This is a genomic window from Rhodococcoides fascians A44A (assembly GCF_000760735.1).
Taxonomy (GTDB): domain Bacteria; phylum Actinomycetota; class Actinomycetes; order Mycobacteriales; family Mycobacteriaceae; genus Rhodococcoides; species Rhodococcoides fascians_E.
In genome coordinates this window covers 482,664-540,334 of the sequence record NZ_JMEX01000005.1, presented here as the reverse complement: position 1 = coordinate 540,334, position 57,671 = coordinate 482,664, and the positions used below count along the sequence as shown (strand labels likewise).

Genomic DNA, 57,671 nt, shown 5'->3' with positions numbered 1-57,671 from the left:
TCCGACCCTCGACCACGGTCGCGAGCTTCGTCAGCAACGAGTTGATGACGATCATGATGATCGCGACGATGATCAGCGACGGGAGGTAGTTGCCGTAGAACGCACCGACCTGCTGGCCGGCACGGACGACCTCGACGTACCCGATGATGTAGCCGAGAGCCGAGTCCTTCAACGCCACGACCATCTGGGAGATGATCGCGGGCAGCATCGCGGTGACGGCCTGCGGCAGCAGGATGAGACTCATGACCTGGCCCTTGCGCATGCCGAGGGCGTACGCAGCTTCGGTTTGACCCTTCGGTAGCGAGTTGACACCTGCACGAACGATTTCCGCGATGACGGATCCGTTGTACAGGGTCAGGCCCGTGACCACTGCTGCCAACGCAAGGTACTTGACCTTGAACACCTCGTAGTCGGCATAGACCGCGTACAGGAAGATCATCAGGATCAGCACGGGCACGGCGCGGAACAGCTCGACGATGACGCCGCTGACGATGCGCACCGAGCGGTGATCGGAGAGTCGCCCGATTCCGAGTACGCCGCCGAGGATCAGTGCGAACACGATCGACAGCGCTGCGGCCACGAGCGTCCCTTGGATACCGGGCAGCAGGTAGGTCGTCCACGTGGTGGTTTCGAGGAACGGGTTCCACTTGTCCGCGGTGAGCTGACCCTTGGAATCGAGTGCCCGATAGATCAGGTAGGCGATGCCGAGCGACACCAGCAGGACGACACCGGAGAGGATTCGGTACCGGAGCTTGGCCTTGGGGCCGGGAACATCGTAGAGAACGGCTACGGCGTCACTCATCACTTCACCGCCAATCGCTTGCTGAGGTAGCCGAACAGCAGTCCGACAGGAAGTGTCAGGATGACAAATCCGAGGGCGAAGATTCCACCGACGACGAAGATGGCGGCCTCGTTCTCGATCATCTCTTTCATCAGGAACGACGCCTCTGCGACTCCGATGACCGACGCGATGGTGGTGTTCTTGGTCAACGCGATCAACACGCTGCCCAGCGGGCCGATCACCGCGCGAAATGCCTGGGGTAGCACGATGATCGTGATGTTCTGGGTGAACGTCATACCCAGTGAACGGCCGGCTTCGGCTTGCCCGACCGGGACGGTGTTGATACCGGATCGGAGCGATTCCGCGACGAACGACGCCGTGTAGACACTGAGTCCGAGCACGGCGAGTCGAAAGTTGTTGTCGGCCAAGCCGGTCGGAGAGTCGGCCGGAGCGAACGCGACACCCATCGTCTGGTACAGCCCGAAGGATGTGAACAGGATGATCAGCGTCAGTGGGGTGTTGCGGAAGATGGTGATGTAACCGGTCGCGATGGCGCGCGCAATGGGGATCGGTGACACGCGCATCGCGGCGATGATCGTGCCGAGGATCAGGGCGCCGATCGCGGACAGAACCGTCAGTTTGATCGTCATGATGAACGCGTCGACGAGTTCATCGCCGTACTTGCTCAATAGGTTCAAGGCAGGGGTGTCCAATCGGCTGGAGCGGACTCACCTGCGGGTGCACCCGAACGATCGGGTGCACCCGCAGGCGGGTGGTGCGTCAGTAGCGGTCGATGGTGGGCGCGGCCGGAAGCGTGTACCCCGACGCACCGACGGTGTCGTTGAACGCCTGCTCCCATGCGCCGCTCGAGATCATCTCTTCGATGGCGTCGTTGATCTGATTACGGCCTTCGGTGTCGTCCTTGGCCAGGCCGATGCCGTAGTTCTCCGTCGTGAACGGCTCGCCGACGACCTTCAACTCACCCGGGTACTGGGCGGCGTAACCGGCGAGGATGATGTCGTCGGTGGTGACGGCATCGATCGCACCGTTGCGCAGACCCTCGACGCACGCGGAGTAGGTGTCGTAGTTCTGCAGCTGAACGCCGGGGTACTCGTCGGCGATGTTCTGTGCGGGGGTGGATCCGGACACCGAGCACAGACGCTTGCCCTCGAGCGATGCCGGACCGGTGATGTCGGTGTTGGCGTCCGTGACGAGCAGTGACTGTCCTGCAACGAAGTACGGTCCGGCGAAACCGACCTTCTCCTTGCGAGTATCGGTGATCGAATACGTGGCGACGACGTAGTCGACCTCGCCGTTCTGGATCAGCGTCTCGCGCTGAGCAGACGGGGCTTCCTTGAACTCGATGTTCTCCTCGGACACACCTAGCTGACCGGCAACGTACTTGGCGACCTCGACGTCGAAGCCGCTGAAAGTGCCGTCGGGGTTGCGCAGGCCGAGACCCGGCTGGTCGTACTTGATGCCGACGATGAGGTTGCCGTCCTCCGCGCTCGACGACACACTGCGCTCTTCGTTGCCGCCACATGCGGTGGCCACGACAGCGAGCGCTGCGATTCCTGCTGCGACGCGGAGTGTGCGATTGATTTTCACGACTGTGTTCCTCCAGAGGTTGGTACTGCGAAATGTTCCAGCAGAGAGAGCGTTTCGAGTCAAGATGTTTTCGAGCGGAGTCGGTGTTTCTAACGGAGTCAGTGTTTCGAGCGGAGTCAGTGGCCGAGGATTTTGCCGAGGAAGTCCTTGGCACGTTCGGATTCGGGGGCGGTGAAGAACGTCTCGGGATCGGTGTCCTCGACGACGGCGCCGTCGGCCATGAAGATGACGCGGTCACCTGCTTTGCGGGCGAAGCCCATCTCGTGCGTGACGACGAGCATCGTCATGCCTTCCTTGGCCAGGGACGTCATCACGTCGAGAACCTCGTTGACCATCTCGGGGTCGAGCGCGGAGGTCGGCTCGTCGAACAGCATCACCTTGGGGTTCATTGCGAGCGACCGTGCGATGGCCACACGCTGCTGCTGTCCGCCCGAGAGTTGAGCGGGATACTTGTCGGCCTGATTGGCGATTCCGACACGCTCGAGAAGTGCCTGAGCGGACTTGCGTACCTCGTCCTTCTTGAGCCTGCGGACCTTCTGCGGGGCAAGCATGACGTTCTCGAGAATCGTCTTGTGTGCGAACAGATTGAAGGACTGGAACACCATTCCCACGTCGGCGCGCAGGGCGGCGAGGGCCTTCCCCTCGGCCGGGAGTACGGACCCGTCGACCTCGATGGTTCCCGAGTCGATGGGCTCGAGGCGGTTGATCGTTCGGCACAGGGTCGACTTTCCGGAACCGGACGGTCCGAGAACGATGACGACCTGTCCGGCAGGAACCTCGAGATCGATGTTCTTGAGAACGTGCAGATCACCGAAATGCTTGTCTACCGATTTCAGAGAGATCATGGGGGGTCGATCGGCAAGAGCACCGGAAGCCGGCGCGTCGGTGGCGTGCGTCATAGAGCAGAACCCTATTCGTAGTTTGCTCGTCTTCACCGGTTTTCACCCGCTGATTCGGATTATGTAATGGAAACTTTACTGATGGTCGGTATCGCCCCAGGTGCCGAGTGACGTGTGACATGGCCCGATGCGCGCCGGCGTCGCAGAGCACGAGGTACGGCGCTGTTAGTCTGGTGTGTGTCGATGTTGAACGAAGAAGCTACACGGTCCGAGGCTCGGAGCTACGAGGTACGAACGCACGGTTGCCAGATGAACGTGCACGACTCGGAGCGACTCGCCGGACTCCTCGAAGAGGCGGGCTACGTGCCGGCCGACTCGGGGACCGACGCAGACCTGGTGGTCTTCAACACGTGCGCAGTTCGCGAGAACGCGGACAACAAGCTCTACGGCAACCTGGGAATGCTTCGGCCCGCCAAGGGGCGCAACCCTCGGATGCAGATCGCCGTCGGCGGATGCCTCGCTCAGAAGGACCGCGACACCGTCGTCAAGAAGGCTCCCTGGGTGGACGTGGTGTTCGGCACCCACAACATCGGATCCCTCCCCGTCCTCCTCGAACGCGCACGACACAACGACGAAGCCCAGGTCGAGATCCTGGAATCGCTCGAGGCGTTCCCGTCGACCCTTCCGGCGAAGCGTGAATCCCCGTACGCGGGATGGGTCTCGATCTCCGTGGGCTGCAACAACACCTGCACTTTCTGCATCGTGCCCGCGCTGCGTGGCAAGGAAATCGATCGACGGCCGGGGGACATCCTCGCCGAAGTCCAGGCTCTCGTCGACCAGGGCGTCCTCGAAGTCACACTGCTCGGTCAGAACGTCAACGCGTACGGCGCGTCGTTCGCCGATCCGGCACTGCCCCGTGATCGCGGAGCGTTCGCCGCTCTGCTGAAAGCCTGCGGAGCCATCGACGGGCTGGAGCGTGTCCGGTTCACATCACCTCATCCGGCCGAGTTCACGGACGACGTCATCGAGGCGATGGCGTCGACATCGAATATCTGCCCCACACTGCACATGCCGCTGCAGTCCGGATCCGACCGGATCCTCAAGTCGATGCGACGGTCCTACCGCCAGAGCAAGTTCCTCGGAATCATCGACAAGGTGCGTGCAGCGATGCCTCACGCCGCGATCACCACCGACATCATCGTCGGATTTCCGGGCGAGACCGAAGAGGACTTCGAACAGACACTCGAGGTCATGCGTCGGGCGAGGTTCGCCAACGCCTACACCTTCCAGTACTCCAAGAGGCCGGGCACACCGGCCGCGGACATGGACGGTCAGATTCCCAAGGAAGTGGTGCAGGAGCGATACAACCGCCTGATCGCACTGCAGGAGGAGATTGTCCTCGGCGAGAACCGTGCGCTGATCGGCACCGACGTGGAGATCCTGGTCGCGACCGGTGAAGGCCGCAAGAACGCAGCCACCCACCGCAAGAGCGGCCGGGCACGGGACGGACGGTTGGTGCACTTCAGCGGCGAACCCGAACAGCTCGCCGCAATCCGCCCGGGCGACGTGGTGACGACCACCATCACCGCTGCCGCGCCCTATCACCTCATCGCCGACGCAGGCGTCGCATCGCACCGCCGGACCGCCGCGGGCGATGCCTACGAACGAGGAACCGTGCCCAAGACGGCACCCATCGGCGTCGGACTGGGGTTGCCGTCCATCGGCGCCCCCGCCCCGCTGCCCGCCACGACAGGATGCGCACTATGACCGACGCCGACAAGAACCCCGAGCACGCAACCGACGACTACCGGGCCCCGGACTACGACCGAGCCGAAAAGCAGATCGACTCGGAGATCGACCCAGGTGTGCGCGCCGTCGTCGTCGCCTCGCTGGTGATGCTTCTGCTGCTGTCGCTGGCCCTGCCCCACACCGGCGCCGTCAACGGATTCGACGTACTGTCCGGAAACGACGCCGCCGTCGCCGACGCCATCGCACTGCCCTCGCGGATCTACGTCTGGCTCGTGCTCGTGTTCGCCGTGGTCATGTCAGTCCTCGCACTCGTCACCCGAATCTGGGCCCTCGCCTGGATCGCACTGGCCGGATCCGGAGTGGCATCGGTCTTCGGCATGCTGTCCATCTGGTCTCGTCAGACCCTGCCCGCCGACTCCGTCGGCAGCGGCCCCGGAATCGGCCTCGTCCTCGGATGGATACTCGTCGTCGCCCTGACGTTCCATTGGCTCAAGGCTGTCTGGAACAAAACCACCGCCCAGCTCGACGCCCAGGAACGCCGCCGCGCCGCATCGGTCGAAGCGGAGGAGAACAACCGCTGGGACGGCCCCATCCTCGGGCGTCCGACCGACTACGAACGCTGACGCCCGACCCCGTCCCTTCCGACCCCTCTTTCGCGGGACGCCCTCCTTTTCGAGACCGAATGAACCGTTCGGTCACTCCAAGTGACCGAACGGCACATTCGCTCCGGGAGGGGGGCGCTCCGGGAGGGGGTGCGCTCCGGTAAGGGGTGCGTGCTGTCGGGAGACGGCTAAAGTTCGCCGACTGCGCCTTCGGCGGCGTCGGCCCATTCGCGCCACTGCTGAGCCTGTTCGAGGGCGCGCTTGGCGTCCTTGTCCTTGCCCGCGGCGGATGCTTTGGCGGCCTGCTCCTCGAACTGTTCGACGCGTTCGCGGAACTGGGCGGCGCGGGCGAGGGCTTCGGGGTCGGTCCGACGCCACTGCGCGTCGACGGCGTCGCGAACCGATTTCTCGATGGCGCGCAGCTTGCCTTCGAGTTCTTGCATCTTGTCCCTGGGCACTTTGCCCAGTGCGTCCCATTTCTCCTGCAGATCGCGGAGTGATGCGCGGGCTGCGTCGAGGTCGGCGGCGGGGTCGATGCCGGCGTACTTCTGGAGGAGCTCCTCCTTGGCGACTGCGTTCGCCTCGAACTCGGCGTCACGTTCGGACGCTGCCGCGTTGCGTGCGGCGAAGAACACGTCCTGTGCAGCTTTGAAGTTCTTCCACAGTGCGTCGTCGGCGTCGCGAGGTGCACGTCCGGCGGCTTTCCATTCGGTCAGCAGGTCTCGGAACGCTGCCGCGGTGGGTCCCCAGTCGGTGGACGACGACAGTGCCTCTGCCTGCGCTACCAACTCCTCCTTGCGTGTCTTCGCGGCGCCGCGCTCACGGTCGAGATCCGCGAAGTGTGCGCCGCGGCGACGGTTGAAGTTCTCGCGAGCCTTGGAGTAGCGCTTCCACAGGGCATCGTCGACCTTGCGGTCGACTCCGCGGATCGTTTTCCACTCGTCGAGGATCTCGCGTAGGCGATCGCCTGCATGCTTCCACTGGGTGGATTCGGTGCCGATCTGTTCCGCTTCGGCGGCGAGTTCTTCTTTGCGTGCCGTGTGTGCGGCGCGCTCGGCTTCCTTCTCGTGGCGGGCAACGGCGGCGGCAGTCTCGGAGTGTTCGACGACGAGTTGCAGTCGCTCGGCGAGCGCGTCGAGGTCGCCGATGACCGCGGCGGTCGGCAGCGTCTCGGCCAGTGCTTCCGCGGCGGCCTTGGTCTTCTTCGCGTCCCCGGATCCGGCGGTGAGCCTGGCCTCGAGCAGGGCGATCTCGGTGGACAGATCGTCGTACCGGCGACCGAAATGTGCGAGACCCTCGGCCGCGTCACCGGCCTGCCACGACCCGATCTGTCGTTCGCCGTCAGCGGTCTTGACCCACGCGGTGCCGTCGTCGTCGACCCGTCCGAATTTGCTCGGGTCGCTCGGCGCCGCGAGTGCGGGCGTCACGGTCGCGACGTGTGTCGCCACCGGATGAGGCTTGGGGCCGCCACCTGGCTTGGGGCCACCGGGTTTCGGGCCGCCGGGCTTGGGGCCGCCGGGCTTGGGAGCGCCTGGAGTGTTCTCCCCGCTGGTGTGGCCGTCGGTGTCGGTCATCGTTCCTCATCTCTGCCGCGCGTCACGGCTGCCTGTATCGCGCTGTATCGAGTGCTTCACCACCATCGGTCGGTATCGACCGATCGAACCATTCAAACAGGTGCGAGCGAGGTTGGTGTGCTCGTCCGGCGATTACGACGCCGAGTGTCTTCGCATGCGGTCGCTGCCGCGTCGTCCGGGCACCGCGTCACCGACTAGCGTTGGGTCCCGTGTTACGTGCCGTGGCCTTGGTGCCGTCCCCGCCCCTCCTGGTGCCCGAATTGACGGGAAGCGGAGCTGCCGACTCGATCGACGTCCGTGCGGCTGCCTGCGACGCTGCCTCGTACCTGGCCTCGGTCGCCGATACCTGGGTGGCGATCGGTGTGGCCGACGTCGCTCGTCGGATCACGCACCCCGCCGCAGGGTCGTTCACGGGGTACGGCGTCGATGTGCGCGTCGATCTGTCCGACGGTGACTCTGCGTCCGATCCCGACATGCCGTTGCCCGCGCTGATCGCGGGATGGCTCCGTGGGCAGGCGTCGGCGGGGGAGGTGTCGCGCGAGATCACGGTCGATGTGGAGTTGGTCGCGGATCGCGGTGTCGTGGACGATCACCGACGACTCGGGGCGAACCTGAGGGCCGAGTTCGACGGGCGGGGAACCGATTGGGGGTTGTTGGTCGTCGCCGACGGTGCGACCACGCTGACTCCCAAGGCTCCTGGTTCCTTCGACGATCGAGCCGAGTCCGTGCAGCGTGACATCGACGACGCTCTCGCCGCAGCCGATGCAGGAGCATTGACGCGGCTCGACCCCGTGCTCTGCGGCGAGGTCGGGGTCGGCGGATTGGCTGCCTGGCAGACTGCAGCCGGTGTCGTCGGGGACGACGTCGTCGACGTGCGCACGCTCTACCGGGGCGCTCCGTACGGGGTCGGTTACTTCGTCGGCACGTGGACCCTCCCGCGATGACAGGCGAACACACCGAACGCCTGCGTCCGATCGCGGTGATCGGGCCGACGGCAACGGGCAAGTCCGATCTGGGTCTCGATCTTGCGGAAACGCTCGGCGGCGAGGTCGTCAACATCGACGCGATGCAGCAGTACCGCGGCATGGACATCGGCACGGCCAAGCTGGCGCCGGACGATCGTCGCGGGATTCCGCATCACCGGTTGGACGTCCTCGACGTGACCGAGACCGCGACGGTGGCGAACTACCAGAGCGCGGCGGTACGTGACGTCGAGGACATCATCGCGCGCGGCAACGTTCCCGTCATCGTGGGTGGGTCGATGATGTACGTGCAATCTCTGCTCGACGAGTGGTCCTTTCCCGCAACCGATCCCGATGTTCGCGCCAAATGGGAGAAGGTGTTGGCCGACGGAGGTACCGAGGTGGTCCACCGTGAGCTCGCGCTGAAGGATCCGGAGGCCGCGGCGTCGATCCTCGCCACGGACGGTCGACGCATGGTGCGGGCACTCGAGGTCGTCGAGATCACCGGAGCACCGTTCGCGGCCTCGGCACCGACCATCGGCGAGCCCCGGTGGGGAACGCGCGTGCTCGGCGTCGACCGGGAGACCACCGAACTGGACGAGCGAATCGCGCGTCGTACCGATCTGATGTTCTCCGCGGGCCTCGTCGACGAGGTGCGCGCGCTGATCGACGTCGGGTTGAAGGACGGTGTCACCGCCTCGCGCGCGATCGGTTACGCGCAGGTCCTGGCGTTTCTCGACGGCACGAGCGACCTCGACCACGCACGTGAACGGACGTTCATCGGCACCCGCCGATACGTACGTCGACAGCGCTCGTGGTTCCGGCGCGACCCACGGGTCCACTGGCTCGACGGCGCGAACCCGTCCCTGCTGGCGTCCGCGCTCGAGGCTCTGTCGCGCGGATAGACTTCCCGGCATGCACTTCGCGAAAGGTCACGGAACGCAGAACGACTTCGTCGTGCTGCAGGACCCGGATGTCCAGATCGAGCTACTCCGGCCCCGGGTCGCTGCTCTGTGCGACCGTCGTCGCGGTCTCGGTGCCGACGGGGTACTGCGCGTTGCACGGGCCGGGCAGTTGCGTGACGCAGGAGTGCTGGACCGGCTGCCCGCGGGTGTGTCCGCCGAGGACTGGTTCATGGACTACCGCAACGGTGACGGCAGCATCGCCGAGATGTGCGGTAACGGGGTGCGGGTGTTCGCCCACTACCTGCGGGCCACCGGGCTCGAGACCGAGGATCGATTCGTCGTCGGTTCACGAGCGGGAGCCAGGCCGGTCACGGTCCATCGCTTCGACGACACCACCGCCGACGTCACCGTCGAGATGGGCGACGTGCATCTGATGGGGTCGAGTGCTGCCGTACTGGGGGGCCGCCGCTTCGAGGGCATCGGTATCGACGTCGGCAACCCGCACCTCGCGTGCGTGGACCCCGACCTGGACGTCACCGCGCTCGGCGGGATGGACTTCTCGTCGGCACCCGAACTGGACGGTGATTTCTTCACCGCAGGCGCGAACGTCGAGATTCTCACCCGACTGCAGTTCGGCCGGGTGGACATGCGCGTGTTCGAACGTGGTGTGGGGGAGACTCGATCGTGCGGGACCGGCACGGTCGCAGCCGCGGCCGCGGCGCTGTCTTACGAAGGGCTCGACTCCGGCCAGGTCGTGGTCGGTGTGCCCGGCGGCGAGGTCACCGTGTCGATCGACGATTCCGGCGCGACGCTTCGGGGCCCGTCCGTACTGCTGGCGAGCGGCGACGTCGACGACGACTGGTGGCGGCGCATCGCATGAGCCGTTGATTCGGCACGGGCGGGAAACTCGCGTGCACACGCTGGGGATTTCGTGGATCATGGATGACGTTGGACAGAGAAGTTGTTGTGACAACCGGAATCGTTCGATTCCCGGACCTAAGGATTGACGGAAATAACGGACACACAGAATCACGACCACGCCGATGCACAGAACGGGTCGGCCTGGACGCGCGAAGAGAGCGAAGCGTGGTCCAAGCGGATCGCGCGCTCCCCGCTTCCCACGTCGGATCAGGGTGACGGCAGCTCCGACAGCAGACCGTCGACGGGCGACATGCAGCTCGAGGAGCGCACCGCTCTCCGGCGCGTCGCCGGGTTGTCCACGGAACTCGCGGACGTCACCGAGGTCGAGTACCGCCAGCTTCGGCTCGAACGCGTCGTCCTGGTCGGGGTGTGGACGACCGGAACCGCAGCGCAGGTGGAGAGCAGCATGGCCGAGCTCGCCGCACTCGCGGAAACAGCGGGATCCGAAGTGCTGGACGCCTTGGTTCAGCGGCGTGACAAGCCGGACACCGCCACCTACATCGGCTCGGGCAAAGCCCACGAACTGAGGGATGTCGTGCTGTCCACCGGTGCCGACACCGTGATCTGCGACGGTGAGCTCACACCCGCGCAGCTCAACGCGCTCGAGAAAGTGGTGAAGGTCAAGGTCATCGACCGGACCGCACTGATCCTGGACATCTTCGCCCAGCACGCGACATCGCGTGAAGGCAAGGCGCAGGTCGCGTTCGCGCAGATGGAATACATGCTTCCGCGTCTGCGCGGTTGGGGTGAATCGATGTCTCGTCAGGCCGGCGGCCGCGCAGGCAGCAACGGCGGTGTCGGCCTTCGCGGACCCGGTGAGACCAAGATCGAAACCGATCGCCGACGGATTCGCGAGCGCATGGCGAAGCTCCGCAGGGAGATCAAGGGCATGAAACAAGCCCGCGACACCAAACGCGAGAGCAGGCTGAAGAGCACCACCCCCAACATCGCGATCGTCGGATACACCAATGCCGGCAAGTCGTCGCTGCTCAACTCGCTGACGGGCTCGGGTGTCCTGGTTCAGAACGCACTGTTCGCCACCCTGGATCCGACATCGCGAAAGTCCACGTTGGAAGACGGGCGAGCCATCGTCCTCACCGACACGGTGGGCTTCGTCAGGCATCTCCCGACGCAGCTGGTCGAAGCATTCCGTTCGACACTGGAAGAAGTCACCGACGCCGATCTGCTTCTGCACGTCGTCGACGGGTCGGATCCGCTGCCCACGGACCAGATCAAAGCCGTGCGGGAAGTCATCGTCGACGTCGTCAAGGAACGAGACTCGACGATGCCGCCGGAGCTGATCGTCGTGAACAAGATCGATGCCGCAGATCCGGTCCAGCTGACCCAGCTTCGCGGGCTTCTGCCCGGAGCACGGTTCGTGTCGGCTCGTACCGGCGAGGGAATCGACGAACTGCGTGATCACCTCGGTGAGATTCTGGCGTGGCCCGAAGCCGAGATCGACGTCCTCGTTCCCTACACGCGGGGTGATCTCGTCGCACGCATTCACACCGAGGGACGGATCTCCAAGTCGTCGCACGAGAGCGACGGCACTCGGGTCGAGGCGCGAGTGCCGACGGCACTGGCCTCCGTCCTGGCCGAGTTCGCGTACGAACCGGCTGCTGTCTGACATCGGCGTGCGTCCGGGTGTCCTCGCGGTAGCCGTCGCAGTGGCGGCGCTGACCGTCGGTGCCGGCGCACCGACCGCCCAGGCTCGGCCGGAGGTGCGGCAGGAACCGTCGGACACCTACTGCACTCCGACCGACCAGGCACTCGAGGAGCTGTCGGGGATGGCGTTCGTCGACGGTGTGCTCTACGCGATCGGCGACAGTGGGACCGATCACCGGGTGGCCGTCCTGGACGACGGTTGCGCCGTGACACGGTGGCTCGACGTTCCGGTCGACCCGTACGACGTGGAGGACATGGCGTCGTACGACGGCGACCTGTGGTTGTCCGATACAGGCGACAATCAGAGCAGGCGTGACACCGTCGCGTTGACTCGGATGGATCCCGTCACCGGGCAAGGCGAGCTACACCGGTTGACCTACCCGGACGGGCCGCACGACGCGGAGGCCCTGCTGATCGAGCCCGGTGGTCGTCCGGTCGTCGTCACGAAGGAGCCGACCGGGGTGAGCGGAATCTACGTCCCCGCGGGTGGCGAATCCGTGGCCGAGCTGGCGTCACCGGGGCCCACCGCTCTCACGAAGGCCGGAGAATCGACGTTCGAGCGGACCGACACGGCCGGGGGTCCGCCGTTCATCATCGGGTCGATTCTCGCGACCGGGGGAGCGGTGAGTGCGGACGGGACTGTCGCTGCCGTGCGCACCTATACCGACGCCTACCTGTTCGCGGTGCCCGACGGCGATGTCGTTCGAGCTCTGTCCGGTGAGCCGGAAGTCATAGCTCTTCCTGCCCAGCCCCAGGGTGAGGCACTCACATTCGATTCGAACGGCAACCTGTTGATCGCCTCCGAAGCCGCGGGTGGGCCGGTTCCCCCCATCGAGGTGCTGAGCAGCGCAACAAGTCTCGTCGACACGCCGACACCGGCGACGGAAGCTCCTCAGCAGCCTGGTGGCCGATGGCCGCTGGGTGCGCTCGCCGTCGCCGGTGTCCTGGCGATCGTGTCGATCTTCTACACCGTCGGGGCAGCCCGACGGCGTTGACGGGTCAGGCGTCGAGGTCGGACGCGACGAGCGCCGCAACCTTGTCCAGAGCCGCCTGGTCCTCGCTCTCGACGGTCACCTCGGTGCCCTTGGCTGCACCGAGGGTCATGATCATCAGCGCGGATCCGGCGTCCACCGGTTCCTCGCCGTCCACGGCGAGAGTGACGTCGACGCCTGCGTCGGCAACGGCCTCGGCGATGATCGCTGCGGGTCGCGCGTGCAGACCGATTGCGGATCCGACGGTGACTGTGGTGCTGGGCATGAAGTGCTCCTTCTTCGTTGGGTGGTCAGGCGGTGATGATCAGGGGGGTGACGATCAAGCGGTGACGAGGTCGGGGTCGATGGTTGCTTCAGAGGGGGCGTTCTTGCCCTTGGCGAACTGCTTGGCCGCAATCACGAGCACGGCGGCGACGATCGTGCCGACTGCGAGGGCGAGCAGGAACCACAGGATCCCACCGACGGCGAAGAACACGAAGATGCCGCCGTGCGGAGCGCTGAGCGTGACGTCCATCGCCATGATGAGCGCACCGGTCACTGCGCCGCCCGCCATCATCGACGGAATCACGCGAAGTGGGTCGGCGGCCGCGAACGGAATCGCACCTTCGGAGATGAACGCTGCACCGAGGAACCAGGCGGCCTTGCCGTTCTCGCGTTCGGCTTCGGTGAAGATCTTCGGGCGTACGGCCGACGCGAGAGCCAGAGCGAGCGGCGGCACCATGCCGGCGGCCATCACGGCAGCCATGATGCGCAGCGATGCGGTGTCGGTGACCGACAGGCCTGCAGTGGCGAATGCGTACGCGGCCTTGTTGACCGGGCCACCGAGGTCGAAGCACATCATCAGTCCGAGGATGATGCCGAGGATGATGATGGAGCTACCCGACAGGCCGTTGAGCCAGTTGGTCAGTCCGCTGGTGATGGCGGCGAGCGGCTTGCCGAGCACGAGGAACATGATGCCGCCGACGATCAGCGTCGCGAACAGCGGAATGATGACGACCGGCATCAAGCCACGAAGCAGAGCCGGGATTTTCCACCTGCTGATCCACAGCGCGACGAAACCGGCGATCAGACCACCGACGAGGCCACCGATGAAGCCTGCGCCCACCAGGACGGCCACGGCGCCAGCCGTGAACCCTGGTGCAAGACCGGGCCTGTCGGCAATCGCGTACGAGATGTAACCGGCCAATGCGGGAACCAGGAAGCTGAAGGACAGCGCGCCGATCTGGAAGAGAACAGCTCCGAGGTAGATCTTCAGACCACCGTCGGGCAACGCGGTGAGCGAGTTGTTGACGACGATGTCCTCGGCGCTCTCGGAGATGGTGTACCCACCGAGCAGGAAGCCGAGTGCGATGAGCAGACCGCCCGCCGCAACGAACGGAATCATGTAACTGACACCGGTCAGCAGGATCTGCCGAATGCGTGTGCCCCATCCGAGTTCGCCTGCGCCGGAGGATGCGGTGCCCGGATCGGCTGCCGTGCCGGAGACACGGGCCGCGTTCGGATCGTTCGATGCGCGCAGCGCTTCCGTGACCATCACGTCGGGCTCGTTGATGGCGCGTTTGACTCCGGACGAGATCACCGGCTTGCCGGCAAAGCGCTCCTTACCCTTGACCCCGACATCCGTGGCGAAGATGACCGCTTCCGCGCTCGCGATCAGCGCCGGGTCGAGCGGCGTGCTTCCACTCGAGCCCTGAGTTTCCACGTGCACCGTCACACCGGCACGATCACCGGCAGCGACAAGCGAATCCGCGGCCATGTACGTGTGGGCGATACCCGTCGGGCACGCCGTGACAGCGACGATGTGCTTGGGCGTATCCGCGGCGGCGGCGTCGGGAACCTCGGGAGCGGAGTGCTTGGCAGTACTCACCGTGGCCCCGGCAGCAGGGGCAGCGGCGGCCTTGGGCGCGGGGTTGATGACACCGTCGACGAGAGCGACGACGTCCGCGGCCGTCGGAGCCTCGCGCAGAGACGTCACGAACTCCGGCTTGACCAGCGCCCTGGCCAGGCTGGAGAGCAGCTTCATGTGCGCCGAACCCGCACCGGCCGGCGCCGCGATGAGGAAGACCAGATCGGCCGGGCCGTCGGGCGCACCGAAATCGACCTTCGGGTTCAGACGGGCGAATCCGAGCGACGCCGTCGTCACGGCCTCGGCGCGACAGTGGGGGATGGCGATGCCGCCCGGCAGGCCCGTCGCCGACTGCGCTTCGCGGGCCAGAGCGGCGTCACGCAGCGGTTCGGCGTCGGTGGCGCGCCCGGCGTCGGCGAGCACGTTCGAAAGCCGTGCGATGACAGTGTCTTTCGATTCACCGAGGTCCGCGTCGAGGACTATGAGGTCCTCCGCGATGATCGCGGGATCGTTGGTTGGTGTGGACATGACGTCGCTCCTACGAGGTGAGGGTCTTCGAGCTGGGGGAGGGCTGTGGGTCGAGTGAGTTCGGTGACTGCACTGCTTGGACGGTCACCGAGTCGGGACGAGTCTGTTCGGGGGTGGGAAGGGTGGTGCCGGGTAGAGCCGTCGCCGCGGTGCCGTACGCCACTGCTCGACGGATCAGGTCGGCGGGTGGGCATCGCTCTATATCGGCGAGGATGTAGCCGGCGAGGGAAGAATCTCCCGCGCCGACGGTGCTGATCGCGTCGATCTTGGGGGGCGAGGCGAACCACGCGCCCTCCTGGGTCACCAGGACCGCTCCCGCGCTGCCCAAGGTGGCGAGCACCGCACCGACGCCGCGCTCCAACAGGATTCGACTCGCGTCGATCGCCGCGGTCGGATCCCCCGCGGCTGCCGCACGCTCGAGGTTCTCGGCATCCGCTCCGGTGAGCTGCGAGAGCTCCTCGGAGTTGGGCTTGATCAGGTCCGGCGCGGAATGGGGGAACGACGCAGCGAGCGCGAGAAGCGGTGCATCCGAGGTGTCCACGGCAACCTTGCACGCCGTCGTGGACTTCAGTGCTGCTACGAGTTCCCCGTACCAGCCGACAGGTATGCCCGGGGGAAGCGATCCCGACAGTGCCACCCAGGTTGCATCTCGTCCCAGGTCGACGACCGTCTCGAACAGTTCTGTCCTGGCGGCCTCGGACAACTCGGCGCCCGGCTCGTTGATCTTGGTCGTGACGCCACCGGGCTCGCTGACGGTGATGTTGGTCCGAGCGAGCGCGCCCGTCGGGACGGCGCAATAGCGGACGCCCCGGGCGGACAGAGCCTCGAGCAACGGGTCGTGCTCGGATGCGGGAAGCACCGCCATGGCCTGCACGCCGGAAGCGGTGAGCACCCTGGCCACGTTGACGCCTTTGCCTCCCGGATCGCTCACCGACGCGCGCGCTCGATGTACGCCACCGCGCGCGAGCTCGGTATCCAACACCACCGTGCGGTCGATACTGGGGTTGGCGGTCAGTGTGACGATCATGCGATCACCACCTCGATTCCGTTGTCGGTCAAACTCTTACGATCGGATACCTCGATCTGGGCGTCCGTCACCACGACGTCGATGTTCTCGAGCCGGGCGAAGCTGACCAGATGCTCGCGGCCGATCTTGGACGAATCTGCAAGGACGACCACATGATTGGCAGAGCGCACCATCGCACGTTTCACGGCGGCCTCGTCGCTGTCCGGGGTCGACAGGCCGTGCCCGAGACTGAGTGCGTTCGTTCCGATGAACGCCACGTCCACCCGCAGCCACTCCAGCGATGTCAGTGCTTCCTCGCCGACGGCCGCCTGTGTCGCACCTCGAACTCGGCCCCCCAGCATACGAAGGCTGATTCCGGACAGGGGTGCAACTCTCGCTGCGATCGGAACGGAGTTGGTGACCAGGGTGAGCTCACGGTCGGGGCCGATCAACGCGGCCAATCGGCCCGTTGTGGTTCCGGCGTCCAGTACGACGCTGCCTCCCGAACCCGGGAGGTACTCGACCGCGGCGGCAGCGATCGCATCCTTCTGTTCGGCTCGCGTGTATTCACGTTCACCGACGCCGGGTTCGGTGACCGTCAGAGCCGACGCGGGCACCGCACCGCCGTGAACGCGCCGAACGACACCGAGGCGATCCAGCATCGCCAGGTCCCGGCGAACGGTCTCCGTGGTGACCCCGAACGAGGTGGACAGATCGGCCACCGAGACACGTCCACGACTGGTGATCAGCTCTGCAATCGATTGTTGACGTTCCTCTGCGTACATCCGTTCCTCCTCTCCGTCGTGCGTACGGGCTGGGCTCTGATCCGATTACGTGTTGGTTTATGTTGTTTTACGCCCGTATCTGTTGACATGTCAAGAGCAAAGAGTAATCTGAGTCACAACAAGTCGATCACAGCGGATACGGACACACGCCCACTTCGCCGCGCGCACTTTTCGTTCAAGGAGGACACATGACGGGATCGCACCTCGCCGAGAACCGGGAGACCGGAGCAGCACTGGCCGGTTCGGCGGTTCTGACCGGCACGCCCGTCGTACCCGGAGTCGGCTACGGCCCGGTGATCAGGCCCGGCGGCCGGCCGGACGTGCCCGTCGACGACACGGTGCTGGACGAGCAGGCGCGCGGGCCCGAACTCGAGAAGTTCCGTGAGGCGACGTCCGTGGTGGCCGGTCGGCTTCGGGGCCGGGCAGAGTTGGCCACCGGAGCGGCATCGGAGGTGCTCTCGGCCAACGCGGCCATGGCTCAGGACCGCGGCTGGCTGAAAGCTGCCGAGAAGCACATCGCTGCGGGATCGTCCGCGACGTCGGCGACCAATGCCGCGACCGAACAATTCGTATCGATGTTCACCAAGCTCGGCGGCCTGATGGCCGAGCGCGTCACCGACCTGCGTGACGTCCGTGATCGGGTCGTCGCGCAGATACTCGGATCGCCGGAACCGGGCGTGCCGGCCCCGACGGTTCCGTCCATCCTTCTCGCCGACGACTTGGCGCCGGCCGACACCGCCGGGCTCGACCCCGACTTCGTCGTCGGGCTCGCGACGTCACTCGGCGGACCGACCAGTCATACCGCGATCATCGCCCGCCAGCTCGGAATCCCGTGTGTCGTAGCCGTGTCCGGTCTCGACGACGTGGCCGAGGGCACGCCCGTGGTGGTCGACGGCATAGCCGGCAGGATCGTGCTCGACCCGGACGCGGCGCTGGCGACACAGGCCGTCGCCGACGCGCGGGCAGAACTGGATCGTGTGTCGCGGTGGGCCGGGCCGGGTTCGACATCGGACGGACACCTCGTGGACATCCTCGCCAACGTCCAGGACGGTGCCGGTGCCCGCGCGGCTCGCCGGACCGCGGCCGAAGGCATCGGACTGTTCCGCACCGAACTCTGCTTCCTCGACCGCGACGTGGAGCCGACGGCCGAGGAGCAGGCGGAGATCTACGGTGAGGTGCTCGACGCCTTCGCCGGCCACAAGGTGGTCGTCAGAACCCTCGATGCGGGCTCGGACAAGCCGTTGCGGTTCGCGAACCACGCCGACGAGGCCAACCCTGCCCTCGGAATCCGCGGTATTCGAATCGCCGCGCAGGACAGGGGAATTCTGCTTCGCCAGCTCGACGGAATCGCCGCCGCCGCGACAGCGACGGGGTCGACGCCGTGGGTCATGGCCCCGATGATCGCGACCGCGGCCGAAGCGGCAGCGTTCGCCGACGACGTGCGGGCACGCGGGTTGAAGCCCGGTGTGATGATCGAGATTCCCGCCGCGGCGTTGATGGCCGAGCACATTCTCGAACACGTCGACTTCCTGTCGATCGGTACCAACGACCTCGCGCAGTACACGATGGCTGCGGACCGGATGTCGCCGCAGCTGGCCGACCTCACCGATCCGTGGCAGCCGGCGGTCATCGCGCTCGTCGCCCACACGGCGAAGGCGGGTGCCGCAGCGGGCAAGCCCGTCGGGGTGTGCGGTGAGGCCGCGGCAGACCCACTGCTGGCGTGTGTGTTGGTGGGTCTGGGGGTCACCTCGCTGTCCGCGGCGTCCGCCGCCGTGGCGCACGTCGGGGCGAAATTGTCCTCCGTCACGCTCGACCAGTGCCGTGCCGCTGCCGACGCCGCCCTGAAAACGGACAGCTCGGCCGCGGCTCGTGCGGCGGTCACCGCGCTTCTGGCGTGAATGCCCTCTAGGATTCACTGCTTGTGAGTCGAAACTTCGGATGGACCCTGCACGGCGACGGAAAGACGCCCTCCGCGGGAGCAGTCGTGGCGCCCGACGAGCGGCTGTCATGGCCTCGCACGGTGGGTATCGGCATGCAGCACGTGATCGCGATGTTCGGCGCGACACTGCTGGTGCCGACGGTGACCGGGTTCCCGGTCACGACGACGCTGTTGTTCTCCGGAATCGGCACCGCCTTGTTCCTGATCATCACGCGGGGCCGGATCCCCAGCTACCTCGGTTCGTCGTTCGCGTTCATCGCACCGCTCAGCGCAGCGCAGGCGGATGGTCCGGCAGCTCAGCTCGGCGCCGTCATGTCCGTCGGAATCGTTTTGGCCGCAGTCGGATTCGTCGTGAAATTCGCCGGCGGGCGAGTGATCGAAGCAGTCATGCCGCCCGTCGTGACGGGTGCCGTGGTGGTGCTCATCGGCCTGAACCTCGCCCCCGCGGCGACATCGTCCTTCGAGGCGCAACCACTTGTCGCGGCAGTCACCCTGATCGCCATTCTCGTGGTGACCGTGGCCGGTCCAGGACTCCTCGGCCGCCTGGGCATTCTCGTCGGAGTCGTCATCGGCTGGGTGTTCGCGGCGGTGGTCGGACAGATCGACGCAGCGAAACTCGACGCCATGAAGGCCGCCTCGTGGATCGGAATGCCCGAGTTCCGTGGACCCACGTTCGAGCTGTCCGTCGTTCTGATCGCCCTGCCCGTGGTCATCGTTCTCGTCGCCGAGAACGTAGGCCACGTCAAAGCAGTGTCCGCGATGACGGGGAAGTCGCTCGACGACCTCGCAGGAGACGCACTCATCGCCGACGGGCTGGCCACGACGCTCGCGGGCGCCGCGGGAGGTTCTGGAACGACCACCTACGCCGAGAACATCGGGGTCATGGCCGCCACCCGCGTGTACTCCACAGCCGCATACTGGGTCGCAGCCGTCACGGCAATCGTGCTCGCGTTCTCCCCGAAGTTCGGCGCACTCGTGTTCACGGTTCCCGACGGCGTCATCGGCGGCGCCACGCTCGTCCTCTACGGACTCATCGGCCTACTGGGAGTCCGGATCTGGTCCGACAACAAGGTCGACTTCACCGACCCGGTCAACCTCACCGTCGTCGCGGCCGCACTGGTCGCGGGAATCGGCGATTTGACCTTGACCATTGGATCGGTCGACCTCGGCGGCATCGCATGGGGCTCGGTGGGCATCCTCGTCGGCTATCCGGCTCTGCGCGCACTCAGCCGGCTCGCTACCCGCTAGTTCGGTCACCGATCCTGCGCGGCTCGGTCATCGACCGAGGTCGGGCGCGGTCGTAGTGTCGAGGGAACGCACGACAAGTGTCACCCTCGAAGGAGTAACCCGTGGACCGCACCCTGTTCGAACCCGAGCACGACCTCTTCCGCGAGTCGTACCGCAAGTTCCTGGACCAGCACGTCGCCCCCAACCATGCGCGCTGGGAAGAGCAGAACATCGTCGACCGTGACGTCTGGGTGGAAGCTGGCAAGCAAGGCTTCCTGGGAACGGCAGCGCCCGAGGAGTTCGGCGGCGGCGGGGTCAAGGACTTCCGGTACAACGCCATCGTCACCGAGGAAACCACCCGCGGCGGATACAGCGGAATCGGGTTCACCCTGCACAACGACGTCGTCGCGCCCTACTTGATCGAGCTCACCAACGACGAGCAAAAACAGCGCTGGCTCCCCGGATTCTGCTCAGGCGAACTCATCACCGCGATCGCCATGACCGAGCCCGGTACCGGCAGTGATCTGCAGGGAATCAAGACCCGCGCAGTTCGCGACGGGGACGAGTGGGTCCTGAACGGATCCAAGACCTTCATCACCAACGGCATCAACGCCGACCTCGTCATCGTCGTCGCGTGTACCGACCCGGAGAAGGGTGCGCAGGGCTTCAGCCTGCTGGTCGTCGAACGCGACATGCCAGGCTTCGAACGCGGACGCAACCTCGACAAGATCGGCATGAAAGCCCAGGACACCGCCGAGCTCAGCTTCACCGACGTTCGAGTCCCCGCAGCCAACCTCCTCGGCGAAGAAGGCATGGGCTTCATCTACCTGATGCAGAACCTGCCGCAGGAGCGCCTGTCGATTGCCGTCGTCGCAGCCGCAGCCATGGAATCCGCGCTGGACATGACCATCCAGTACTGCCGGGACCGCAAAGCGTTCGGCAAGTCCATCGGCAAATTCCAGAACACCCGCTTCGTGCTTGCCGAACTGGCCACGGAAACGACCGCGACACGCATCATGGTCGACAAGTTCATCGAACTCCTCAACGCAGGCACGCTCACCGTGCAGGAAGCCGCCATGGCGAAATGGTGGACAACCGAGAACCAGGTCAAGCTGATCGACAGATGCCTACAGCTGCACGGCGGCTACGGGTACATGAAGGAATACCCGATCGCCAAGGCCTACATGGATTCTCGTGTGCAGACCATCTACGGTGGCACCACGGAAATCATGAAGGAGATCATCGGCCGAGGACTGGACCTCTGACCCCGTCGTAACCCCGAGAGCGCGCCGCCGCACCCCCCCTGAACGGAGCGAACGTGACGTTCGGTCACATCAAGTGACCGAACGTCACGTTCGCTCCATGTCGGTACCGGGTGGTGGAACGAGCGCTGTTCAGAGCTTGCGCATCACGGTGACGACCTTGCCCAGGATCGCTGCGTCGTTGCCGGGGATGGGCTCGAACAAGGGGTTGTGCGGCATCAACCAGACATCACCCTTGGTTCGTTTGAACGTCTTGACGGTTGCTTCGCCCTCGATCATGGCCGCGACGATGTCGCCGTTGTCCGCGACGCTCTGCTGACGCACGACAACCCAGTCTCCGTCGCAGATCGCGGCATCGATCATGGATTCGCCGACGACTTTCAGCAGGAACAGGGACCCCTGGCCCACCAGTTCGCGGGGGAGCGGGAACACGTCTTCGACGGCTTCCTCGGCGAGGATGGGTCCACCCGCGGCGATTCGTCCGAGAACGGGCACGAAAGTCGGCGTGGGCAGCTGGTCCTCGGACGGAGCAGAACCGTCGGCGACTGCAGCCGCGTGATCCGCTTGCACCTCGTCGAGCCCCCGCACATCGACGGCCCGAGGACGATTGGCGTCTCGGCGGAGGAAGCCCTTGCGCTCGAGCGTGCGCAGCTGGTGTGCCACGGACGATGTGGACGTGAGCCCGACGGCATCGCCGATCTCGCGGATGCTCGGTGGATATCCCCGCTCGGTGACCGACGCCCGGATCACCTCGAGCACCTTGCGCTGACGCTCGGTGAGTCCGGCGTTGATATCCGTTCCCTCGCCCTCGAACGCCTTCGCCGTCGGCACGGCAGCAGGCTTGCCCGCCGCAGCCTTGCCGGCCGCACTTTTCGTCCCCGCGGTTTTCGGCGCCGCGGGCTTCCCAGCAGTCTTACCGTTCGACCCCGTGCCATTCGACCCCGTGCCATTCGACCCCGTGCCATTCGACCCAGTAGAGGTCTCGTCTTTCATTCGTGCGTCCTCCTGCGTGATGCGTGCGTGTGCCGGAACTCGAACGTGCTCGAAGACCAGAACGCGTGGGATGGATGTGACGTGTGGTTTCTGACACGAACTTAGCCCGTAATCGCTGATGGATCAAACATCTGTTCGATCCGTGTCGCGTTTTCTACTGACTTTGTCGGAGGTGCGTGATAGAACTTTCGAACAAGCGTTCATCGAACGCCTGATCGAATAGCGTTCGAATCCACGTCTCGTTCGACACCGGAGGTTCCGATGAACATCACCACCGAGCGGCCCGTCCGTACGGAGCAGCACCAGCAGACTCGCCGTGCTGTCCGTAGCCGTCAGACTGCGTCGCAGCGTCGTGCGGCGATGCAACGTCGGCGTCATGTCGGCGCGTCCGCGGTGCGCGGCGGCCAGCACGACCGGCGGGCCGAGGGGTGCGCGGACCAGGCGCATCGTAGCCAGCGCATCACCGTGCTCGGCGCGGTGGCGGGAGTGGTGGGGACCGCACTGGTGCTGTTGGCGCTCGTCGGAATGGCGAACCTGCGCGCATCGTCGCTCGAATCGGTTTCTGCGCCCTCTGTTGCCACGGTCCAGGTCCAGAGCGACACGGTATCGGGCGACACGGTCTCGAACGGCACGGTCGTCAGCAGCACAGTAGGTCCGTAGCGCTGTGTTGTGTCTGCCTCGTCTGTCAGGGGACGGAGCCGGTTCGGTTCCGCTCCGAGTATCCTCGAAGCCTGCGCCTCCTGTGTGCCGTTCGGGGGTGCGTGACGGCTACGACGGAGGCTCAACCATGCATTGCCCGTTCTGCAGGCACCCCGACTCGCGCGTGGTGGATTCGCGGGAAGCAGACGAGGGCCAGGCTATTCGTCGTCGTCGTTCGTGCCCGGAATGTGGACGTCGGTTCACCACGGTGGAGACGGCGGTGCTGGCGGTGGTGAAGCGCAGTGGGGTGACGGAGCCCTTCTCTCGGGAAAAGGTAGTCAAGGGTGTGCGACGCGCATGCCAGGGCCGCGATGTCGACAACGATGCGTTGAATCTTCTGTCGCAGCAGGTCGAGGACGCGGTTCGAGCGTCGGGATCGGCCGAGATCCCCAGCCACGAGGTCGGTCTGGCCATTCTCGGCCCCCTGCGTGACCTCGACGAGGTCGCGTACCTGAGGTTTGCGTCGGTGTACCGCTCGTTCAGCTCAGCCGAGGATTTCGAAAAGGAAATCCTCGATCTTCGTGCGCACCGGCAGGCTGCGGCGGTCGACTGACGCTCGCCGGGTCACGATCGTGCCGCGACCTCCATGGCCCGCACGAGACGCTTCTCCGACACCGGATAGGCCGTGCGGATGCTCTGCGCGAACAGGCCGACTCGCAGTTCTTCGATCATCCAGAACACATCCTGCACCGCTGAAGTGTGGTGTTTGGTCTCCGGTAGCGAGCGGAGCATCCTGTCGTATGCCTCGTACACGCGGTCGAGGACGTCCATCCCTGCATCGTCACGTCCGGCACTGCTCGGCAGAGATTTCAGGCGTGCCGTCGCGGCGTCGAGATAGCGCGGGATATGGACGAGGCGCGTCGATCCGAACTCGAACACGAAACCGTCGAACACCAGTGAGGACAGCTGTTCTCGTACATCGTCGGCCGCGTCGCCCTGTAGAGGATCCAGTACGGAACGCAGTTCCAGTGCTGCGGTGAGAATCGGCCGGACCAGTCCGAGTATCTCGCTGGTTCGTCGAGCGGTGTCGGCACCGACCGCGGCGGCGAGAGCCGCGAACTTCTCGGGAGACCGGACAGGACCTCCGTGCGCGGTCATCGACTCGTCGACAGCAGTTTTCCTGCAGTCGTCGAGCAGGCTTTCGATGCTGCCGTAGGGGTTCTGGCCGAGGGCCAGTCGTTCACGCGTCGGGATGCCGGCAAGCAACGCCTTCGTGCCTCGTGGTGCCGACTCCAGAAGAAGTGCGCGCGTCCCTTCCCGCATCGCGGCGCGCTGAGCAGCTGGGGTGCTGAGAACACGGACGGCCACGCCGCCGTCCTCCCGGATGAGGGCGGGATATCCGGTCACCGTCTGTCCCGCGACCGATGTGGAGACCGTTGCGTCCAAGGTTCCCAGTGTCGACGACGTCCATGCCAGGGTCGCCGGTCGCTCGGCTGCACCCACCGCGCTCGCGACTTCACGATCGACGCGGGGCGCCAGTGCTTTTCGCAGTGCAACCAGGTCCTTGTTCGATCCGAGCGTCTTGCCGTCGGTGTCGACCGCGACGAACGTCATCCTCAGATGTGCGGGCAGAGAACCCAGATCGACATCGTCCGGGTCGATGCGTGTGGACCCCAGCCGCGAGAGTTCACGAGCCAGTGCTGTCACGATCGGCTCCGAGCGCGGTTTCATCGACGCCAGAGCGGCAGAGGCGAAGTCGGGTGCAGGAACGACGGTGCGCCGTTGGGCCTTGGGGAGAAGTTTGATCAAGGCCGTGACCAGTTCTGCGCGCATACCGGGCACGAGCCAGTCGAACCCAACCGGCTGGACCTGTGCGAGAAGTGCGATCGGGATCCTGGCCGTGACACCGTCGGCTTCGGACCCCGGTTCGAACTGATAGGTGAGGGGGAAGAGGATCTCTCCCTGTCGCCACGCATCGGGGTAATCACCGCCGAGAACCGACGCCGCGTCAGCATTCACCACCGTCTCGGTGGTGAAGTCGAGAAGATCGGGTGTACTCCGGCGAGTTTTCTTCCACCAGGTGTCGAAGTGACGAGCGGACACGGCCTCCGCGCCGATCCGTGCGTCGTAGAAGTCGAACAGTGCATCGTCGTCGACGACGATGTCGCGGCGGCGGGCCTTGTTCTCCAACTCGCCTACGTCGTCCAGCAACTCACGGTTCCTGTGGAAGAACGGGTGCTGAGTCTTCCACTCGCCTTGTACGAGTGCGTGCCGGATGAACAGCTCGCGGGACGCCTCCGGGTCGACGGTGTGATAGTTGACGGGCCTGCCCGCGACCAGTGGGATGCCGTAGAGCGTGACGCGCTCGTAGGCCATTGCGGATTGGCGTTTGGTGGACCAGTGCGGTTCCGAGTACGTGCGCTTGACCAGATGCGGTGCGAGCCTCTCGGCCCACTCCGGTTCGATTCGCGCTGCCATCCGGCCCCACAACCGTCCGGTCTCCACGAGTTCGGCTGCCATCACCCAGCGCGGAGGGTTCTTGAACAGTCCACTGCCGGGGAACACCGCGAAGTGAGTGCCGCGCGCACCGAGGAATTCGCGTTTGTCACCCTCGCGAAGGCCGATGTGCGACAGCAGACCCGAGAGAAGAGACTGGTGCAGAGCTGTCGGGGTCGACGGCGAATCGGGGATGCTCCACCCCATCCCTCGGGTGATCTGCCGCAGTTGACCGTGCAGGTCCTGCCATTCCCTGATGCGCAGGTAGTGCAGGAACTCGGCGCGGCACATTCTGCGGAACTGGTTGGAGGACAGATCGGTTCGCCGGTCCCGAAGGTACTTCCACAACTCGACGTACGCCAGGAAGTCCGAATTGGGGACGGCGAAGCGCGCATGCTGTTCGTCGGCGGCCTGCTGGTGTTCGGTGGGACGCTCCCGTACGTCCTGGATGGACAATGCCGACACGACGACGAGAGCATCGGCGAGTGCCCCGGTGTTGTTGGCTTCCACCAACATCCGACCCATTCGAGGATCCACGGGCAGAGCCGCGAGCTCGCGCCCGATGGGCGTGAGCTCCGATTCGCCGGTTCCGCTGGACGGTTTCAGCGCACCGAGCTCCTCGAGCAGGCCGATTCCGTCGCGAATGCTGCGGGGGTCGGGCGCTTCGACGAACGGGAACTCCTGGATCTTCCCCAGACCGAGGGACGTCATCTGCAGGATGACCGACGCCAGGTTGGTCCGCAGGATCTCGGGCTCGGTGAACTGGGGACGGGACTCGAAGTCGTCCTCCGAATAGAGCCGGATGCAGATTCCGTCGGCGACGCGTCCACACCGGCCTGCCCGCTGCCTGGCGGACGCCTGGGAGATGGGCTCGATCGGCAGCCGCTGGACTTTGGTCCGTAGTGAATAGCGGGAGATGCGTGCTGTTCCAGGGTCCACCACGTACCGGATGCCCGGAACCGTCAACGACGTCTCCGCGACGTTGGTGGACAACACGACTCGTCGGCCCGTGTGCGGGGTGAACACTCGATGCTGCTCGGCCGCCGACAGGCGCGCATACAGTGGCACTATCTCGGTTCCGCGGAACTGTCTCTCGCGCAGCGCATCCGCGGTGTCACGAATCTCGCGCTCGCCGGAGAGGAACACCAGGATGTCGCCGTCGCCCTCGCCGATCAGCTCGGCGACGGCGTCGCACGTGGCGTCGACGGGATCTAGATCCACGGTGCTGTCGTCGACATCGATGGACAGCGGGCGGTACCGCATCTCCACAGGGAACGTGCGGCCGGACACTTCGACGATGGGCGCCGCAACACCGTCCCGTGCGAAGTGCTGGGCGAACCGTTCCGGGTCGATGGTGGCGGAGGTGATGATCACCTTCAGATCCGGGCGGCGGGGGAGGAGCTGAGCCAAATAGCCGAGGATGAAGTCGATGTTGAGGCTGCGTTCGTGTGCCTCGTCGATGATGAGCGTGTCGTACTGCCGCAGAAGACGGTCACGTTGGATCTCGGCCAGCAGAATGCCGTCCGTCATGAGCTTCACGAGTGTCGAATCCGACGACTGATCGGTGAACCGGACCTTGTAGCCCACCGACTCACCGATCGATTCGCCGACTTCCTCGGCGATGCGTTCGGCGACGGTCCGTGCCGCGAGACGACGAGGCTGCGTGTGCCCGATCGATCCTCTGATGCCGCGTCCCAGTTCCAAGCAGATCTTGGGTATCTGTGTCGTCTTGCCCGATCCCGTTTCACCGGCGACTATCACGACCTGGTTGTTCGCGATGGCGTCGGCGATGTCGTTCTTGCGGAGACTGACGGGCAGTGACTCGGGATACTCGATACGGGGCAGCGCCGCGCGCCGGTTCTCGACTACCGCTTCCGCCTTCGCGACCTCACGTTCGACGGTGTCGACGGCGTCGGGTGTGCGGGCGCGGTCGAGCCTGCGACGCAACCGGTGTTCGTCCCGAATCGAGACATCGGCCAATCTGGTCGACAGTGCGCGACGACGTTCTGCGGTGGATGAGGTAGACATGCTGGCACAAGGATAGTTGCTGCAGCGTCCGCGGTGTCGGCGCGGTACACACCGATGGGTCGTCGGCCTGTGCAAAGATCGGCTATGCCTACCGATTCCACGTCGATAGTAATCAGAATTGCGAGGGTCGGGTTCGCTCTTCTGACAGCCGCAGCCCTGGCGACGATTCTCGCGAAAGGTGTCGGGACCGAAGGTTTCTCGGTCGCGAACTATTTCAGTTACTTCACCGTCCTGAGCAACGTGCTGACCGTCGTCGTGCTGGGTATCGGCGGCATCGTCGATCCTCCAGGCGAGGGATGGCAGTTGTTCCGGGGTGCCGTGACGCTGTACATGGTGATCACCGGGATCATCTACGCCGTTCTTCTGGCGAACATCGACGTCGGTGTCGCGGATCCGTGGACCAACAACGTGGTGCACAGAATCATGCCGGTGGTCCTGCTTCTCGACTGGGTGATCGTTCCCGCACGCAAGCGGATCTCGGAGGCGCGGTCTCTTCTGTGGCTGCTGTTTCCGCTCGTCTACGGGATCTACAGCCTGATTCGAGGCCCGATCGTCGACTGGTACCCCTACCCGTTCCTCGACCCCCGAGGGCAAGGTTATGTCGCGCTCGTCATCGGACTGGTGGTGCTGACCGTGGCATTCGTGCTGATGGCACTCGCCGTGAACGCCGTCGGCCGACTCGGCAGCAGATGGCGACTCGGCGGTGGCGCGGACGACCGTAGTGACTAGGCTTCGGAGCATGTCTTCCGCGACCGAACCGAGTTTCGAATCCAGACACTCCGCGCTGTGGCACGGTTTCGCCGACATGGGCGCAGTCACCGCGTCCGGGCCGTTCGTCGTCGCCCGCGGTGACGGCGCCTACATCTACGACCGCGACGGTAACGAGTACCTCGACGCCACCGCCGGACTCTGGTTCACCAACGTCGGGCACGGTCGTCGCGAGATCGCCGACGCGGTCGCGACCCAACTGTCTTCTCTTGCGCATTACTCCAACTTCGGAGACTTCGTGCCGGAGACCACGTCGGTCCTCGCCGAGCGTCTCGCCGAGATCGCACCGGTCGCAGGCAGCAAGATCTTCTTCACCTCGGGCGGATCCGACTCGATCGACACCGCGGCCAAGCTGGCTCGGCGCTACTGGCACGAGGTGGGCAAGCCCGAGAAGACGCTGATCGTGGGGCGGCAGAAGGCATATCACGGTATGCACGTCGCAGGTACCTCTCTCGCCGGCATTCCGGTCAACCACGAGAACTACGGCACGCTGATGCCCGACGCCAGGACTGTCGCGTGGGACGACGCGAAGAGCCTGTTGGCGCTGATCGAGGAAGTGGGGTCCGACAAGGTCGCTGCCTTCTTCTGCGAACCCATCATCGGCGCCGGTGGCGTCTACCTGCCGCCGGACGGCTACCTGGCGGAGGTCAGGCAGATCTGCCGAGACAACGACGTGCTGTTCGTCGCGGACGAGGTCGTCACCGGGTTCGGCCGGATCGGCGGATCGTGGTTCGCGTCCTCTCGGTTCGATCTCGCACCGGATCTGATGACCACCGCCAAAGGGCTCACCTCGGGATACGTTCCGATGGGCGCAGTGTTCATCGCCCCACAGATCGCCGAGCCGTTCTTCGCAGGCGGAGCCTGGTGGAGGCACGGGTACACCTACGGCGGCCACGCCGGTGCGGCCGCCGCGGCCCTCGCCAACCTCGACATCGTCGAACGCGAGAACCTCCTGCAGGAATCCGCCCGCCTGGAGTCGTCGTTGCACACCTACCTCGCGCCGCTCGCCGATCACCCGCGTGTTCAGGAAGTGCGCAGTGGGCTCGGTGCGGTGGCGGCGATCCAGCTCGCCGATCCAGCCGAAGCATTGCCGTTCGTCAAGACACTCCGCGAGCACGGAGTGTCCGGCCGCGCAGCCGGACAGGGAGCTATGCAGATCTCGCCGGCGTTCGTCATGACCGACGCCCAGGTGCAGGAGCTCGCGACTCGAATTCTCAGCGCGCTCGGCTGAATTTCGCCCGAAGGCGCTGCCCGCGAGTCGGTGTGGGCAGCGGCGGCGGCGGTTCGGTTTCCGCAGCCTCGGCGAACCGACGGTGCAACTGCGCGCGCACCTCGTCCGGTGCGTAGGCGCGGCGAGTGCGCTCCGACTTCACGACGAGTGCTCCGGTTGCCGCAACACCGACGACGCCCGCAAGGCCGAGTACCTTCCACAGCTTCATCGCCTCACCGTACTGGGATCGGGGGCCGGGAGTGGAGCCGGCAGGAACGACCCATGTAAACCGGGAGTGGAGCCGGCAGGAACGACCCAGGAAGGCCGGGAGTGGAGCCGGCAGGAACGACCCATGAAGGCCGGGAGTGGAGCCGGCAGGAGCGATCCCTTTACGCTGGGTCTCATGACTGTTTCGTCGATTTCGCTCGACACTGCTGTCGATGCCACTCGGACCGGTGACATCTGGATCTTCCGTGGGCATTCGGCGGCCGATCGTGCGATACAGACGTTGACCAACAGTCCGGTGAACCACGTCGGAATGGCCGTGGTCGTCGACGATCTACCCCCGCTGATGTGGCATGCCGAGCTGGGGAAGACGCTGCAGGACTTGTGGACGGGCAACTTTCAGCGCGGGGTCCAGTTGCACGACCTACGGGCGGCGGTGCTGCAGTGGTCCGACAAGTACGCGCAGCGATGCTGGCTGCGGCAGTTGAGTGAGCCCGTGACCCGCGAGCAGGAGGATGCGCTGATGCGCACCATCGCGCGGATGGACGGAACAGCGTTCCCGACGACGGCGAAGTTGGCGGGCAGTTGGTTCAAGGGACGGGTACCGACGTTTCGTCGCCGATTCCGCGAGGACGAGGCCGCCGGATCCGCGGCCCTCGAAACCGCGTATTGCGCGGAAGTGGTTGCGATGACGTACGACTCGATGGGGTTGCTGACGGGCAACAAGAAGGCGAACTGGTTCGACCCCGGAAAGTTCTGGAGCGGCGATCGGCTCCCTCTCGTGCCCGGCGTCACGCTGGGCGACGAGATCTTCGTCGACGTGTCCGCTGTCACACGGTGATGGTGTTCTCCGAAACGGTGCGGCCGCCCAGCTCGATCCAGTCACCGTCGCGACCGGTGACGAGAACGGAACCGCGTCCCTGAGCGACGACGAGTCCTCGTCCGAGTACTCCGGTGATCCAGACTGCCGCCGAGCCGGTGGCCTCGTCCTCGGCAATTCCCATGCTGGGTGCGAACATTCGTGACCTGATGTGCCCTGCGCCTTCGTCCGTCCAGGCCCAGGCGTAGTGGTGATCCTCGGTGAACGACGCGGCATCGAGTTCGTCGACGTCGGCAGCGGAGTCCAGGTGATGCTCGACGAAGTGGGGCGTCCACTCGGGCTTGGCTCTGACCCAGGACACGTCACCGTCGTAGCGGACCGCGAGATCGGAAGCGGGAACGGTCAACACGTTGATCGGGGTGCCCTGTGCGCGCAGCCACCACGACAGTCCGACCGTGGGATGCCCGGCGAACGGCAGTTGCTGCGCCGGGGTGTAGATGGTCGCCTCGGCGCGAGCCGGATCGCTGGAACTGCGGCTGTAGAAGATGGTTTCGCTGAATCCCAATCGATGCGCCAGTGCCTGTCGTTCGTTCTCGGGGACGTCCTGGGCGTCGACGATTCCCAGGGGATTGCCGTGGTTGCCGTCCTGATCGGTGAACACTCGCACTACCGACACGTCGATACCCATGGCGGCAGAGTCTACGCGAGCGCCGACGAGGACTCCGGGCGAAAGGTGTTGCCGATGAGTTGGCCTAGACTGATCGGTATGTCCGATCAGAGTTATCAGCCGACGCTGTCGCAGTTGCGCGCATTCGTGGCGGTGGCCGAGCACCGTCATTTCGGTACCGCGGCCGCACGGCTGAAGGTCAGCCAGCCGACGCTCTCGCAAGCGCTCGCATCGCTGGAGCAGGGACTCGGCGTCCAGCTGGTCGAGCGCAGCACGCGAAAGGTTCTGGTGACCACTGCAGGCAATCAGCTCCTGGGGCGGGCACGCGCCACTCTGGAAGCGGCCGACGGCTTCGTCACCGAAGCGTCCGGCTTGGGCAGCACGTTGGCGGGCCCGCTCAGGTTGGGCCTCATTCCCACCGTCGCGCCGTACGTTCTGCCTGCCCTGCTGCCGGCGATCGCCGCCGAGTATCCGGATGTCGTGCCGTTCATCGTGGAGGACCAGACCGAACGACTGCTCGCCTCGCTGCGGAGCGGTGCGATAGAGGCTGCCGTCGTCGCCTTGCCGACCGAAGAGAACGGTCTGGTCGAAATCCCTGTGTACACCGAGGACTTCGTCCTGGTCGTGCCGCCTGCCCACGACCTTGCGGGCCGAACCGGGCTCGCGCTGAACGTACTCGCGGGGCAGCCCATGTTGCTCCTGGACGACGGGCACTGCCTTCGCGATCAGACACTCGATCTGTGTCGATCCGTCGACAGCGCGCCGATGTCGAGCGACACGAGAGCCACGTCTCTGGCCACCGTCGTGCAGTGCGTCGCAGGCGGTCTCGGCGTGACACTCGTCCCGCGTTCGGCGGTGCACGTGGAAACGGGCAGGGGAGCACTCGGTAGCGGAGAGTTCGCGGACCCCAAGCCCGGTCGCACCATGGGACTGGTCCACCGAGCCTCGAGTGCGCGCGGCGACGAGTATCGAGCGATCGCAGACCTCATATCTCGCATCGGTGCTCGGGTAGCCGGCCCGAATCAGCCCGCCTGAACCACGATCTCGTCGAACACGATCTCACCCGCGGCATTCGATTCCTCGAGGTCGATCGTCCCGACGAGCGACCATCCCTGGTCCCCGTTGGGATCTTCGATGATCTGTCGCACCGTCGTCTCGTCCTTGCCGACGACGAGATCGAACAGGGCCGGGCCCCGCGCCGACGGGCCGGTGCCCATCTCGCCGTACTCCTCGAAGTACGGCTCCAGATCGAATTCCCAGTCGGGGCCGTCGTCGAGCTCGTCGAGAGCATTCCATCGGCGCCCGGCAGCGAGTTCGATGCGCTTGAAGACGGCGTTGCGGACCATGACTCGAAAAGCCCTGGGGTTGGCGGTGATCGGTTTCGGAGAATCCCCGCCGTACGCCTCCGGCCTGGTCTCCGGTTCCTCACCGGGGTCGGTCAGGTTCTCCCATTCGTCGAGCAGGCTGGAGTCGACCTGACGGACCAGCTCGCCCAACCATTCGGTGATGTCCTGCACCTCCTCGGTCCTGGCCTCGGGGGGAACCGTCTGGCGCAGTGCCCGATAGGCATCGGCGAGGTAGCGGAGAACGAGTCCCTCGGAGCGGCTGAGCCCGTAGTGACTGATCAGTTCCGCGAACGTCATGGTCCGTTCGATCATGTCGCGGACGACGGATTTCGGTGACAACGCAACGTCGTTCAACCAGGGGTGGCCTCCCCGGTAGATCTCGAACGCGGGGACGAGGAGCTCGGCCAAGGGCTTGGGCCACGTCACCTCTTCGAGGAGTTCCATCCGCTCGTCGTACTCGATGCCGTCGGCTTTCATCTGCGCTACTGCCTCACCGCGTGCGGCGTGCTGCTGAGCCATCAAGATCTGGCGTGGGTCGTCCAACGTCGATTCGATGATCGACACGACGTCGAGGGCGTGTGTTGCGGATTCCGTGTCGAGCAGTTCGAACGACGCCAGCGCGAACGGAGACAGCGGCTGATTGAGCGCGAAGTCCGGTTGCAAATCCATCGTCAAGCGGGCGTACTTCCCGTCGGCATCCGGTTCGGCCGATTGCTCGACGATCCCGGCGGCAACGAGCCCCCGGTAGAGGGTGATCGCCCGAAGGATGTGTTTGCGTTGGGCGGGTCGAGTCTCGTGACTGTCCTCGAGCAGATGGCGCATCGCGGTGAAGCAATTGCCGGGCCGAGCAATGACATTGAGAAGCATGGAGTTGTTCACCGAGAATCGGGACGTCAGCGGTTCGGGGCTTGCCGCGACGATTCGCTCGAACGTCGGCTCGCCCCAGGACACGAACCCGTCCGGTGCCTTCTTGCGTTGAACGCGCTTGAGCTTCTTGGGGTCGTCACCGGCTTTGGCGACCAGACGTGCGTTCTCGATGTCGTGTTCCGGCGCCTCGACGACGACGGTACCGAGGGTGTCGTATCCCGCGCGGCCCGCGCGGCCTGCGATCTGATGAAACTCGCGGGCGCGGAGTTGGCGGGTGCGAATTCCGTCGTACTTGGTCAGCCCGGTGAACAGCACCGTTCTGATCGGGACGTTGATGCCGACGCCGAGAGTGTCGGTCCCGCAGATGACCTTGAGCAGGCCGTCCTGAGCGAGTTTCTCCACGAGTCGTCGATACTTGGGGAGCATCCCTGCGTGGTGGACCCCGATGCCGTGGCGGACCAGCCGAGACAGCGTCTTGCCGAATCCCGTCGTGAAGCGGAACTGGCCGATCGCATCGGCGATCTGGGCCTTCTCCTGCTTGGACGCGACGTTGACGGACGTCAGAGCCTGAGCGCGTTCGAGAGCAGCTGCTTGTGTGAAGTGGACGACGTACACCGGGGCGAGGTGTGTCTCGACGAGTTCCGCGATGGTCTCGCTGATCGGTGTGGTGACGTACGAGAACATCAGGGGCACCGGTCGTTCCGTCCCGGACACCACCGTGGTGACACGGCCGGTGCGCCTCGTCAGATCGTCCCGGAAGAACGAGACGTCACCGAGGGTGGCGGACATCAGAAGAAACTGTGCGTTCGGGAGTTCTATCAGGGGGACCTGCCAGGCCCAACCGCGATCCGGCTCGGAGTAGTAGTGGAACTCGTCCATGACGACCTGCCCGATGTCCGAGTCCGCGCCCTGGCGCAGCGCCAGGTTCGCGACGATCTCCGCGGTGGCGCAGATGATGGGCGCTCCCGCGTTGACCGAAGCGTCACCTGTCATCATCCCGACGTTCTGAGCTCCGAAGATGTCGCAGAGCGCAAAGAATTTCTCACTGACGAGAGCTTTGATGGGAGCGGTGTAGAACGTTCGCCGCCCCGCTGCCACGGCCGCGAAGTGAGCACCGACGGCGACCATGGACTTGCCCGATCCGGTAGGCGTGGCCAGGACGACGTTGGATCCCGACACCAGCTCGATCAGCGCCTCTTCCTGCGCCGGGTACAGCGTCAGGCCGCGCTCGGCCGTCCACTCCTGAAAGATGTCGAACAGGGTGTCCGGATCCTGCGCCTCGTCGGTGGTGGGATCGGGGACGAGATCGAAGAGGAGCACCCCTACAGGTTATGGGTCGACGGGGACGTCGATGTCACCGGAGTCCTTCGAGCCCGGCCGTCACGTGGCGCTGCGCTCGTCCGAGCCCATCGCGCCGAGCACGGCCAGACGCGTACTCGCACTACCGGAAATCATGTCCTCTCCGACCCCGGTCGCGAGAAGGTGTCGCCACCGCGCCTCGTCGAACTCGAGCGTCGTCGTCTCCTCGAAGAACGCTTCGAGGACGCGGAGAAATCGAATGGGGTCGTCCCGAAACGGGAAGTGACCGGATCTGCGGAACACTTCGAGCTTCGACCCGGGCATCGCTGCGTGAGCGAGGCGCGCGTGGCTGATCGGAATCACCGAATCCTCGTCACCCCAGACCAGGAGGACAGGCAGGTTCTCGGTGAGATAGCAACGATCGAGCATCGTCACCACCTGTCCTCGCCAGTCGACGACAGCGCGAAGGGTGCGTAGATACGCCTCGGACGCAGTCGGATCCGGGAGTCCGCTCAGTACACGGACGAGGTCCGGTGTGTCGTGCAGCAGCCCGCCCGGTCGAAGCGGTGATCCGTTGACTCGGCCCACGACCGACCCCGCGAGCTTCACCAGCGACAACGCACCGGGGATGCGCAACAGCTTCACGGCCTCGCTGACGAGGGGGAGCGACGCGATCCTCAGGATCGGATGCACGTCCTTCGTCACGCCCCCGGACGCCACCAGGACGAGACGGTCGACCATGTGCGGGAACTGGTACGAGAACTGCATAGCGACGCCGCCGCCGAGCGAATGCCCGACCACCGTCACGTGCTCGATGCCGAGCACCGACAGGAGATCCCGCATTCCGTTGGCGTACGCGGCGACCGAATAGTCCGCGCGCGGTTTGTCCGATCGACCGTGCCCGAGCAGATCGGGTGCGATGACGGTGTAATTCTGAGCGAGGTGGGGGATGACGTCGTTCCACGTCTCGGAGTTGTCGCCGATGCCGTGAATGAGCAACAGCACCGGGCCCTCGCCCGCGATCCGGTAGGCGCGCCTGTATCCGTGCACGGTGCGGAAGGCGAGCCGCGGTGCAGTGTCCGGCACCGGACGCAGCTTGCGTGTGCGCGGATTGCTCATCTCGCCTCCTTCGTCCGACGAACTCCGTCCTGCCGGGGCAGGGATGTCGCTTAAGACTCTCGCACGTGTTCGCGGCATCGGCGAGATATCGAGCGGATTTACAGTTACAGGTATGTTTCGGCTTGTCGGGGGCTGTTCGTTACACCGAAAAGGGCGGCGTCAGGCGTGAAACATCACACCCGACACCGCCCGTGAAGAATCGATCACCGACAACCGGTCACGGGTTGTCGTGGCCCTCGTCCGAGGAGTCCGCGTCGGTCGGGGAGCCGGACTCGGTGCCGAAACCGGTCTGCTCGGCGAGGAACTTCTCGAATTCCGCACCCAGTTCGTCACCGCTCGGAAGGTCCTGATCCTTCGCCAACAACGTCGACTGCTGCTCCTGGGCTGCGACGTACGTGTCGTACTGACGCTCGAGCGCGTGGACGACCGACTGGACTTCCTCGTTGCCGGTGATGTGCTCGTCGACCTGTTCCTTGACGCGAGCCGCAGCCTGCCCCAGCGCGACGAGGGGAAGGTCGAGCTCGCCGGCGGTGCTGACGTTCTCGAGCAAGGTCTCCGCGGCCGCCGGGTAATCCGTCTGCGCGAGGTAGTGCGGAACGTGAACGGAGAAGCCCATGGACTCGTGACCGTGCTGGGCCATCCGTAGTTCGAGCAGCGACGAGGCGCTACCGGGAACCTGCAGCTCACCGGACCAGCTCTGATCCTCGGGAACCAAATCCTTGTTGGACGAATGGGCCGTCACACCGAGCGGGCGGGTGTGCGGGATCGCCATCGGGATCGAACCGAGACCGATGGTGCGACGAACCCCGAGTTGCTCGGCAAGAAGGCGTACCGCAGTGGTGAACTTCTCCCACCGCAGATCCGGCTCCATCCCGGACAACAGAAGGAACGGCGTGCCGGTGTTGTCCTTGACGGCGTACAGATTGAGCTCGGGAGCGTCGTAGTCCGAGAAATGATCGGACTTGAAGGACATCGTCGGGCGCCGCGACCGATAATCGATCAGCTCGTCCACATCGAACGACGCGACCAACTCCGTTTCCAGCGTCTCCCGCAGATGCTTCGTCGCCAACTTCACCGCATGACCGGCGTCGGAGAATCCTTCGAGACCGTGGACCAGGATCGGCCCCACTCCGTCGCTGGAAGAGATCTGTGGAGCCGGAAACTCCAGCTCGTACATACTCGACTTCTCGTCCATGCCGGACCCCTTTCGCTAGTTCGTTCGAGGCCCGGTGCGCGAGGAGGACGCCGAAACCGACTTCGAGACAGGATACTCGTGCGGTTCGGGCGGTAGCACCGGAAGTCGCTTTCACGACACCCACTCCCCAATGAACACCTCCCGTCGTGTCGTTCATTCCCTGTGACCGCTGGATGAGACTTCGGTCAGCCCCCGAAACTCTCGAGCGCGCGGATCTTGTTGGTGACGTCCAGGGCCGCGACCTTGTACGCCTCCGACAAGGTGGGGTAGTTGAACACGGCGTCGACCAGGTAATCGACGGAGCCACCGCACCCCATGACTGCTTGGCCGATGTGGATCAGGTCGGTGGCTCCCGAACCGAAGATGTGCACCCCCAGCAGCGACCTGTCCTCCGTCGACACGAGCAGCTTGAGCATGCCGTAGGAGTCGCCGGCTATCTGGCCTCGCGCCAGCTCCCGATAGCGCGAGACACCTACCTCGTACGGGACGGAGTTCTTCGTCAGCTCCACCTCCGTGGCGCCTACGTAGGAGACTTCGGGAATCGAGTAGATTCCGATCGGCTGTAGGTCCATCAGCCCTTTGCTCGGTTCACCGAACGCGTGGTACGCGGCCAGTCGTCCCTGATCCATCGATGTAGCGGCCAATGCAGGAAACCCGATGACGTCCCCGACCGCATAGATGTGATCGACCTTCGTCTGAAAGTTGTCGTCGACGAAGATGCGGCCCCGCGCGTCGGCTTCGAGTCCCGCGTTCTCCAGTGACAGTGCATCGGTCAAACCCTGGCGTCCCGCCGAGTACATGACGGCCTCGGCCGGTATGCGTTTTCCGCTGGCTAGTGTGGTCACCGTGCCGGACGGTCCGACGTCCACTGCCGTGACTGCTTCACCGAAACGGAACGTCACCGCCAGATCACGCAGATGGAACTGCAGCGATTCCACGATCTCGCGGTCGCAGAAGTCCAGCATGGTGTCTCGTTTCTCGACGACGGTCACCTTCGTGCCGAGTGCCGCGAACATCGACGCATATTCGATACCGATGACACCCGCACCGACCACGACCATCGAAGCGGGTATGAACTCGAGGTTCAGAATTCCGTCGGAATCGAGGACTCGGTAGTCGTCGAACTCGATGTCCGCGGGACGCGCTGGGGCGGTGCCCGTGGCGATCACGACATTCTTCGCCTTGACGGTGATCCGCTCGCCACGTTGGTCGTCGTCGATGTCGACGGTGTGGGCATCCAGGAAGCGACCCGTGCCGGTGATCAGTTCGATTCGGTTCCGCAGCAGCTGCGAGCGGACGACCTCGATCTCCTTGCCGATCACGTGGGCCGTGCGAGCAAGCAGATCCGCCGGAGTGATGTTCGCCTTGACACGGTAGCTGGCACCGTACAGCTCTCTCTGATTCATTCCGGTGAGGTACAGAACGGCCTCGCGCAGAGTTTTCGACGGGATGGTCCCGGTGTTCACACAGACACCGCCGAGCATCTTTCCCTTCTCCACCATGGCAACCCGTTTACCGAGCTTTGCCGCCGCGATGGCGGCCTTCTGCCCACCGGGTCCCGAGCCGATCACCACGAGGTCGTATTCCATCGATGCAGACATGGATCATGAATACTCCGCGTGCGCGAAGTTCGGATGCCGCTCCGGTCACAAGCACGTGAACACCGAACAGTTCGGCATGTACGAATGTCGCTACTCCTGCATGGGTTGTGGAAGTGTGATGTCAGGACATTTCAACCCGAGTGTGGAGGAAGCAATGCCGCAAACTGTGCGAGCCGTGGTCGCGATGGCGAAGGGTGAGCCTGTCTCGATCGAGCAGGTCACCATTCCTGATCCCGGGCCCAACGATGTGGTGGTGACGATCGCCGCGTGCGGGGTGTGTCATACCGATCTGCATTACCGCGAGGGCGGGATCAACGACGAGTTCCCGTTCCTGCTCGGCCACGAGGCTGCAGGCACCGTCGAGACGATCGGGGACGCGGTCACCCACGTGGAGGTCGGGGATTTCGTGGTGTTGAACTGGCGTGCGGTGTGTGGTGAATGCCGGGCCTGCAAGAAGGGCAAGCCCTGGTACTGCTTCGATACGCACAATGCGTCGAAGAAAATGACCCTGGCCGATGGCACGGAGCTTTCGCCGGCGTTGGGTATCGGTGCGTTCGCGGACAAGACGTTGGTGCACGAAGGGCAGTGCACGAAGGTGAATCCGGAGTCCGATCCTGCGGTGGTGGGGTTGCTCGGGTGCGGTGTGATGGCCGGGCTCGGTGCGGCGATGAACACCGGCAACGTCTCGCGTGGTGATTCGGTGGCGGTCATCGGGTGTGGTGGTGTCGGTGATGCGGCGATCGCGGGTGCGAAGTTGGCGGGGGCGACGACGATCATCGCTGTCGATCGGGACAAGGGAAAGCTCGAGTGGGCGAAGGATCTCGGTGCCACGCACACCGTCGATGCGTCGGCGGTCGATGCGACGTCGGCGGTGCAGGAGCTCACCGGTGGGTTCGGTGCGGATGTGGTGATCGATGCGGTGGGTCGTCCGGAGACGTGGAGGCAGGCGTTCTATGCGCGTGATCTGGCGGGGACGGTGGTGTTGGTGGGGGTTCCGACGCCGGAGATGACGCTGGAGATGCCGTTGATCGATTTCTTCTCCCGTGGTGGGTCGCTCAAGTCGTCGTGGTACGGCGATTGTCTGCCGGAGAGGGATTTTCCGTTGTTGGTGGATCTGTACGAGCAGGGCCGGTTGCCGCTGGAGAAGTTCGTGACCGAACGGATCGGGATCGAGGACATCGAGGCTGCGTTCGAGAAGATGCACAAGGGCACCGTCCTGCGATCGGTGGTCGAACTGTGAGCCTGCGTATCGACAAGGTGGTGACCTCGGGAACCTTCGCTCTCGACGGAGGTGAATGGGATGTCGAGAACAACATCTGGCTGATCGGCGACGACAGCGAAGTGGTGATCGTCGATGCGGCTCACGACGCTCGCCCGATCATCGAGGCCGTGGCGGGCCGGACGGTGAAGGCGATCGTGTGCACACACGGCCACAACGATCACGTCACCGTGGCGCCGGAGCTCTCCCGCGAGCTCGACGCGCCGATCCTGCTCAACCCGGCCGACGACGTGTTGTGGGAGCAGACCCATCCCGGACTCGCGCACTCCACGCTCGAGGACGGTCAGCGAATCTCCGTGGCAGGTACGGAGATCCTGGCGCTGCACACACCGGGACACTCGCCGGGCTCGACGTGCCTCCACGTGCCCGAGGCACGTCAGTTGTTCTCCGGGGACACCCTGTTCTCCGGCGGGCCCGGTGCCACCGGACGGTCGTACTCCGATTTCCCGACCATCATCGGCTCGATCCGGGATCGGTTGTTCGCGCTGCCCGCCGACACCCGTGTGAACACCGGACACGGTGACGGAACGAGCATCGGCGACGAGTCCCCGCACCTCGAGGAATGGATCAAACGCGGAAGCTGAGCCCCCGCCGTGTTCTCCCGGGTATCTCGGCGGACACGGGCGTGCCTTACGTCCGGTTCCACCCTCCGAATGAGAGGGTGGATCCGGACGTCTTGCCTGAGGTGAACCGGCGAGATTTCCGGTACTTTCCGTGGCCAAAGTCTGGAGGCTCTTCCCGTGGTGCGTCGTAACGCAGGACATCGACCGACTCTTCTCGGGATCGGCATCTGCGCCGCCGTGACACTCGCTGCGTGCGGGTCCGACGTGTCCGGTACCCCCGAGCCGGCCGGCACCAGCGGGTCACCGTCGGTATCGGCCGAGGCCACGGACCTGAACGCGCTGTTGGTCGATCCGTCGGTGTTCCCCGCCCCGTACGAGGCCATCGTCCTTCCGCCACAGGCAATTGCGCAGGCATCACCGGACCTGACGGGAATCCCCGCCGGCGCCGAGGTGAGTCCGGCCGGTTGCAAACCGAAGGAAGTCCGACCGGGCGAAGCCGCCCTGATCGTCGGCACCGACAACACCGATCGCGCCACGATCTCGGTGGAACTGACCGCAACCGACGAGCCGTTGTCGGTACGGGAATCGCAACTTGCCGAATGCGCCGAGGTCCAGGCAACGAAATCCGGTGCAACGTCCACCATCCGCTCGACGGTCGTCCCAGCCCCGCCGATCGACGCCGACGACACCCTCGCTGTCCGCCAGACAGTGTCGTCGGGAACGGGTTCGGACACGGTGACACAGTCGATGTTGACGCTGCTCGCCCAGGTCGGAGACGTCAGGATCGCAGCGACCTACATGTCCTTCGAGCAGGGCGCGACCGACGGCGCGACGTTGGACGAGGTCTTCACCGCAGCGGTGCAGAAGGTGAAGGCCGGCTAGCACATCCCACCGACGTCACCCGTGCCGTCCCTTCTCGGATCGGCCCTCGACGCAGGTGGTTGTCCACAGGGTGCCCGTCATCCACAGGCTGTCTTCCGCCCCAGGTCGGAACCGAGACTCGGAGTTCGGCCCGGGCACGCTGTGCAGCATGACAACCGACTCCGGAACCCACCGACACCCGCCGATACCCGAGCGCATCGTCGGGCCGGGTGAACTCATCGCCGCGATCCCGGCCTTCCTCGGATTCACGCCCGAGCGTTCGCTGGTGTTGATGTGCCTCGACGTTCTTGCCGGGTCGACCCTGGAAGTCCAGACCGTGATGCGCCACGACCTGACCCTGCCGGACCGTTCCGAAGGGCAGTCGCTCTTCGAGTCGGGTGTGACCGAGGACATGCAGAGCGTTATCGAGCACTTCGCTGAGATGTGTGCCCAGTATCAGGTCAGGGCCGCACTGGCAGTCATCGTCGACGATCGCGGTGTCACCGTGGACGGACGGTTCAGGGGCCTCGCACATCGATTGTCCGACCAGCTGCGAGTTCGGGGGGTCGAACTCACCGAGGTGTACCTGATCGCAGAGGTGACCCGGGGGAGCCGGTGGAGGTCCGCGATCGGCGTCATGGAATACGGGTACCTCACCGACCCCAGAACATCGCCCGTTGCACTGGCATACATGCTCCAGGGTCGCGGAGTACACGAATCCCGCACCATGCTGGCAAGAACCGTTCGGCCGGTGGACGATCCGCTGTCGCGGACAGTCGCACGGACACTGGCGTCGGGCGCTGTCGTCGACGTCGGCAGCGACCGCGGACGTCTCCACTCGATCGTCGAACAATTGGAGGAATGGTCGGGGTACTCTCCCGACAACCCTGCCGTGGTCACTCTGCCGCCGGAACGGATCGCGGAGTTCGGAGCGGCGGTCCAGCACGTCATGGTGCGCGACAGCGTCCTCGCACTGGCGCTCACCGGTGTCGCCGGGCTGGCCGAACAGTTGTGGACTCTGCTGATGCGCACGTTGCCCGCGCCGGAACGGGCATGCCCGGCAACGCTGTTGGCGTTCAGTGCCTATACGCGGGGCGAAGGCGCGCTGGCGTCCGTTGCGCTCGACATCGCCCACCAGGCGGACGAGAACTACTCGCTCGCTCACCTGCTGAGCCGCTCGCTCGCCGCAGGCGCGCGGCCCTCGATGATCCGGGAGGTGGCGCTCAGCGGATATGCAGTGGCCGAGCTGTGCGGAGTCGCGCTCCCGCCGCCGGTGGACTGACCTGTACCGAAATGCCCCTACCGGATGCTACGGCCGTGCCGAATGCGCTCGATCGCCCAACTTCTGGAGGAAGTTCCACGCATCGGCGACGATGACATCGAGGTCGGTCCTTTGCGGCGACCACCCGAGTTCGGTGGTGGCGCGTTCGCTCGAAGCGATGAGAACCGCCGGATCACCTGCCCGGCGCGGCGCGTTCTCCACCGCAATGGGCAGTCCGGTGACGCGCTCGCAGGCGTCGATGACCTCGCGTACCGAAAAACCTTGACCGCTGCCCAGATTGAAGATCGTGTGCGATCCCGGCGTTGCCGACTCGAGTGCGAGGATGTGGGCATCGGCAAGATCGAGCACGTGGATGTAGTCACGCACCGCGGTGCCGTCGGCAGTCGGCCAATCCGTTCCGAACACCGAGATCTTGGCCCGCTGACCGAGGGCGGTCTGCAGAACCAGCGGAATCAGATGCGTTTCCACGACTCGGTTCTCGCCGAAACCCGCATACGCGCCCGCGACATTGAAGTACCGCAGGCTGGTCGCGGCCAGGCCGTAGGCGTTCGAGTACGACGTGATGGCGTGGTCGATGGCCAGTTTGGTTGCGCCGTACGGATTGGTGGGCGCGGTAGGCATCGACTCCGTGATCGGAGTTCGCTCCGGCTCACCGTACGTCGCGGCCGTGGACGAGAAGACGAGCTTCGGTGTGCCCGACTCCCGGATCGCCTCGAGCAACGCGAGCGTGGTCACCACATTGCCCGACCAGTACCGATCGGGCGCCACCACGGACTCTCCGACGAGAGACTGCGCAGCGAAGTGCAGAACTCCGTCGAACCGGCCGTCGCCGAGAATCGACGACGCGACATCCTTGATGTCCGCCTCGACGAACTCGGCGCCTGCCGGAACCGCATCCCGATTGCCGGTCGACAAGTTGTCCACCACCACGACCTCGTGGCCGCGTTCGATCAGGACGGCAGCGCACACGCTGCCCACGTACCCGGCTCCACCGGTCACCAACAACTTCACGTCCGTGACTCCGCTCAGACCTGCTTCACCTGGACGGCGTGAGCCATCTCCTCGGAAATATCGATGCCGTCGTGGCCCGGGACCGTGATCGTCACCGTGCCGGGCTTGGCCTCCACCGTCACACGCGCGTCGGGCACGACGCCTGCATCGCGCAGCTGCGCGATGACCTCGGGGTCGGACTGGACGTGCTCCGCGAGGCGACGGACGACCACGGCCGTTGCGTTCCCGTGGGGCAGATCGGTCAACCTGATCAGGTCCTCCGGCGCGGCAGCCGGCTGACCGAGCCCGAGTTCGGCCAAGCCGGGGATCGGATTCCCGTAGGGCGAGGTCGTCGGGTTGTTCAGCACGGCCACGAGCCGACGCTCGACTTCCTCGCTCATGACGTGCTCCCAGCGGCACGCCTCGGCATGGACGTCTTCCCAGCGCAGACCGATCACATCGACGAGCAGCCGCTCGGCGAGCCGATGCTTGCGCATCACTGCGACGGCAAGGCTGCGGCCCTTCTCCGTCAGTTCCAGGTGGCGGTCACCCGCGACCGAAAGCAGCCCGTCTCGCTCCATTCGAGCGACGGTCTGGCTGACGGTGGGACCGCTCTGTTCGAGGCGTTCGGCGATACGTGCCCGCAGCGGTACGACGCCCTCTTCTTCCAAGTCGTAAATCGTCCGGAGGTACATCTCCGTGGTGTCGACCAGATCCTTCACACTCAACCCCTTCGTCGCAACGGATTCTACCGTTGATCGGCGCATAGTGGCGCCGTAGGCCATGTGCCCGCGTGCCGCGAATTCGTACCCGCCGGTAACCGACTACAACACCGAGGGACGCTCGCACAGTCCCGGCGGGACAAGTAGCGTTGCGTTTCATGGCAGATCAGGCGACGGCATCGCCACCACGAACTCCGGTGGCAGGCGACGACATCGTCGTCTGGAGCGCGGATTACCTCTCCTATCGGTGGAGTGCGGATCATCCGATGAACCCCACGCGTCTGGATCTGACGATGCAGCTCGCGCGACAGATCGGTGTTCTGGACGGAATAGAACTCGTCGAACCCACTGCGGCTCCGGACGAGGAGCTGCTCCGAATTCACACACCCGCCTACATCGAGGCGGTCAAACGTGCGCCGGAGAAGGGTACGGCGTTGGTGGACCCGGATCACGTGGAACACGGACTGGGATCGGACGACAACCCGGTGTTCGAGAAGATGCACGAAGCATCCGCGATGCTCACCGGTGGTTCACTGACCGCGGCACGGGAAATCGCGGCCGGACGGGCACGGCGGGCCGTGAGCATCGGCGGCGGCATGCACCACGCCATGGCCGACTGGGCGTCCGGATTCTGCGTCTACAACGACGCTGCGGTCGCCATTTCGTGGTTGCTCGACAACGGTTTCGACCGTATCGCCTACATCGACGTCGACGCCCACCACGGTGACGGTGTGCAACAGGCGTTCCTCGGTGATCCCCGAGTGCTGACGGTGTCTCTTCATCAACATCCCGCGACGCTGTGGCCCAACACCGGATGGTCGAGCGAAGTCGGCTCGGGACCGGCCGAAGGGACCGCGATCAACATTCCGCTGTTGCCTGGAACCGGAGACCGGTTGTGGCTGCGCGCGTTTCATGCGATCGTGCCGGGGGCCATCTCGGCGTTCCGCCCGCAGATCATCGTCAGCCAGTGCGGTGTGGACAGCCACCGGGAGGACCCGTTGGCCGACCTGGCGTTGACCGTCGACGGTCAGAATGCGGCATTCCTCGCCATGCGTGACCTCGCGGACAGGTACTCCGAGGGACGGTGGCTCGCGGTCGGCGGAGGTGGTTACGGTCTCGTGCGCGTCGTGCCCCGTGCATGGACGCATCTGATCGCTGCCGCTCTGGGCCGAAGCATCGACCCCGGCCTCGCTCTGCCCGAGCAGTGGCGTGACCGTGTGCGCGCCATCGCTCCGAGTGTCGATCTACCGCAGGTGATGGGAGACGGTGGCGACATCGACTATCCACCGTGGGACGGCCCGGGCGGCGCCGTGGCGGGGAGCGTCGAGGCCGCCGATCGTGCGCTCGAGCGTGTCGACTCGGCGATCATCGCCACCCGGCGAGCAAGCTTTCCCCTGCTCGGCCTCGACCCGGAGGACCCTCGTGACTGAACCCACCGCCAAAGAGCGCGAACGAGAACGTGCCGAGACATCCTTTCCCAAGCACTGGGTCGCCGACGTGTTGGCATCCGACGGGGGAGTGGTCCACCTGAGGCCGATCGTCCCGTCGGACGCGGATGCTCTCGTCGCCTTCCATGGGCGCCTCTCCGAACGCACGCGCTACCTGCGTTACTTCGGCCCCTACCCGACGATGCCGCAGCGAGACGTTCTCAACTTCACGACGGTCGATCATCACGCCCGAGTCGCGTTCGTGGCGATTCTCGGTGACGACATCATCGCCGTCGGTCGCTACGAGCGTCTGCCCGAAGGTGACGGCAATTCCGCCGAGGTCGCCTTCGTCGTCGCCGATTCCCACCAGGGCCGCGGACTCGGACCGATTCTGTTGGAGCATCTCGCCGGAGCGGCGGCCGAGAACGGAGTGACGATGTTCGTCGCCGAGGTTCTCGCCGAGAATCGAAACATGGTCACGGTGTTCCGTGAGGCCGGGTACCAGGTCTCACGCAGCTTCGAAGGCGGCGTTCTTCGGCTCGAGTTCGCGATCGACCCCAGTGAAGCTCTTCTCTCCGTGCGAAATTCACGCGAGCGAGCAGCCGAAGCGCGCAGTGTGAGAAACGTGCTGAGCCCGACGTCCGTTGCCGTGATCGGCGCGTCGACCGACAGTTCGAAAGTCGGCAACGCGGTGCTCGCGAACCTGCTCGCCGGCGGCTTCACCGGGCCGGTCTACCCGGTCAACGCCGACCACCGATCGGTTCGCGGAGTTCGGGCCTACCCGACGGTCCACGACATTCCGGATTCGGTGGACCTGGCGATCGCTGCGGTGCCTGCGGATTCGATCGACGAGGTGCTCGACGACTGTCTCGACAAGGGCGTGAAGGCGCTCGTGGTCGTATCCGCCGGATTCGGAGAGTCCGGTCCGGAAGGGCAGGAGAACGAACGTCGGCTCGTGCGCTCCGCGCGGGCCCACGGCATGCGGCTGGTCGGACCGAACGCTCTCGGTGTCGCCAACACCGACCCCGAATTCGCGCTGAACGCGACGCTCGCACCGTCCCTTCCCATGCCGGGTCACGTGGGGTTCTTCTGCCAATCGGGCGCACTAGGAATCGCTATTCTGGATCAGGCGACGAAACGCAGTCTGGGGTTTTCCACCTTCGTCTCGGCAGGAAACCGTGCCGACGTCTCCGGTAACGATCTACTCCAGTACTGGGATTCCGATCCAGCGACGGAAGTCGTTCTGCTGTATCTCGAAAGCTTCGGTAATCCAAGGAAATTCACCCGAATCGCGCGGCGGGTGGCGCGGTCCAAGCCCATCGTCGCCGTCAAGAGCGGGCGCGGTGCGATCCCCCCGGCACTCGCCACCGGCCCCGACATCGACGATTCGATCGTGAAAGCGCTGTTCGAACAGGCAGGCGTCATACAGGTCGACACCATTGCGCAGCTGTTCGACTGCGCAATCCTGTTCGGTTTCCAGCCTCTGCCCACCGGGCCACGTGTTGCGGTCGTCGGCAACTCCACCGCACTCGGTGTCCTCGCCGTCGATGCTGCACGAGCCGAAGGACTGCACGCGGGAGCGCCCATCGATGTCGGACCTCAAGCGGGCCCACAGGAGTTCGCGGCGGCTGTGTCCGGCGCGTTGCAGGCGGGAGACGTCGACTCGGTGATCGTGGTCTTCGTGCCTCCGGTCGCAGTGACCGTCGAGCCCTTCGCCGAAGCGCTGGGCGACGCCGTCCGCGGCGCAGACAAGCCTGTCCTGACGACTTTCCTTGCAACCGAGGGTATTCCCGACGTGCTGGCGGTCCGAGGAGAGCAGGGGCAACCCGTGCGGGGATCGGTTCCGTCGTACTCCAGCCCGGAGCGTGCCGTGACAGCACTCGCGAAGGCGTGGCGCTACAGTGCGTGGAGAAGTAGGCCGGCGTCCACGCCGATCCGACCGAACGGCATCGACTCCGAACGCGCCTCGGCGTTGGTCCGTGGCTGGATGTCCGCCGACAAGGATCGATGGCTGTCGGATTTCGAATCTGCAGAACTGCTGTCCTGCTACGGAATCGAGGTCGTGGATTTCCGATCCGTCACCGACGAGGCCGAGGCGGTCGCCGCAGCGGAAGAACTCGGCTATCCCGTGGCCGTCAAGGCAACCGGGGAACTGTGGAAGCACCGGCCGGACCTCAGCGGAGTTCGTCTCGATCTTGCCGGCGCGGACGCGGTGCGTATCGCGTACCACACCCTCGCGCACGAGACGGGCGAACCACTCCTGCAGGTGCAGCGTATGGCGCCCAAGGGAATCGGCTGCGTGGTGCAGGTTCAGGACGACCCCAGCTTCGGGTCGCTCATCTCCTTCGGGCTGGCCGGCGTCATCTCGGACCTGCTGGGAGACCGTGCGTATCGCGTGCTCCCACTGACCGAGGACGAAGCCGTACAACTGATCGACGCGCCCAAAGCCGCGCCCCTGCTGTCCGGTTACAGAAATGCGGTCCCCGTGAACAAGAGCGCGCTCGTCGACCTCGTTCAGCGGGTCTCGGCAATGGCCGACGACATCCCCGAACTGCGGGAACTCGTCTGCGAGCCGGTCCTGGCGTCGGCGCGCGGGGCGGAGATCATCGACACACGACTGCGCGTCGGACCCGAACCCACCCGAGCAGATCTGGGCCCGCGTCGCCTGCGGTGACCACCGCGAGGTGAACACAAGCAGTAGCCGCTCCGAATGCACGAGCATTCGGAGCGGCCACTGCTTTGGGTGAGTCAGCGGGGCGACTCACCGCTGCACCACCTGACTTGGGGCTGGAGATCAGCTCGCGTAGGAGCGCAGCTTCTCGGCACGGTCTCCTTGACGCAGTTTCACCATGACCTCACGCTCGATCTGGCGAACACGCTCCCGCGAGAGACCGAAAAGCTTACCGATCTGGTCGAGAGTGCGCGGCTGACCGTCGTCGAGGCCGTAGCGAAGCCGAATGACCTGCTGCTCGCGTTCGTCGAGCGTTCCCAGCACAGTCCGCACGTCGGTGTGAAGGAGCCCGGCGATGACAGCGTTCTCGGCCGACGTGGCCTCGGAATCTTCGATGAAGTCGCCGAGTGGCGCCTCCTCGTCGGTACCGACCGGCATGTCCAGGCTGACCGGGTCACGGCTGTGATCGAGAAGGTCTGCGATCTTCTCCGCGGGAATTCCGGACTCGTTCGACAGTTCCTCGTCGGTAGCCTCGCGGCCGAGCTGCTGATGCAGCTCGCGCTTGATCCGGGCCAGCTTGTTCACCTGCTCCACCAGGTGAACAGGAAGCCGGATCGTGCGGCTCTGATCAGCCATGCCGCGCGTGATGGCCTGGCGGATCCACCACGTGGCGTACGTGGAGAACTTGAACCCCTTGGCATAGTCGAACTTCTCCATCGCTCGAATCAGTCCCAGGTTGCCTTCCTGGATGAGGTCGAGCAGAGGCATACCGCGTCCGGTGTATCGCTTGGCGAGCGACACGACCAGGCGGAGATTGGCCTCCAGAAGGTGGCTACGGGCTGCACTTCCGTCGCGCACGATGATGGCGAGATTCCGCTTCTTGGCGGCGGTCAACCGCTTGGTGTTCTCCAGCACGTTCTTCGCGTACAACCCCGCCTCGATCCGCTTGGCGAGATCCACTTCCTCATCCGCGGTCAGCAGAGCTGTGCGGCCGATTCCGTTGAGGTAGACGCGGACCAAATCTGCGGCCGGGCTCTGGGCGTCGAGGTCGGCATCGCTGGGGCGCGGGCGGGTCGTGGTGCTGGGGCTGGTCATGACTTGCCTCCTGATCGGTGGTGTCTCATAGTGCTCAACGTCCGGAAGACTTCGATAAGTTCCCGCGCTCCACCCTCTGATACCCGCCTGACCAGGCTCTATCCCTTACTCGTCCTGAGAAGTTGCTGAGAAGCTTCTCTCGGTCGGAACTTGCCCCGACACGGCCCGAAAGCCTCGGGGCCTGATCAGGCCGTGACGAAAGAGATCGACCACCAAAGCCGTGGCTGCAGGCGTCAGGTCCTCCGGTTCCGCGTCGTGCGCGATCGCGAGCAGTTCGACCAACTCGGCCAGCGGCAATCCGCCCGGTGACATTCCAGCGAGCAGGGCAGCGCCCAGGTCGTCGATCTCGTGTTGCCAGTTGGGTCCGTTGCCGCGGTGCACGCGGGTCACCACCGGCGACCACCCCTCGTCTCCGGGCAGCGACACCTTCTCCAGTGCCGTCGCCGGATCCAGCTCGAAGACGGCAGTCTGGACGTCGTTCTCGCGTAGCCACGTCAATCGAGCGAAGTAGTCGATCGCCTCGTCGCCCAGCGGATCGTCGAACGCGTGCCGCAGGTCCTCGGCGAGAACATCGGTGGGAAGGTCGGTTCGGCGTAGATAGACGAACCCGAACCCGATGCCCGTCACGTCGGCCGATTCGAAGTGATCGAGCCACGCCTCGGCCTGGACCGCTCCGGCTCCGTCTCGCGGATCGACGCCGCCGTCCTTCATCCACGTCCCCACGTACAGAGCCGGATCGGCGACGTCACGTTGGAGGATCCACGCGTCGACGCCGTGCTCGGGCAACCAGGACGCCACCCGCCGTCGCCAGTCCTCGCCGTCGACGTGAATCCACGACGCGAGGACGGCAGCCGTGCCTCCGATGACGAGATGCGTCGGGGCCTGCTCGATCATGAGCCGGCTCGCGCCGTCCAGGTCGATCCCCGAGTCCCGATAGCTGTGGCTGACCGTGCCGAGCCCGACGACGAACGGCGGATTGGCGACGATTCGATCGAAGACACGTCCCTTCACCGGTTCGAACCACGACCCGCGAAGAAGCTCGACATCCATGTCGTTGAGAGCGAACGTGGCCGCGGCCAACAACATCGACCTTTCGCTGATATCGGTCCCGGTCACCGAGTCCGCATAGTGTGCCGCGTGGACGGCCTGCACCCCGCAGCCTGTTCCGACATCCAGAACCGACGGGACCGGTGTCGTCGGAGTCCCGCGCAACAGGGACAGAGACGCCTGGCCGACTCCGAGGACGTGGTCGGGTGCAGTCGGGGCGTCTCGCATGCTGCCGTCGAGATCGGACACGACCCAGCGGGTGCCCGATCCGGTGTCGAGCGGCCTGATGTCCACGGCAGCCCGAACCAGACCCGGGCCGCTGCGCCCGACGATCCCCGCCGCGACAGCGTCGTCCAGCGGCAGTGGTGCCAGTGCCGCCGACGCATCCGCCTCGGGAACGTCGTCGACGAGAAGAAACAGACGAATGAGCACGCCCAGATCCCCGAGCGCACGGGACGCCCGCCGAACCGGAACCGGCTCACTGCGACCGAGTGCGGAGTGAGCGTCGACGCCGAGGGCGTCGAGCAGGGCATCAGCGGAGTACCCGACCCGCAGGAACGCGTCGCGCAGCGGTGGGCAGGCCGAGAGCAGCGGTGCAGTCACATCGCTCAGTCTCTCAGGACGGAGCGAGCGTTCAGTCCTCGCCTGCCTCGATCACGTGGTGCGCGCGCGCCTCGATCGCGGGGTCCTCCTGTCGGCGGCCGTCGTAGCGACTCACCTCGTCCTTCGTGCGAGGCGGTCGATCGTTGGCGATCAACACCGCCATCCACGGAAGCGGGATGGATACACCGACGATCGCCATGGCAATCCACGGGTTGGCCCAGATGCTGTAGGAAACGGCGGCGAGCACCAGCGCGGGGATCCGAAACGACATGATGAACATGTACTTCTTCACGCGAGCACGATGCTGTTCTTCCACCGACGTTCGTGCTTCGGTGATCAGTGCGGGGTGACGGGCCGAGCCGCTGTCCGCCGGGTCGGAGAACCCGGATGTTCGCGTCATACCTCCACTGTGTCACTACGTTGCTCGGATTGCACTGAACGGTAGGTGGTCGTGGCTCGCTCCGGTGCGGAATAATCGGGGCATGAGCACTCAGACCAAGGAACGTCCCGATATCGCGCCGGACGAGACCACCGACGACGACCGGCCCAAATTCTTCCACTACGTCAAGAAGAACAAGATCGCCGAGAGCGCGGTCATGGGTACCCACGTGGTCGCGCTGTGCGGCGAGGTGTTTCCCGTCACCAAGTCGGCCAAGCCTGGTTCGCCGGTGTGCCCCGACTGCAAGAAGGTCTACGACGGCTTGAAGAAGGGCGACTGATCCGACCTTTCCGACCCACCGTTCTGCTGTGCAGACGGATGGGTCGGGCCGGTCTCGGGCGAGTCCGCGTGCGGCTCGGGTTCTGCTTGGGAGAACCCGGCCCGCTTGGGTCGTGACCGGTCGCCGGTCAGGCGGATGGGACCGGTGGCGAGACGCCAGGCGACGGCGGACACTGCCCCCGACTCCTCGTAAGCGGCCTGTGCGGCGAGCCACTCCCTCATCTGCTCGATCCTGGTGGCGCGCGCCGGAAAGAACTCCTGGATGGTCGCGTTGAATTCGGCGCCGAGCACCACGGCGAAGCCGAGAAAGAACGTGAAGAGCAGGAATGCGATCGGGGTCGCCAGCGCGCCGTAGGTGTAGCCCGTCCCGGTGACCCAGGTGAGATAGAACCGCAGCACGGCGCTCGCGATCATGAAGAAGACACCGGCCAGCAACGCGCCGCCCAGAAGTCGATGCCAGGGCAGAGACGTGTGCAACGCGACCTTGTACAGCGTGGTCAGCCCGGCGATCAACAGCAGGCCGACTGCCGGGTAGTAGAGGATGTCGATCAGTTCGCTACCGATCTCGAACCACGAATCGGGTAGCAACGCTTGAACGTACGTCGGCCCCAGTGCAACGAGCGGAAGCACGAACACCGCGACGATCAGGAAGGCGACGTACAGCAGGAGCGCGAAGATGCGCTGCCACACCGGATTGCGGGCGTCCTGCTGACCGTGGGCCTCGACGATGGAATCGACGAACGTCGAGATGGCCGACGACCCCGCCCACAGCGACAGAACGAAACCGCCCGAGACGATCTCGCCCCGACCTTGCTGCAGAATGTCCTGCACGGTCGGTTCGATGATGCCGTCGACGACGCTGTCGCTGAACAGCGTGCTGCTGAACGTGATGATCTTGGACTCGATGATGTCGATGGTGTTCGGACCGAACCATCCCGCGACGAATCCGAGACTTCCCAGGACGCCGAGCAGCAGGGGCGGCAGAGACAGGGTCTGCCAGAAGGCCGCGGTCGCGGACTTGCTGAATATCGAGTCGTCCCATGCCTTGCTCAGTGTGCGCAAGGTCACCACCCACACCAGCCGCACGGGGTGGCGTGCCGACAACTGCTCGGTCGGCGAGGGGGAAGCCGTCGATTCGCTCATGGTCACTCCAGCATTCCTGACGCCGGGCACGAGCGCTCGTTCCACCCCGCCCGCAGCCCTTCGGCGTGTCGTACGACTCCCTCTAGCTCGGCGATGAGGAATCGGTCGGTGCCGAGAGTTAGGCTCCACGGCGGACACTGCAAGGCGAGGCGAGAGCGCGAGGACATTCATCGATGCCAGGAATCGGCGGCCAGTGAGCGCTGACATGACCGACACGACAGACCCGATCGACGCCTCGACGGCACCCGCAGCAGGTGGTGCGCCGCTGCGCGCGTGGCAGAGGCGTGCTCTGACGAAATATCTGGTGTCCTCTCCGAAGGACTTCTTGGCGGTCGCGACGCCCGGTGCAGGTAAGACGACGTTCGCGCTGCGTGTGGCATCGGAGTTGCTCGCTCACCGGACGGTCGATCAGGTGACCGTCGTCGCACCGACGGAGCATCTGAAACATCAGTGGGCCGAATCCGCGGCACGAGTCGGCATCGCGCTGGACTCGCGGTTCTCCAACTCGACCGGTCAGACGTCGAGCGATTACCACGGTGTCGTCGTCACGTACGCGCAGATCGCGTCGCACCCGTTCAGGCACCGGGTCCGCACGGAGAGTCGTAAGACGCTCGTCATCCTCGACGAGATTCACCACGGCGGCGATGCGAAGAGTTGGGGTGAGGGCATTCGGGAGGCGTTCGGTGACGCCACTCGTCGCCTCGCGCTGACCGGAACTCCGTTCCGCAGCGACGACAGCCCCATCCCGTTCGTGAACTACGAGCCGGATCAGGACGGTCTGATGCGCTCGCGCGCGGACCATGCGTACGGCTACTCGGACGCGCTCGCCGACGGCGTCGTGCGGCCCGTGGTGTTTCTGGCGTACTCGGGCGAGGCGCGGTGGCGCGACAGCGCGGGCGAGGAGTACACAGCCCGTCTGGGCGAGCCTCTGAACGCCGAGCAGACCGCTCGTGCGTGGCGTACCGCGTTGGATCCTCAGGGTGACTGGATGCCTGCGGTCCTGCTGGCGGCCAACACTCGTCTCGGCCAGTTGCGCGCCGGTGGCATGCCCGACGCGGGCGGCCTGGTGATCGCGACGGATCAGACGGTCGCTCGCGCGTACGCGAAGTTGATCGAGGTCATCACCGGCGAAACTCCGTGCATCGTGCTGTCCGACGACCCGACTTCCTCCGCTCGGATCGCGGAATTCGGCAAGAGCGATCAGAAGTGGATGGTTGCGGTGCGGATGGTGTCCGAGGGTGTGGACGTTCCGCGTCTTGCCGTCGGGGTGTACGCCACCAGCGCGTCCACGCCGCTGTACTTCGCACAGGCCATCGGTCGATTCGTGCGATCCAGGCGGCCGGGGGAGACGGCCAGCGTCTTCCTCCCCTCGGTGCCTGTTCTCCTCGATCTGGCGAGCCAGCTCGAGGCGCAACGTGACCACATCCTGGGCAAGCCGCACCGCGAGAAGGACGGTCTCGACGACGACCTCCTGGCGGACGCGAACAAGCAGAAGGACGAGCTCGGCGAGGAAGAGAAGGCCTACACGTCACTCGGCGCCGACGCCGAGCTGGACCAGGTCATCTACGACGGATCCTCGTTCGGGACGGCGACGTTCTCCGGCAGCGACGAGGAAGCCGACTACCTCGGGCTTCCCGGATTGCTCGACGCCAAGCAGATGCGAGATCTGCTGCGGCAGCGGCAGCAGGAACAGATGGAGAAGCCGGCGGCTCCGGTTCCGGCGGTCCCACCGCCGGTCGTGTCGGACCGTGTGTCGACGGCGGGGCAGCTGGCCGCGCTGCGGCGCGAACTCAACTCTCTGGTTGCGGTGTACCACCACCGCACCGGGAAGCCGCACGGCGTCATTCACGGCGATCTACGACGTGTGTGTGGTGGCCCTCCGACGGCCATGGCCACGGCGGATCAGTTGAGCGAGCGGATAGCCCAGTTGCGCAAGATGTGACGAGACCGGTGAACCTGCGACCTGGACAGAGAAGAACGGGTGGCCGCTGATGCGGCCACCCGTTCTCGGTGTCGATGTTGTTGTCGGCAGGTTTACCGGCCCTACACCGTGGAGCCCGATTCGGTCATCACCGTTGCGTTCACTTCACGCAGACGGTCTTCGTGCTCCTTGGCGTGGTGACCGCAGAAGAGAAGCTCTCCTCCGGTCGCGAGCACAACACGTGCGCGAGCCCCTGCACCGCACCGGTCGCACCGGTCGGCAGCTGTCAACTGTGGGCTGGTCAATGTTCCGGGCATGACTCCTCCGTACTGGCGTTCGGTGTCACCCGATTGCCTGGGGCCGGTCCGCCGCGTCGGTATGGCGCGGTCCGTACACTCTTTCAGACGATTGGCAGTCACGTGTTGTTCCCGCGCGCGTTTCTTTGTGTTGTCACTAACACGAAACACGAGGAAACCTGCTGGCCGTGCGTGTGCAGCCTCGGACTGTTCGCTCACAGCTGATTTCGGTACCCCGCAGAACGGCCGCGCCTGGAACAATCGTCGATCGTGAGTGACACCTCGGAAACCTTGCTGCACATCTGCACTCTGGCGGACTGGCTGTCGGTTCGAGAGTCGCCGGGGATCGAGCCGGAGTCGCTGTCGGCCGTCGGTTTCGTGCACCTGTCGACGCCCGCACAGGTGCACTTGCCGGCGAACCGACTGTTCGCCGGCCGAGACGATCTGATTCTGCTCGTTCTCGATCCGGCACGACTGGGGTCACCGGTGCGCTGGGAGCCGGGCGTCCCGGGTGACCCGGACGCCATGGTCTTTCCTCACCTGTACGGGCCGCTGCCCACGTCGGCCGTGACCTCCGTCGTCGAATACCTGCCGGGCGACGACGGCACCTTCACACCGCCGCACCTGTAGATCTACCGGACCAGGGAATCACTGCGCCGTTCACCGTGGCCGTGACCGGGCGAGGATTGCAGCCTGCACGCGCGAGGTGACTCCCAGCTTGGTGAGCACTCTCGACACGTGCGTCTTGACCGTGGTCTCCCCGATGAAGAGCTCACGGGCGATCGCCGCATTGGACATGCCGTCGCCGAGGCACCGCAGCACATCGTGTTCGCGCTCGGTCAGCTCGGTCAACCCAGGAGGTCCGACCTTCGGAACATCGCGGCCGCCCGCTGCGAACGCGTCGATCACCGTCCGAGTGACTTCGGGCGCCAGCACACCGTCGCCGGCGTGAACGGCAGCGATGGCGTCGAGCAACGCGTCGGCGGACACCGATTTCAGAACGAAGCCCGACGCGCCCGCCTCCAGAGCACGGAACACGTAGTCGTCGATGTCGAACGTCGTGAGGACGAGAACACGGGCCAGATCGTTTCCGACGACGGCGGCGGTTGCCTCGATCCCGTCGATGCCCGGCATTCGAATATCCATCAGCACGACATCCGGCGTGTGCGCCCGCGCCTGGTCGATGGCGTCCTGTCCGTCGACTGCTTCGCCGACCACCGTGTATCCGGGCGCGGAGCCCACGATCATCGCCAGGCCCGAGCGAATTGCGGCATGGTCGTCGGCTATCAGTACTCGGATCACGGTGTCGACACCCCGGGCGTGGTCGACAGGGGCAGAACGGCTTCGACGACCCACCTACCGCCGTTCGAGCCGGCACGGAGGTCACCGCCGAGAAGTTCGGCCCGCTGTGTCATGTTGGTCAGCCCCGCTCCAGTGTGTCCGGTCGTGTGCGTCGATGCTTCGGCCGTGGACGGTAGCGCGTTGACGACTTCGATTCGGAGTCTGCCGTGGTCGCACCGGAGGTCGAGCTCGGCCGGTTGGCCCGGCGAATGAACCACCGCGTTCGTCAACGCTTCCTGCACGATTCGAAACGCGGCGTGATCGACCGCCGCCGGAACGGACAGTGATGATGGTGCGCCCGGTGCGAAGTCACCGCTGACGGTGACCTCGGTACCACTGGCACCTGCGGAGGCGACGAGTCTCCCCAACTCGGCAATCCGTCCGGGGGAGCGGGTCTCGTCCACGCCTTCACCCCCGTTTCGCAGCAGTCCGATCATCGCTCGCATCTCGGTCAACGCATCGGTGCTGTTGGACCGGATGGACGACACCACGTCCGCAACACTGTGGTCTGCAGCACCGTGGCTAGAGCCGGTGCAGACCGCGGGCGAGTCGGCACCGCCTCGAGCTGCGACGATGCGCAGGGCTGCCTCGGACTGGATCGCGATAGCCGACAGATGCCCCGCGACGACGTCGTGCAGATCACGGGCCATCCGCGAGCGTTCCGCGTCGATCGCCGCGCGCCTGTCCAACTCCGCGATGACGGTCATGGCCTCGGCTCGCTCGCGTTCACTGTGCGCGATCTCCTTGTGCTGGCGGATGTTCAACGCCCACCCGAGCGGCGTGCCGAGGAACACCGCAGCGCCGCCCAGGGCGATGACGACCTCACGCCAATCCGTCGTGAGGACGAAAGCGACGGTGCACACCACCACGGTCAGAAGCACGGACAAGCGGACGATCCACACCGCCTGGCGTCTGCTGCCGTAGAGCGCGACGCAGTACACGAGGTCGGTCATGATCAGCCAGATCGGCAGCGACGCTCCCACGAGCAGATCCAGCGTGAACGGAAGCGCGGCCGTGCCGAGCGCGAGAACGGGTGCACGCCGCCTCCAGAGCGTGCACACACACAGCAAGGCGAGGATGCCGACCCTGACCCACAGCGGTGGAGGGTTCTCGACCGGAAGGAAGCTGAAGATGTTCGCCCAATACAGGACGATACCCACCGACAGGTACGCCGCCACGACGAGCACGTCTTTGCTCGTCGCCGATAGTTCCGACCAGCGAAGCATCACACCATCACAGCACACTCAC

51 protein-coding genes (1 of these 51 only partly in view) are annotated in these 57,671 nt (G+C 65.3%); 25 read left to right on the top strand and 26 right to left on the bottom strand.

Translation table 11 applies throughout. From position 1 onward, the window contains the following. The 4 genes from BH95_RS06310 to BH95_RS06295 form a co-directional block, all read right to left on the bottom strand. A protein-coding gene (locus BH95_RS06310) for an amino acid ABC transporter permease (protein WP_037181394.1) crosses the window boundary here: on the bottom strand, positions 1 to 802 show its 5' portion. 80 nt of this gene lie to the left of the window's left edge; 802 of the gene's 882 nt are visible here — the first part of the coding sequence; the start codon lies at positions 800 to 802; its stop codon lies beyond the left edge, outside the window. Continuing rightward, positions 802 to 1,479 (bottom strand): amino acid ABC transporter permease, encoded by a 678-nt coding sequence (locus BH95_RS06305; RefSeq protein WP_037181909.1) that lies wholly within the window; start codon positions 1,477 to 1,479, stop codon positions 802 to 804. The genes BH95_RS06310 and BH95_RS06305 overlap by 1 nt, the downstream gene beginning before the upstream one ends. Positions 1,480 to 1,561: 82 nt before the next feature. Beyond that, entirely contained in the window at positions 1,562 to 2,389 is an 828-nt protein-coding gene (locus BH95_RS06300) for a glutamate ABC transporter substrate-binding protein (protein WP_037181392.1), read from the bottom strand. Between the two features lie 116 nt (positions 2,390 to 2,505). Next, the gene (locus BH95_RS06295) at positions 2,506 to 3,234 is read right to left on the bottom strand and encodes an amino acid ABC transporter ATP-binding protein (protein WP_208601159.1); all 729 of its coding nucleotides are present in this window, start codon (positions 3,232 to 3,234) and stop codon (positions 2,506 to 2,508) included. A gap of 237 nt (positions 3,235 to 3,471) precedes the next feature. Here BH95_RS06295 and miaB point away from each other — a divergent pair, with 237 nt between their 5' ends. Together miaB and BH95_RS06285 are read left to right on the top strand one after the other, a co-directional pair. Continuing rightward, positions 3,472 to 4,995 (top strand): tRNA (N6-isopentenyl adenosine(37)-C2)-methylthiotransferase MiaB, encoded by a 1,524-nt coding sequence (gene miaB / locus BH95_RS06290; RefSeq protein ID WP_080737985.1) that lies wholly within the window; start codon positions 3,472 to 3,474, stop codon positions 4,993 to 4,995. Then, positions 4,992 to 5,600: an Rv2732c family membrane protein gene (locus BH95_RS06285; protein WP_019664103.1), complete on the top strand. Its 609-nt coding sequence runs from the start codon at positions 4,992 to 4,994 to the stop codon at positions 5,598 to 5,600. The genes miaB and BH95_RS06285 overlap by 4 nt, the downstream gene beginning before the upstream one ends. A gap of 167 nt (positions 5,601 to 5,767) precedes the next feature. Here BH95_RS06285 and BH95_RS06280 read toward each other — a convergent pair whose 3' ends face one another. Further along, complete coding sequence (locus BH95_RS06280; RefSeq protein WP_019664102.1) at positions 5,768 to 7,153, bottom strand: DUF349 domain-containing protein; 1,386 nt, start codon at positions 7,151 to 7,153, stop codon at positions 5,768 to 5,770. Between the two features lie 209 nt (positions 7,154 to 7,362). Between BH95_RS06280 and BH95_RS06275 the strand changes: the two genes are divergently transcribed. The 5 genes from BH95_RS06275 to BH95_RS06255 all read left to right on the top strand — a co-directional run bounded on the left by BH95_RS06275 (position 7,363) and on the right by BH95_RS06255 (position 12,601). Next, a complete protein-coding gene (locus tag BH95_RS06275; RefSeq protein ID WP_230594238.1) occupies positions 7,363 to 8,097 on the top strand; it encodes a hypothetical protein in 735 nt (244 codons plus the stop codon). After that, the gene (gene miaA / locus BH95_RS06270) at positions 8,094 to 9,020 is read left to right on the top strand and encodes a tRNA (adenosine(37)-N6)-dimethylallyltransferase MiaA (protein ID WP_037142908.1); all 927 of its coding nucleotides are present in this window, start codon (positions 8,094 to 8,096) and stop codon (positions 9,018 to 9,020) included. Before BH95_RS06275 ends, miaA begins: the two co-directional genes overlap by 4 nt. A gap of 10 nt (positions 9,021 to 9,030) precedes the next feature. Beyond that, complete coding sequence (gene dapF, locus BH95_RS06265; RefSeq protein ID WP_037142443.1) at positions 9,031 to 9,900, top strand: diaminopimelate epimerase; 870 nt, start codon at positions 9,031 to 9,033, stop codon at positions 9,898 to 9,900. A gap of 219 nt (positions 9,901 to 10,119) precedes the next feature. Further along, positions 10,120 to 11,568: a GTPase HflX gene (gene hflX / locus BH95_RS06260; RefSeq protein ID WP_026347606.1), complete on the top strand. Its 1,449-nt coding sequence runs from the start codon at positions 10,120 to 10,122 to the stop codon at positions 11,566 to 11,568. A gap of 7 nt (positions 11,569 to 11,575) precedes the next feature. After that, positions 11,576 to 12,601 (top strand): hypothetical protein, encoded by a 1,026-nt coding sequence (locus tag BH95_RS06255; RefSeq protein WP_037181383.1) that lies wholly within the window; start codon positions 11,576 to 11,578, stop codon positions 12,599 to 12,601. A 4-nt stretch (positions 12,602 to 12,605) separates the two neighbouring features. Here the strand turns inward: BH95_RS06255 and BH95_RS06250 are convergent, their stop codons facing one another. The 4 genes from BH95_RS06250 to BH95_RS06235 are packed head-to-tail and all read right to left on the bottom strand — an operon-like array spanning position 12,606 to position 16,763. Then, complete coding sequence (locus tag BH95_RS06250) at positions 12,606 to 12,863, bottom strand: HPr family phosphocarrier protein (RefSeq protein WP_019664096.1); 258 nt, start codon at positions 12,861 to 12,863, stop codon at positions 12,606 to 12,608. A gap of 54 nt (positions 12,864 to 12,917) precedes the next feature. Beyond that, a complete protein-coding gene (locus BH95_RS06245; protein WP_037181381.1) occupies positions 12,918 to 14,972 on the bottom strand; it encodes a PTS fructose transporter subunit IIABC in 2,055 nt (684 codons plus the stop codon). Between the two features lie 10 nt (positions 14,973 to 14,982). Next, a complete protein-coding gene (locus tag BH95_RS06240; RefSeq protein WP_019664094.1) occupies positions 14,983 to 15,999 on the bottom strand; it encodes a 1-phosphofructokinase family hexose kinase in 1,017 nt (338 codons plus the stop codon). Next, a complete protein-coding gene (locus BH95_RS06235; protein WP_019664093.1) occupies positions 15,996 to 16,763 on the bottom strand; it encodes a DeoR/GlpR family DNA-binding transcription regulator in 768 nt (255 codons plus the stop codon). Before BH95_RS06235 ends, BH95_RS06240 begins: the two co-directional genes overlap by 4 nt. Before the next feature lie 188 nt (positions 16,764 to 16,951). On the opposite strand from BH95_RS06235, the gene ptsP reads away from it, so the two are divergent. The 3 genes from ptsP to BH95_RS06220 all read left to right on the top strand — a co-directional run bounded on the left by ptsP (position 16,952) and on the right by BH95_RS06220 (position 21,194). Further along, the gene (ptsP, locus tag BH95_RS06230) at positions 16,952 to 18,661 is read left to right on the top strand and encodes a phosphoenolpyruvate--protein phosphotransferase (RefSeq protein WP_020110203.1); all 1,710 of its coding nucleotides are present in this window, start codon (positions 16,952 to 16,954) and stop codon (positions 18,659 to 18,661) included. 23 nt (positions 18,662 to 18,684) lie between these two features. Further along, positions 18,685 to 19,950, top strand: a complete 1,266-nt coding sequence (locus BH95_RS06225) for a uracil-xanthine permease family protein (RefSeq protein ID WP_020110202.1) — start codon at positions 18,685 to 18,687, stop codon at positions 19,948 to 19,950. 101 nt (positions 19,951 to 20,051) lie between these two features. After that, the gene (locus BH95_RS06220) at positions 20,052 to 21,194 is read left to right on the top strand and encodes an acyl-CoA dehydrogenase family protein (RefSeq protein WP_019664090.1); all 1,143 of its coding nucleotides are present in this window, start codon (positions 20,052 to 20,054) and stop codon (positions 21,192 to 21,194) included. A gap of 129 nt (positions 21,195 to 21,323) precedes the next feature. Here the strand turns inward: BH95_RS06220 and lexA are convergent, their stop codons facing one another. Further along, a complete protein-coding gene (gene lexA / locus BH95_RS06215; RefSeq protein ID WP_019664089.1) occupies positions 21,324 to 22,022 on the bottom strand; it encodes a transcriptional repressor LexA in 699 nt (232 codons plus the stop codon). A gap of 423 nt (positions 22,023 to 22,445) precedes the next feature. On the opposite strand from lexA, the gene BH95_RS06210 reads away from it, so the two are divergent. Continuing rightward, a complete protein-coding gene (locus BH95_RS06210; RefSeq protein WP_037181378.1) occupies positions 22,446 to 22,844 on the top strand; it encodes a hypothetical protein in 399 nt (132 codons plus the stop codon). Positions 22,845 to 22,971: 127 nt separating this feature from the next. Then, positions 22,972 to 23,436, top strand: coding sequence for a transcriptional regulator NrdR (gene nrdR / locus BH95_RS06205; RefSeq protein WP_026347603.1), 465 nt, complete (start codon positions 22,972 to 22,974; stop codon positions 23,434 to 23,436). Between the two features lie 11 nt (positions 23,437 to 23,447). On the opposite strand, the gene hrpA is transcribed toward nrdR, so the two are convergent. After that, a complete protein-coding gene (gene hrpA / locus BH95_RS06200; RefSeq protein WP_037181374.1) occupies positions 23,448 to 27,347 on the bottom strand; it encodes an ATP-dependent RNA helicase HrpA in 3,900 nt (1,299 codons plus the stop codon). Positions 27,348 to 27,431: 84 nt separating this feature from the next. Between hrpA and BH95_RS06195 the strand changes: the two genes are divergently transcribed. Together BH95_RS06195 and BH95_RS06190 are read left to right on the top strand one after the other, a co-directional pair. Next, positions 27,432 to 28,076 (top strand): Pr6Pr family membrane protein, encoded by a 645-nt coding sequence (locus BH95_RS06195; RefSeq protein WP_037181370.1) that lies wholly within the window; start codon positions 27,432 to 27,434, stop codon positions 28,074 to 28,076. A 10-nt stretch (positions 28,077 to 28,086) separates the two neighbouring features. After that, positions 28,087 to 29,346 (top strand): aminotransferase family protein, encoded by a 1,260-nt coding sequence (locus BH95_RS06190; protein WP_037112891.1) that lies wholly within the window; start codon positions 28,087 to 28,089, stop codon positions 29,344 to 29,346. Here BH95_RS06190 and BH95_RS06185 read toward each other — a convergent pair. Then, positions 29,330 to 29,554 (bottom strand): hypothetical protein, encoded by a 225-nt coding sequence (locus BH95_RS06185; RefSeq protein ID WP_019664083.1) that lies wholly within the window; start codon positions 29,552 to 29,554, stop codon positions 29,330 to 29,332. The genes BH95_RS06190 and BH95_RS06185 overlap by 17 nt on opposite strands. A gap of 174 nt (positions 29,555 to 29,728) precedes the next feature. Here BH95_RS06185 and BH95_RS06180 point away from each other — a divergent pair, with 174 nt between their 5' ends. Then, a complete protein-coding gene (locus BH95_RS06180) occupies positions 29,729 to 30,391 on the top strand; it encodes a hypothetical protein (RefSeq protein WP_037181368.1) in 663 nt (220 codons plus the stop codon). Here the strand turns inward: BH95_RS06180 and BH95_RS06175 are convergent. Then, a complete protein-coding gene (locus BH95_RS06175) occupies positions 30,381 to 31,058 on the bottom strand; it encodes a PhzF family phenazine biosynthesis protein (RefSeq protein ID WP_037181365.1) in 678 nt (225 codons plus the stop codon). The genes BH95_RS06180 and BH95_RS06175 overlap by 11 nt on opposite strands. Before the next feature lie 78 nt (positions 31,059 to 31,136). On the opposite strand from BH95_RS06175, the gene BH95_RS06170 reads away from it, so the two are divergent. Further along, a complete protein-coding gene (locus tag BH95_RS06170) occupies positions 31,137 to 32,072 on the top strand; it encodes a LysR substrate-binding domain-containing protein (protein WP_037181363.1) in 936 nt (311 codons plus the stop codon). Here BH95_RS06170 and BH95_RS06165 read toward each other — a convergent pair. The 4 genes from BH95_RS06165 to sthA form a co-directional block, all read right to left on the bottom strand. Beyond that, positions 32,060 to 34,570: a DEAD/DEAH box helicase gene (locus tag BH95_RS06165; RefSeq protein WP_037181360.1), complete on the bottom strand. Its 2,511-nt coding sequence runs from the start codon at positions 34,568 to 34,570 to the stop codon at positions 32,060 to 32,062. The genes BH95_RS06170 and BH95_RS06165 overlap by 13 nt on opposite strands. Positions 34,571 to 34,630: 60 nt before the next feature. After that, positions 34,631 to 35,668, bottom strand: a complete 1,038-nt coding sequence (locus tag BH95_RS06160; RefSeq protein WP_019664078.1) for an alpha/beta fold hydrolase — start codon at positions 35,666 to 35,668, stop codon at positions 34,631 to 34,633. A 217-nt stretch (positions 35,669 to 35,885) separates the two neighbouring features. Then, positions 35,886 to 36,863, bottom strand: coding sequence for a proteasome assembly chaperone family protein (locus BH95_RS06155; RefSeq protein WP_019664077.1), 978 nt, complete (start codon positions 36,861 to 36,863; stop codon positions 35,886 to 35,888). A gap of 185 nt (positions 36,864 to 37,048) precedes the next feature. After that, positions 37,049 to 38,464, bottom strand: a complete 1,416-nt coding sequence (gene sthA / locus BH95_RS06150; protein WP_019664076.1) for a Si-specific NAD(P)(+) transhydrogenase — start codon at positions 38,462 to 38,464, stop codon at positions 37,049 to 37,051. 154 nt (positions 38,465 to 38,618) lie between these two features. Here sthA and BH95_RS06145 point away from each other — a divergent pair, with 154 nt between their 5' ends. The 4 genes from BH95_RS06145 to BH95_RS06130 all read left to right on the top strand — a co-directional run bounded on the left by BH95_RS06145 (position 38,619) and on the right by BH95_RS06130 (position 42,449). Continuing rightward, on the top strand, positions 38,619 to 39,704 hold the full coding sequence (locus tag BH95_RS06145; protein WP_033189734.1) for an S-(hydroxymethyl)mycothiol dehydrogenase: 1,086 nt from the start codon (positions 38,619 to 38,621) through the stop codon (positions 39,702 to 39,704). Next, positions 39,701 to 40,327 (top strand): MBL fold metallo-hydrolase, encoded by a 627-nt coding sequence (locus BH95_RS06140; protein WP_037181358.1) that lies wholly within the window; start codon positions 39,701 to 39,703, stop codon positions 40,325 to 40,327. Before BH95_RS06145 ends, BH95_RS06140 begins: the two co-directional genes overlap by 4 nt. A 216-nt stretch (positions 40,328 to 40,543) precedes the next feature. After that, complete coding sequence (locus BH95_RS06135) at positions 40,544 to 41,188, top strand: DUF5642 family protein (protein WP_033189647.1); 645 nt, start codon at positions 40,544 to 40,546, stop codon at positions 41,186 to 41,188. Between the two features lie 148 nt (positions 41,189 to 41,336). Beyond that, a complete protein-coding gene (locus BH95_RS06130) occupies positions 41,337 to 42,449 on the top strand; it encodes a DUF4192 domain-containing protein (protein ID WP_037142426.1) in 1,113 nt (370 codons plus the stop codon). Positions 42,450 to 42,476: 27 nt separating this feature from the next. Here the strand turns inward: BH95_RS06130 and galE are convergent, their stop codons facing one another. Both galE and BH95_RS06120 read right to left on the bottom strand, forming a co-directional pair. Further along, positions 42,477 to 43,460 (bottom strand): UDP-glucose 4-epimerase GalE, encoded by a 984-nt coding sequence (galE, locus tag BH95_RS06125; protein WP_020110192.1) that lies wholly within the window; start codon positions 43,458 to 43,460, stop codon positions 42,477 to 42,479. Between the two features lie 14 nt (positions 43,461 to 43,474). Further along, positions 43,475 to 44,161 (bottom strand): metal-dependent transcriptional regulator, encoded by a 687-nt coding sequence (locus BH95_RS06120; protein WP_019664070.1) that lies wholly within the window; start codon positions 44,159 to 44,161, stop codon positions 43,475 to 43,477. Positions 44,162 to 44,319: 158 nt separating this feature from the next. On the opposite strand from BH95_RS06120, the gene BH95_RS06115 reads away from it, so the two are divergent. Further along, complete coding sequence (locus tag BH95_RS06115; protein ID WP_026347599.1) at positions 44,320 to 45,591, top strand: acetoin utilization protein AcuC; 1,272 nt, start codon at positions 44,320 to 44,322, stop codon at positions 45,589 to 45,591. Further along, complete coding sequence (locus tag BH95_RS06110; protein WP_020110191.1) at positions 45,584 to 48,262, top strand: bifunctional acetate--CoA ligase family protein/GNAT family N-acetyltransferase; 2,679 nt, start codon at positions 45,584 to 45,586, stop codon at positions 48,260 to 48,262. Before BH95_RS06115 ends, BH95_RS06110 begins: the two co-directional genes overlap by 8 nt. 120 nt (positions 48,263 to 48,382) lie before the next feature. On the opposite strand, the gene BH95_RS06105 is transcribed toward BH95_RS06110, so the two are convergent. From BH95_RS06105 to BH95_RS06095, 3 genes are all read right to left on the bottom strand, one after another. Beyond that, positions 48,383 to 49,354, bottom strand: a complete 972-nt coding sequence (locus BH95_RS06105; RefSeq protein ID WP_019664067.1) for a sigma-70 family RNA polymerase sigma factor — start codon at positions 49,352 to 49,354, stop codon at positions 48,383 to 48,385. A 105-nt stretch (positions 49,355 to 49,459) separates the two neighbouring features. Further along, positions 49,460 to 51,004, bottom strand: coding sequence for a N5-glutamine methyltransferase family protein (locus BH95_RS06100; RefSeq protein ID WP_037142424.1), 1,545 nt, complete (start codon positions 51,002 to 51,004; stop codon positions 49,460 to 49,462). A 31-nt stretch (positions 51,005 to 51,035) separates the two neighbouring features. Further along, a complete protein-coding gene (locus tag BH95_RS06095) occupies positions 51,036 to 51,404 on the bottom strand; it encodes a DUF3099 domain-containing protein (RefSeq protein ID WP_019664065.1) in 369 nt (122 codons plus the stop codon). A gap of 82 nt (positions 51,405 to 51,486) precedes the next feature. On the opposite strand from BH95_RS06095, the gene BH95_RS06090 reads away from it, so the two are divergent. Further along, complete coding sequence (locus tag BH95_RS06090; RefSeq protein WP_019664064.1) at positions 51,487 to 51,723, top strand: DUF3039 domain-containing protein; 237 nt, start codon at positions 51,487 to 51,489, stop codon at positions 51,721 to 51,723. On the opposite strand, the gene BH95_RS06085 is transcribed toward BH95_RS06090, so the two are convergent. Continuing rightward, the gene (locus tag BH95_RS06085) at positions 51,696 to 52,865 is read right to left on the bottom strand and encodes a YihY/virulence factor BrkB family protein (protein WP_371828077.1); all 1,170 of its coding nucleotides are present in this window, start codon (positions 52,863 to 52,865) and stop codon (positions 51,696 to 51,698) included. The two genes, BH95_RS06090 and BH95_RS06085, sit on opposite strands and share 28 nt — an antisense overlap. Before the next feature lie 205 nt (positions 52,866 to 53,070). Here BH95_RS06085 and BH95_RS06080 point away from each other — a divergent pair, with 205 nt between their 5' ends. Next, a complete protein-coding gene (locus BH95_RS06080; protein ID WP_020110188.1) occupies positions 53,071 to 54,807 on the top strand; it encodes a DEAD/DEAH box helicase in 1,737 nt (578 codons plus the stop codon). Positions 54,808 to 54,908: 101 nt separating this feature from the next. Here BH95_RS06080 and BH95_RS06075 read toward each other — a convergent pair whose 3' ends face one another. Then, the gene (locus tag BH95_RS06075; RefSeq protein WP_019664061.1) at positions 54,909 to 55,103 is read right to left on the bottom strand and encodes a DUF7455 domain-containing protein; all 195 of its coding nucleotides are present in this window, start codon (positions 55,101 to 55,103) and stop codon (positions 54,909 to 54,911) included. 249 nt (positions 55,104 to 55,352) lie between these two features. On the opposite strand from BH95_RS06075, the gene BH95_RS06070 reads away from it, so the two are divergent. Then, the gene (locus BH95_RS06070) at positions 55,353 to 55,712 is read left to right on the top strand and encodes a DUF952 domain-containing protein (RefSeq protein ID WP_019664060.1); all 360 of its coding nucleotides are present in this window, start codon (positions 55,353 to 55,355) and stop codon (positions 55,710 to 55,712) included. Between the two features lie 30 nt (positions 55,713 to 55,742). Here BH95_RS06070 and BH95_RS06065 read toward each other — a convergent pair whose 3' ends face one another. Both BH95_RS06065 and BH95_RS06060 read right to left on the bottom strand, forming a co-directional pair. Beyond that, positions 55,743 to 56,384, bottom strand: coding sequence for a response regulator (locus BH95_RS06065; RefSeq protein ID WP_020110187.1), 642 nt, complete (start codon positions 56,382 to 56,384; stop codon positions 55,743 to 55,745). After that, the gene (locus tag BH95_RS06060; protein ID WP_037162995.1) at positions 56,381 to 57,649 is read right to left on the bottom strand and encodes a sensor histidine kinase; all 1,269 of its coding nucleotides are present in this window, start codon (positions 57,647 to 57,649) and stop codon (positions 56,381 to 56,383) included. Before BH95_RS06060 ends, BH95_RS06065 begins: the two co-directional genes overlap by 4 nt. Positions 57,650 to 57,671 lie beyond the last annotated feature (22 nt).

Coding starts and splice junctions, on each gene's coding strand:
- BH95_RS06190 (WP_037112891.1), top strand. CDS start 28,087: ATGTCTTCCGCGACCGAACCGAGTTTCGAATCCAGACACTCCGCGCTG.
- BH95_RS06285 (WP_019664103.1), top strand. CDS start 4,992: ATGACCGACGCCGACAAGAACCCCGAGCACGCAACCGACGACTACCGG.
- miaB (WP_080737985.1), top strand. CDS start 3,472: ATGTTGAACGAAGAAGCTACACGGTCCGAGGCTCGGAGCTACGAGGTA.
- BH95_RS06105 (WP_019664067.1), bottom strand. CDS start 49,354: ATGACCAGCCCCAGCACCACGACCCGCCCGCGCCCCAGCGATGCCGAC.
- BH95_RS06160 (WP_019664078.1), bottom strand. CDS start 35,668: ATGAGCAATCCGCGCACACGCAAGCTGCGTCCGGTGCCGGACACTGCA.
- BH95_RS06245 (WP_037181381.1), bottom strand. CDS start 14,972: ATGTCCACACCAACCAACGATCCCGCGATCATCGCGGAGGACCTCATA.
- BH95_RS06185 (WP_019664083.1), bottom strand. CDS start 29,554: ATGAAGCTGTGGAAGGTACTCGGCCTTGCGGGCGTCGTCGGTGTTGCG.
- hrpA (WP_037181374.1), bottom strand. CDS start 27,347: ATGTCTACCTCATCCACCGCAGAACGTCGTCGCGCACTGTCGACCAGA.
- BH95_RS06170 (WP_037181363.1), top strand. CDS start 31,137: ATGTCCGATCAGAGTTATCAGCCGACGCTGTCGCAGTTGCGCGCATTC.
- BH95_RS06085 (WP_371828077.1), bottom strand. CDS start 52,865: ATGAGCGAATCGACGGCTTCCCCCTCGCCGACCGAGCAGTTGTCGGCA.
- BH95_RS06240 (WP_019664094.1), bottom strand. CDS start 15,999: ATGATCGTCACACTGACCGCCAACCCCAGTATCGACCGCACGGTGGTG.
- dapF (WP_037142443.1), top strand. CDS start 9,031: ATGCACTTCGCGAAAGGTCACGGAACGCAGAACGACTTCGTCGTGCTG.
- BH95_RS06075 (WP_019664061.1), bottom strand. CDS start 55,103: ATGCCCGGAACATTGACCAGCCCACAGTTGACAGCTGCCGACCGGTGC.
- BH95_RS06250 (WP_019664096.1), bottom strand. CDS start 12,863: ATGCCCAGCACCACAGTCACCGTCGGATCCGCAATCGGTCTGCACGCG.
- BH95_RS06090 (WP_019664064.1), top strand. CDS start 51,487: ATGAGCACTCAGACCAAGGAACGTCCCGATATCGCGCCGGACGAGACC.
- BH95_RS06115 (WP_026347599.1), top strand. CDS start 44,320: ATGGCAGATCAGGCGACGGCATCGCCACCACGAACTCCGGTGGCAGGC.
- BH95_RS06155 (WP_019664077.1), bottom strand. CDS start 36,863: ATGGACGAGAAGTCGAGTATGTACGAGCTGGAGTTTCCGGCTCCACAG.
- BH95_RS06235 (WP_019664093.1), bottom strand. CDS start 16,763: ATGTACGCAGAGGAACGTCAACAATCGATTGCAGAGCTGATCACCAGT.
- BH95_RS06210 (WP_037181378.1), top strand. CDS start 22,446: ATGAACATCACCACCGAGCGGCCCGTCCGTACGGAGCAGCACCAGCAG.
- BH95_RS06195 (WP_037181370.1), top strand. CDS start 27,432: ATGCCTACCGATTCCACGTCGATAGTAATCAGAATTGCGAGGGTCGGG.
- BH95_RS06145 (WP_033189734.1), top strand. CDS start 38,619: ATGCCGCAAACTGTGCGAGCCGTGGTCGCGATGGCGAAGGGTGAGCCT.
- BH95_RS06295 (WP_208601159.1), bottom strand. CDS start 3,234: ATGATCTCTCTGAAATCGGTAGACAAGCATTTCGGTGATCTGCACGTT.
- ptsP (WP_020110203.1), top strand. CDS start 16,952: ATGACGGGATCGCACCTCGCCGAGAACCGGGAGACCGGAGCAGCACTG.
- BH95_RS06180 (WP_037181368.1), top strand. CDS start 29,729: ATGACTGTTTCGTCGATTTCGCTCGACACTGCTGTCGATGCCACTCGG.
- miaA (WP_037142908.1), top strand. CDS start 8,094: ATGACAGGCGAACACACCGAACGCCTGCGTCCGATCGCGGTGATCGGG.
- sthA (WP_019664076.1), bottom strand. CDS start 38,464: ATGTCTGCATCGATGGAATACGACCTCGTGGTGATCGGCTCGGGACCC.
- BH95_RS06095 (WP_019664065.1), bottom strand. CDS start 51,404: ATGACGCGAACATCCGGGTTCTCCGACCCGGCGGACAGCGGCTCGGCC.
- BH95_RS06060 (WP_037162995.1), bottom strand. CDS start 57,649: ATGCTTCGCTGGTCGGAACTATCGGCGACGAGCAAAGACGTGCTCGTC.
- nrdR (WP_026347603.1), top strand. CDS start 22,972: ATGCATTGCCCGTTCTGCAGGCACCCCGACTCGCGCGTGGTGGATTCG.
- BH95_RS06175 (WP_037181365.1), bottom strand. CDS start 31,058: ATGGGTATCGACGTGTCGGTAGTGCGAGTGTTCACCGATCAGGACGGC.
- BH95_RS06130 (WP_037142426.1), top strand. CDS start 41,337: ATGACAACCGACTCCGGAACCCACCGACACCCGCCGATACCCGAGCGC.
- BH95_RS06080 (WP_020110188.1), top strand. CDS start 53,071: ATGACCGACACGACAGACCCGATCGACGCCTCGACGGCACCCGCAGCA.
- BH95_RS06280 (WP_019664102.1), bottom strand. CDS start 7,153: ATGACCGACACCGACGGCCACACCAGCGGGGAGAACACTCCAGGCGCT.